Origin of the sequence: Pseudomonas sp. NPDC089547 (genome assembly GCF_050280665.1) — a bacterium.
In the GTDB taxonomy this organism is placed as follows: Bacteria; Pseudomonadota; Gammaproteobacteria; order Pseudomonadales; family Pseudomonadaceae; genus Aquipseudomonas.
Genome location: NZ_JBNNVS010000048.1, coordinates 1 through 41,335 on the forward strand (window position 1 = coordinate 1; position 41,335 = coordinate 41,335).

Annotated in this window: 38 protein-coding genes; 16 read left to right on the forward strand and 22 right to left on the reverse strand. The window is 62.0% G+C overall.

Annotated elements, in window-relative coordinates; genetic code table 11:
- Window positions 1–108: 108 nt before the first annotated feature.
- The gene (gene yihA, locus ACQKPZ_RS23630) at window positions 109–741 is read right to left on the reverse strand and encodes a ribosome biogenesis GTP-binding protein YihA/YsxC (protein WP_019099202.1); all 633 of its coding nucleotides are present in this window, start codon (window positions 739–741) and stop codon (window positions 109–111) included.
- A 193-nt stretch (window positions 742–934) separates the two neighbouring features.
- Here yihA and ACQKPZ_RS23635 point away from each other — a divergent pair, with 193 nt between their 5' ends.
- The 7 genes from ACQKPZ_RS23635 (at window position 935) to ACQKPZ_RS23665 (ending at window position 8,222) form a co-directional block, all read left to right on the forward strand.
- Window positions 935–1,237 (forward strand): c-type cytochrome, encoded by a 303-nt coding sequence (locus ACQKPZ_RS23635; RefSeq protein WP_391132045.1) that lies wholly within the window; start codon window positions 935–937, stop codon window positions 1,235–1,237.
- 31 nt (window positions 1,238–1,268) lie between these two features.
- Window positions 1,269–1,886 (forward strand): c-type cytochrome, encoded by a 618-nt coding sequence (locus tag ACQKPZ_RS23640; RefSeq protein ID WP_427542838.1) that lies wholly within the window; start codon window positions 1,269–1,271, stop codon window positions 1,884–1,886.
- 329 nt (window positions 1,887–2,215) lie between these two features.
- The gene (gene dsbA / locus ACQKPZ_RS23645) at window positions 2,216–2,848 is read left to right on the forward strand and encodes a thiol:disulfide interchange protein DsbA (RefSeq protein ID WP_427542841.1); all 633 of its coding nucleotides are present in this window, start codon (window positions 2,216–2,218) and stop codon (window positions 2,846–2,848) included.
- An 11-nt stretch (window positions 2,849–2,859) separates the two neighbouring features.
- Complete coding sequence (locus tag ACQKPZ_RS23650) at window positions 2,860–3,714, forward strand: endonuclease/exonuclease/phosphatase family protein (RefSeq protein ID WP_391131983.1); 855 nt, start codon at window positions 2,860–2,862, stop codon at window positions 3,712–3,714.
- A 27-nt stretch (window positions 3,715–3,741) separates the two neighbouring features.
- Window positions 3,742–5,670 (forward strand): diguanylate cyclase, encoded by a 1,929-nt coding sequence (locus ACQKPZ_RS23655; RefSeq protein WP_427542844.1) that lies wholly within the window; start codon window positions 3,742–3,744, stop codon window positions 5,668–5,670.
- Between the two features lie 80 nt (window positions 5,671–5,750).
- Window positions 5,751–6,539, forward strand: a complete 789-nt coding sequence (locus tag ACQKPZ_RS23660; protein ID WP_427542847.1) for an N-acetylmuramoyl-L-alanine amidase — start codon at window positions 5,751–5,753, stop codon at window positions 6,537–6,539.
- A gap of 78 nt (window positions 6,540–6,617) precedes the next feature.
- Entirely contained in the window at window positions 6,618–8,222 is a 1,605-nt protein-coding gene (locus tag ACQKPZ_RS23665) for an EAL domain-containing protein (RefSeq protein ID WP_427542850.1), read from the forward strand.
- A gap of 121 nt (window positions 8,223–8,343) precedes the next feature.
- Here ACQKPZ_RS23665 and ACQKPZ_RS23670 read toward each other — a convergent pair whose 3' ends face one another.
- Together ACQKPZ_RS23670 and algB are read right to left on the reverse strand one after the other, a co-directional pair.
- The gene (locus tag ACQKPZ_RS23670; protein ID WP_427542853.1) at window positions 8,344–10,125 is read right to left on the reverse strand and encodes a KinB sensor domain-containing domain; all 1,782 of its coding nucleotides are present in this window, start codon (window positions 10,123–10,125) and stop codon (window positions 8,344–8,346) included.
- A complete protein-coding gene (algB, locus tag ACQKPZ_RS23675) occupies window positions 10,122–11,468 on the reverse strand; it encodes a sigma-54-dependent response regulator transcription factor AlgB (RefSeq protein ID WP_391131993.1) in 1,347 nt (448 codons plus the stop codon). Before algB ends, ACQKPZ_RS23670 begins: the two co-directional genes overlap by 4 nt.
- 209 nt (window positions 11,469–11,677) lie before the next feature.
- Between algB and ACQKPZ_RS23680 the strand changes: the two genes are divergently transcribed.
- From ACQKPZ_RS23680 to ACQKPZ_RS23705, 6 genes are all read left to right on the forward strand, one after another.
- The gene (locus tag ACQKPZ_RS23680) at window positions 11,678–12,499 is read left to right on the forward strand and encodes a BON domain-containing protein (RefSeq protein WP_427542856.1); all 822 of its coding nucleotides are present in this window, start codon (window positions 11,678–11,680) and stop codon (window positions 12,497–12,499) included.
- A gap of 174 nt (window positions 12,500–12,673) precedes the next feature.
- The gene (locus ACQKPZ_RS23685; protein ID WP_391131996.1) at window positions 12,674–12,964 is read left to right on the forward strand and encodes a hypothetical protein; all 291 of its coding nucleotides are present in this window, start codon (window positions 12,674–12,676) and stop codon (window positions 12,962–12,964) included.
- A gap of 42 nt (window positions 12,965–13,006) precedes the next feature.
- Window positions 13,007–13,168 carry a DUF1328 domain-containing protein gene (locus tag ACQKPZ_RS23690; protein ID WP_003252966.1) on the forward strand — a complete coding sequence of 54 codons (162 nt, stop codon included), beginning with the start codon at window positions 13,007–13,009 and terminating at the stop codon, window positions 13,166–13,168.
- Window positions 13,169–13,170: 2 nt separating this feature from the next.
- Window positions 13,171–13,641, forward strand: coding sequence for an inhibitor of vertebrate lysozyme family protein (locus tag ACQKPZ_RS23695; protein WP_391131998.1), 471 nt, complete (start codon window positions 13,171–13,173; stop codon window positions 13,639–13,641).
- 745 nt (window positions 13,642–14,386) lie between these two features.
- Complete coding sequence (gltP, locus tag ACQKPZ_RS23700; protein ID WP_427542859.1) at window positions 14,387–15,715, forward strand: glutamate/aspartate:proton symporter GltP; 1,329 nt, start codon at window positions 14,387–14,389, stop codon at window positions 15,713–15,715.
- 259 nt (window positions 15,716–15,974) lie between these two features.
- On the forward strand, window positions 15,975–17,204 hold the full coding sequence (locus ACQKPZ_RS23705) for a nucleoside recognition domain-containing protein (RefSeq protein WP_264361335.1): 1,230 nt from the start codon (window positions 15,975–15,977) through the stop codon (window positions 17,202–17,204).
- A 158-nt stretch (window positions 17,205–17,362) separates the two neighbouring features.
- Here ACQKPZ_RS23705 and ACQKPZ_RS23710 read toward each other — a convergent pair whose 3' ends face one another.
- The 9 genes from ACQKPZ_RS23710 to ACQKPZ_RS23750 form a co-directional block, all read right to left on the reverse strand.
- Window positions 17,363–17,980 (reverse strand): ABC-type transport auxiliary lipoprotein family protein, encoded by a 618-nt coding sequence (locus ACQKPZ_RS23710; RefSeq protein ID WP_427542862.1) that lies wholly within the window; start codon window positions 17,978–17,980, stop codon window positions 17,363–17,365.
- Window positions 17,977–18,915, reverse strand: coding sequence for an MlaD family protein (locus ACQKPZ_RS23715; RefSeq protein WP_427542864.1), 939 nt, complete (start codon window positions 18,913–18,915; stop codon window positions 17,977–17,979). The genes ACQKPZ_RS23710 and ACQKPZ_RS23715 overlap by 4 nt, the downstream gene beginning before the upstream one ends.
- A 3-nt stretch (window positions 18,916–18,918) precedes the next feature.
- Window positions 18,919–19,710, reverse strand: coding sequence for an ABC transporter ATP-binding protein (locus tag ACQKPZ_RS23720; RefSeq protein ID WP_391132007.1), 792 nt, complete (start codon window positions 19,708–19,710; stop codon window positions 18,919–18,921).
- Complete coding sequence (locus tag ACQKPZ_RS23725) at window positions 19,707–20,840, reverse strand: ABC transporter permease (RefSeq protein ID WP_427542867.1); 1,134 nt, start codon at window positions 20,838–20,840, stop codon at window positions 19,707–19,709. Before ACQKPZ_RS23725 ends, ACQKPZ_RS23720 begins: the two co-directional genes overlap by 4 nt.
- A gap of 277 nt (window positions 20,841–21,117) precedes the next feature.
- Entirely contained in the window at window positions 21,118–22,152 is a 1,035-nt protein-coding gene (locus tag ACQKPZ_RS23730; protein WP_427542870.1) for a DUF5924 family protein, read from the reverse strand.
- 146 nt (window positions 22,153–22,298) lie between these two features.
- On the reverse strand, window positions 22,299–23,705 hold the full coding sequence (locus tag ACQKPZ_RS23735; protein ID WP_427542873.1) for a M16 family metallopeptidase: 1,407 nt from the start codon (window positions 23,703–23,705) through the stop codon (window positions 22,299–22,301).
- A 30-nt stretch (window positions 23,706–23,735) separates the two neighbouring features.
- Window positions 23,736–25,394, reverse strand: a complete 1,659-nt coding sequence (locus ACQKPZ_RS23740) for a Na/Pi cotransporter family protein (RefSeq protein WP_427542876.1) — start codon at window positions 25,392–25,394, stop codon at window positions 23,736–23,738.
- Between the two features lie 199 nt (window positions 25,395–25,593).
- Window positions 25,594–26,364 carry a TerC family protein gene (locus ACQKPZ_RS23745; RefSeq protein ID WP_391132017.1) on the reverse strand — a complete coding sequence of 257 codons (771 nt, stop codon included), beginning with the start codon at window positions 26,362–26,364 and terminating at the stop codon, window positions 25,594–25,596.
- Between the two features lie 69 nt (window positions 26,365–26,433).
- Entirely contained in the window at window positions 26,434–27,741 is a 1,308-nt protein-coding gene (locus ACQKPZ_RS23750) for a CitMHS family transporter (protein WP_391132019.1), read from the reverse strand.
- 267 nt (window positions 27,742–28,008) lie between these two features.
- On the opposite strand from ACQKPZ_RS23750, the gene ACQKPZ_RS23755 reads away from it, so the two are divergent.
- Window positions 28,009–28,410, forward strand: a complete 402-nt coding sequence (locus tag ACQKPZ_RS23755; RefSeq protein WP_427542879.1) for a GFA family protein — start codon at window positions 28,009–28,011, stop codon at window positions 28,408–28,410.
- A gap of 126 nt (window positions 28,411–28,536) precedes the next feature.
- Here ACQKPZ_RS23755 and ACQKPZ_RS23760 read toward each other — a convergent pair whose 3' ends face one another.
- From ACQKPZ_RS23760 to ACQKPZ_RS23805, 10 genes are all read right to left on the reverse strand, one after another.
- On the reverse strand, window positions 28,537–30,492 hold the full coding sequence (locus ACQKPZ_RS23760) for a DUF4105 domain-containing protein (RefSeq protein ID WP_427542882.1): 1,956 nt from the start codon (window positions 30,490–30,492) through the stop codon (window positions 28,537–28,539).
- Window positions 30,489–30,809: a DUF2388 domain-containing protein gene (locus ACQKPZ_RS23765; RefSeq protein ID WP_110742426.1), complete on the reverse strand. Its 321-nt coding sequence runs from the start codon at window positions 30,807–30,809 to the stop codon at window positions 30,489–30,491. Before ACQKPZ_RS23765 ends, ACQKPZ_RS23760 begins: the two co-directional genes overlap by 4 nt.
- A 36-nt stretch (window positions 30,810–30,845) precedes the next feature.
- Window positions 30,846–31,139 carry a DUF2388 domain-containing protein gene (locus ACQKPZ_RS23770; protein WP_427542885.1) on the reverse strand — a complete coding sequence of 98 codons (294 nt, stop codon included), beginning with the start codon at window positions 31,137–31,139 and terminating at the stop codon, window positions 30,846–30,848.
- Window positions 31,140–31,227: 88 nt separating this feature from the next.
- Window positions 31,228–31,545 carry a DUF2388 domain-containing protein gene (locus tag ACQKPZ_RS23775; protein ID WP_284357124.1) on the reverse strand — a complete coding sequence of 106 codons (318 nt, stop codon included), beginning with the start codon at window positions 31,543–31,545 and terminating at the stop codon, window positions 31,228–31,230.
- 282 nt (window positions 31,546–31,827) lie between these two features.
- Window positions 31,828–32,043, reverse strand: coding sequence for a DUF1127 domain-containing protein (locus tag ACQKPZ_RS23780; protein ID WP_300027397.1), 216 nt, complete (start codon window positions 32,041–32,043; stop codon window positions 31,828–31,830).
- A 458-nt stretch (window positions 32,044–32,501) separates the two neighbouring features.
- The gene (locus ACQKPZ_RS23785; protein WP_427542888.1) at window positions 32,502–33,995 is read right to left on the reverse strand and encodes an acetyl-CoA hydrolase/transferase family protein; all 1,494 of its coding nucleotides are present in this window, start codon (window positions 33,993–33,995) and stop codon (window positions 32,502–32,504) included.
- A 189-nt stretch (window positions 33,996–34,184) separates the two neighbouring features.
- On the reverse strand, window positions 34,185–35,636 hold the full coding sequence (locus ACQKPZ_RS23790; RefSeq protein WP_427542891.1) for an NAD(P)(+) transhydrogenase (Re/Si-specific) subunit beta: 1,452 nt from the start codon (window positions 35,634–35,636) through the stop codon (window positions 34,185–34,187).
- 2 nt (window positions 35,637–35,638) lie between these two features.
- Window positions 35,639–35,953 carry an NAD(P) transhydrogenase subunit alpha gene (locus tag ACQKPZ_RS23795; RefSeq protein ID WP_016484308.1) on the reverse strand — a complete coding sequence of 105 codons (315 nt, stop codon included), beginning with the start codon at window positions 35,951–35,953 and terminating at the stop codon, window positions 35,639–35,641.
- An 11-nt stretch (window positions 35,954–35,964) separates the two neighbouring features.
- On the reverse strand, window positions 35,965–37,086 hold the full coding sequence (locus ACQKPZ_RS23800) for a Re/Si-specific NAD(P)(+) transhydrogenase subunit alpha (RefSeq protein ID WP_427542894.1): 1,122 nt from the start codon (window positions 37,084–37,086) through the stop codon (window positions 35,965–35,967).
- A 436-nt stretch (window positions 37,087–37,522) separates the two neighbouring features.
- Window positions 37,523–38,422 (reverse strand): LysR family transcriptional regulator, encoded by a 900-nt coding sequence (locus tag ACQKPZ_RS23805; RefSeq protein ID WP_427542897.1) that lies wholly within the window; start codon window positions 38,420–38,422, stop codon window positions 37,523–37,525.
- 161 nt (window positions 38,423–38,583) lie between these two features.
- Between ACQKPZ_RS23805 and ACQKPZ_RS23810 the strand changes: the two genes are divergently transcribed.
- Window positions 38,584–39,765: an acyl-CoA dehydrogenase gene (locus tag ACQKPZ_RS23810; protein ID WP_427542900.1), complete on the forward strand. Its 1,182-nt coding sequence runs from the start codon at window positions 38,584–38,586 to the stop codon at window positions 39,763–39,765.
- A 14-nt stretch (window positions 39,766–39,779) separates the two neighbouring features.
- A complete protein-coding gene (locus ACQKPZ_RS23815) occupies window positions 39,780–41,000 on the forward strand; it encodes a CaiB/BaiF CoA transferase family protein (protein WP_427542903.1) in 1,221 nt (406 codons plus the stop codon).
- Window positions 41,001–41,335: the final 335 nt, after the last annotated feature.

A 41,335-nucleotide genomic window follows, 5' to 3' on the forward strand; every position in this document is an offset into this window, starting at 1 on the left:
GATGGGCTGCGCAGCAGCCCCAGGATCTCGGAGCCAGCACAAATTGCCGGGGCTGCTGCGCAGCCCATCGCGACACAAGGCCGCTCCTACAGAGAGCGGTGCAGGGCCTCAGGCCACTGGCTTGTCTTCCAGCTCCATCCAGTCCGCCAGCACCCGGTAGGCATCTTCCACACCTAGGCGCTTGGGTGCCGAGAACAGCTGGATGGTCACGCCATCACCCCAACCCTTGCGGATTTCCGACTGCACTTTCAGCAACGTGTTCTTGCCCGCGCCGTGGGTCAGCTTGTCAGCCTTGGTCAGCAGGATGTGCATCGGCATGCTGCTGGCCTTGGCCCAGTCGAGCATCATCTTGTCGAAGTCGGTCATCGGGTGGCGCACGTCCATCATCAGGATCACGCCACGCAGGCACTCCCGGCTGCCCAGGTAGGCTTCCAGGTGCTTCTGCCAGTGCTGCTTGAGCGGAATCGGCACTTTTGCATAACCGTAGCCCGGCAGGTCGACCAAACGCCGTTCATCGTCCAGACTGAAGAAATTCAACAGCTGGGTGCGCCCAGGGGTTTTCGAGGTACGCGCCAGGCTGGCATGGGTCAGGGTGTTGAGGGCGCTGGATTTGCCGGCGTTGGAGCGGCCGGCGAAAGCCACCTCGTAACCCTGGTCGTCCGGGCATTGTTCGACCTTGGCAGCGCTGAGGGCGAATTTGGCTTTCTGGCAGAGGCCGAGGATGGGGTTCTTGACTTGCATGGGATATCCGATGTGGGTGTTGCCAAAGCCTAGGCCGGCAAGCGGTGTCGTTTCCGTTTGGCTGACAGAAGTATATAATGCCCCAGTTTTTGTGTGCCCATTCTCCCAGCGAAGGAGAGCGGGCATGGGGTGCCGAACTATAGCTTGCGCATCAGAACGCAGCGCGTCCCCCAACCCTGTCAGGTCGTTTCGCCTGGCGAAATGGCTGCTAGCTGTCGGTATGTTCCTGCCGTATTTCAGCGCACAGGCTACACAGGATCCCGAGGTGTTGTACAACCGCACGTGTGCGGCCTGTCACACCGGGCAGTTGCCACAGGCACCCAGGCAGGGTGACCGGGCAGCTTGGGAGCCAAGGCTGGCGCAAGGCATGGATGTACTGGTTAAGCACGTCACCCAGGGTTTCAAGGCTATGCCGCCGCGTGGATTGTGCATGGACTGCAGTGCCGAGGACTACCGTTTGGTCATCCTTTGGATGAGCGGCAGTCCCGATACATAACATTTCACCCTTAGCCGTGTTGGATTAGCTGATGAACAAACTAGTCGTGAGTCTGCTGTTGACCCTGGGTGTCGCAGGTGCGGCCACTGCTGCGCAACCTGTCAAAGGCGATGCCGCCGCCGGCCAGGCCAAGACGGCCGTCTGTGGCGCCTGCCACAACCCCGACGGCAACAGCCTGGCACCGAACTTCCCGAAACTGGCCGGCCAGGGCCAGCGTTACCTTGAAAAACAATTGCACGATATCAAGTCGGGCAAGCGCACGGTGCTGGAGATGACCGGCATGCTCGCCGCGTTCAGCGACCAGGACCTGGCCGACATCGCCGCCTACTTCTCCAGCCAGAAAGGCAGCGTGGGTGCTGCCGATCCCCAGCTGGTCGAACGTGGCCGCGCACTGTTCAATGGCGGCGACCTGGAGAAAGGCATGCCGGCCTGCACCGGCTGCCACTCGCCGAATGGCGCGGGCATTGCCCTGGCCGGCTTCCCGCATCTAAGTGGGCAGCACTCGCAGTACGTGACCAAGCAGCTGACCGACTTCCGCGAAGGTAACCGCACCAACGATGGCGACGCGATGACCATGCGCACCATCGCCGGCAAGCTGAGCAACCACGACATCGAAGCGTTGGCCAGCTACATCCAGGGCTTGCATTAAGGCCGGGCAGTTCTGGTAACGCGGTCCCTGTAGGAGCGGCCTTGTGTCGCGATGGGCTGCGTAGCAGCCCCAGGATCCCGGAACCAGCACAAATTGTCGGGGCTGCTGCGCAGCCCATCGCGACACAAGGCCGCTCCTACAAGGACGGCGTCCGACAGCGAGTGCCGTGGCGTATTAACTTTCAGTTAATGTTGTAGGCCAATGATGAAAGGGCGGCTGGACCGCCCTTTTTTCCGTCCGCTGCCGTTACACTACAGAACTCGCGCCCTTCCCGACCTGTCCCAGTATTGGTCCCGTCGTGGCGACCCATGAATGCTCAGGAGTAAAGCATGCGTAAACTGATTCTCAGCGCTGCGCTGGTCGCCGCCAGCGTATTTGGTATGACTGCCGTCCAGGCCGCCGAGCCTGTGGCTGGCAAGGAATACATCGAGCTGAGCAACCCTGTTCCGGTTTCCGTGCCTGGCAAAGTCGAAGTGGTCGAGCTGTTCTGGTACGGCTGCCCGCATTGCTACCACTTCGAGCCGGTCATCAACCCATGGGTCGAAAAACTGCCCAAGGATGTCAACTTCAAGCGCGTACCGGCCATGTTCGGTGGCCCATGGGACGCTCACGGCCAGATGTTCCTCACCCTCGAAGCCATGGGCGTCGAGCACAAGGTGCATGCCGCAGTATTCGATGCCATCCAGAACCAGCGCAAGCGCCTGACCGACCCGCAGGACATGGCCGATTTCCTCGCCACCCAGGGCGTGGACAAGGACAAGTTCCTCGCCACCTTCAACTCGTTCGCCATCAAGGGCCAGGTCAACCAGGCCAAAGAGCTGGCGAAAAAGTACGAAATCACCGGCGTACCAAGCATGGTCGTCAACGGCAAGTACCGCTTCGACCTGGGTACCGCTGGCGGGCCGGAAGGCGTGCTGAACGTCGCCGACCAGCTGATCGACAAGGAGCGCGCCGCCAAGTAGGCGGCGTAACCATGCCCCGCTTCAGAGCTACGCGTGGCATTGGCCTGCACCAGCCGCAGGTCAACGAGCATCACCTGCAGGCCTCCGGCCTGCCCGAGGATGGTCGCCTGCGGCTGCTCAGTTTCAACATCCAGGTGGGTATCAGCACTGAACGCTACCGGCATTACCTGACCCGCAGCTGGCAGCACTTGCTGCCGCATAACGGGCGTGCCGGCAACCTGCAGAAAATCGGTGATTTGCTGGGCGACTTCGACCTGGTGGCCTTGCAGGAAGCCGATGGTGGCAGCCTGCGCTCAGGTTACGTCAACCAGGTCGAGCACCTGGCTCAACTGGGGGCCTTCCCCTACTGGTACCAGCAACTCAACCGCAACCTCGGGCGTTTCGCCCAGCACAGCAATGGTGTGCTCAGCCGCCTGAAGCCGCAGTTGCTTGAAGACCACCCGTTGCCCGGCCCTGCCGGCCGCGGGGCGATCCTTGTGCGTTTTGGTGAGGGTGAAGATGCGCTGATCGTGGTGATGATGCACCTGGCGCTCGGTGCCAAGACCCGCGCCCTGCAACTGGGTTACATCCGTGAGCTGATTGGCGGCTACCGTCACCAGGTGCTGATGGGCGATATGAACACCCATGCCACCGACCTGCTGGAGCACTCGCCGCTGCGCGACCTGGGCCTGATTGCCCCGCAAGTCGAGGCCACCTTCCCTAGCTGGCGACCCCAGCGTTGCCTGGACCATATCCTGCTCAGCCCAAGCCTCACGCTGGAGCGTGTCGAGGTGCTGGCACGGCCAATTTCCGACCACCTTCCCGTTGCTGTCGAGATTCGATTGCCTGATGCATTGACTGTGGATACGCTGCCGGTCTTGAGCTAATTGCCATCACCGTTTGCGGACCCGGGCATGACTGAAGACGCTGAGCGCTGGAAAGAAAAATACCTTAAGAGCATCGAGCAGCAAGAAAAGCTCGAGCGCCGTTGGGACGCCCGTCTCGACCTGCTGCGCCGTGGCCTGGTGCGTAGCAGCCTGGCTGCCGAAGGCAGTGACAAGGTAGTGGACGCGTGCATGAAGGAAATGCGCGAAGTCATTCGCAGCGAGAACATGGACGCCGGCCTCGCCGGGTTGATCCCGCGCCTGGAAAAAGCGGTGCTGGACTCCGAACAGCGCCGTGAAACCCGCATGAACCAGGTCAGCGACGCCTTGACTGCGCTGGTCGGCCAACTGCAAGGCTTGCCGCTGCCCAGCGATATCTCGCGGCCCTTGAAGAAGCTGGCCAAAAAACTCGATGGTGGAGTTGCCCAATCCCGCGACCTGCCGCCCTTGCTGGGTGAATTGAGTGGCTTGCAGGGCCGTGCCCTTTCAGCACTTGGCAAACCGGAGGATGAAACCCGGCCAGGCTTTTTGCAGCGCTTGTTCGGTAGCCGCGAAGACGACCCGCAAGGCGAACCAGTGCCTGTGCCGGTAACAGCACCTGCCGCCCAAGTGCCACCTCAGGCTGCACAGGCCAGTATCGAAGCCCTGCAGCCCGATGATGTGGATGCGCTACAACCGTTGGCAGCCCCTGCCGCTGAAGTAAGCCTGACGCCCCTGCCGGAGCGTGAGGTAGCGGGCCCGGCGCTGATCGAAACGACTGAAATACCCGCCTTCCAGCCGCCGCTGGAGGTTGAAGTGGCGGAACCGGAAGCGTCCATCGACGAACCCCTGGCAGAAGCACAACCGGCACCCACGCTCGAAGAGACGTTCGGCGAAGACGGGCCCTACGCCCTGCCCTATGCCGTCGAGCCGCCCTACAGCCAGGTTGCCGCGCACATCGAGCAGACCCTGATCGGCCTGCTCGACGACCTCAGCCTGCCCGAGCGGCACAAGGCCCAGGCGCTGGAAATGCGCGAGCGGGTTGCCCGTGGCCTGAACTGGTATGAGCTGATCCCGGTGCTGGATGACCTGGCGGTGCTCATGCTGGCAATCACCGACAGTGGCCAGCACGAATTCGAAACCTACCTGCAGCAGCTCAACGAACGCCTGGAAGGCTTCCAGAGCCATTTGCAGGAGGCCAGCGCCGGCCATGCCGACAACAGCACCGCTGCCCGCGAGCTGGATACCCAACTGCGTGAGCACGTCGACGGCCTGCAAAGCAGCGTGCAAGGCGCAGCGGATGTGGGCAGCCTCAAGCACATCCTGGATAACCGCCTGGAAGGCCTGCTGGTTACCATGGACGAGCACAAACATGAGCGCGATCGTCGCGAACAGGAACTGGCCGGTCGCCTGCAAGGGCTCTCCGAGCGGGTGGCGAACATGGAACATGAGGCGCTCGGTTACCGCGAGCACCTGGAAGAACAGCGCCAGAAAGCCCTGCTCGACCCCCTCACCGGCCTGCCCAACCGTGCAGCCTGGAGCGAGCGGGTCGAACGCGAAATACTCGAATGGCAGGAGAACGGTGGCCATCTGGCCATGGCGATCCTCGACCTGGATCACTTCAAGCGCATCAACGACAGCTACGGGCACCTGGCCGGGGACAAGGTACTGAAGATTGTCGCCGACCAACTGCGCAAACGCCTGCGCGGTCGAGACTTCATCGCCCGTTTCGGTGGTGAGGAATTTGTCCTGCTACTGCCGCAAACGTCGCCAGCGGCCGCCGCGCAGGTGGCGGAGGTACTGCGGGCAACGGTGGAAGCCTGCCCGTTTCACTTCAAGGGCGAGCGGGTGGTGATCACCACGTCCATCGGCGTGGGTGCGTTCCGCTCTGGCGAGCGCGGTGACCAGGTGCTCAAGCGCGCTGATGCGGCGCTGTACCGGGCCAAGGAGCTGGGGCGTAACCGCGTGGAACAGGGCTAGCCCTGCGAACCCTGACCCGCGGTAAGCGCAGCCATGGGGAGCACGTTATACTGTAGCGCTCATTCGCTGAGGCCACTGACGTGCTTTCCACGCTTAAAAAAACGCTGATTTCCTTTTTGCTGTTGTCTGTCGCCGGTTGCTCGACGGGCCTGCGCATCGACCGCAGCCACCCCTCGGCCAACCAGGACAACCGTATCCAGTTCGTTGTGCTGCATTACACCAATGCGTCGCTGGAGCGCTCCCTGGCGTTACTTACCCACGGTGAGGTCAGCAGCCATTACCTGATTGGCGATGGCCCGGCGACGGTGTACCAATTGGTGGATGAAAACCGCCGTGCCTGGCATGCCGGTGATAGCCAGTGGCAGGGGCGCACCTGGCTGAACTCTTCGTCCATTGGTATCGAGATCGTCAACCCGGGGTTCACCGACACGCCGAATGGCCGGGTCTGGCACCCTTACAGCGAAGCGCAGGTCCAGTCGCTGATCGCGTTGCTCAAGGACATCGTCAAACGTAACAACATCGAACCGCGGCACATCATTGGCCACAGTGATATCGCACCATCACGCAAGCTGGACCCGGGGCCACTGTTCCCCTGGAAGCGCCTGGCCGATGCGGGGCTGGGTATCTGGCCCGATGCCAACGCAGTAGCACGCCAGCAGGCGTATTTCAGCGTCAACCCGCCAAGCATTGGTTGGTACCAGCAGGAACTGGCGCGGTTTGGCTATCAGATCGAGCAGACCGGCGTGCTGGATGATGCCACCCGCCATGTGATTGCCGCGTTCCAGATGCGTTTCCGCCCGCAGCGTTTCGATGGCATGCCGGATGTGCAGACGGCGGCAATGCTGCAGGTGCTGAACCGAATGCGTTGAGCCAGCAGTGAGGCGCCCAACGGCGAGGATGATTCTGCATTCAGTTGCTATACCTTGGTAATCAACTGGATGCCTTCGATGTCAGCTCTCATTTCTACGTTGCGCCAATTTTTTTACCGCCCCTGGATGCTGGCCACCTTGGCAGCATTGGCCAGCGCAGCACTTTTGCTCTCTGCCAGCATCGGCATTGCCTTGCAGCAGATGAAGCAGAGCGAGAGCGAACAGATGAACGCACAGGGCGAGCGTTTTCTCGATCGCCTCGAACAGGTGTTCGGCCAGTTGCGTGAGGGGGTAGACCTGTTGCAGGCACAGCCCTTGCGTGGCTGCAGCCCAGCGATGCAGGCTGCATTGCAGCAGGTTGGCCTGAGTTCGCGCTTCATTTATGAAGCGGCTTATGTGGACGGTAACGTCGCTTGCTCCAACCGTGGCGATGAGCGTGCGTTCGAGCCCCTGCGGGCACCTGACATCCAGGGGCCGACCTACAGTTACTGGTTGAACACCACCACCGAACCGAACGAAAACCTGGCTGCGCTGATGCTGGGGCGGGGCAATTTCGTGGTCTCCACCTCCCGCGGCCACCTCACCGACGTGGTTGACCTGCCTCCGGGCGGCAGCCTGGTGGTGGTGCTGGACAACGGCGCGCGGGCCATCCCCGTGCTGGGCCCGCCACAGGTTTGGCCGCCGCCCTCGGCCTGGTCGACCAGCCACAAGTCGCTGCTCGAACTCAGTGACCGCCTGATCTACCGCATGCCGACCAAGTCGCCGGATTACCAACTGGTGCTGATTGCCCCGCGGGCCAGCCTGCCAATAAGGATGAACGGCATGCTCTGGCTGCTGTTCCCCGGCAGCGTACTGGCGGCCTGCTGCATCGGTTGGCTGGTGTTGCAGCTGATCCTGCAACGGCGCTCGATGAGTTCGGAGTTGCAGAATGCCTTGCGCCGTGGGGAACTGCAGGTGCTCTACCAACCGATCTTCGAACTCGACAGCCGACGTTGCGTGGGGGCTGAAGCACTGGTGCGCTGGCGACGCCCGGATGGCACCCTGACCAGTCCGGACTTGTTCATCCCCCTGGCAGAAAATACCGGGCAGATTCGCCAGATTACCGATTTTGTCCTGCAGCGTGTGCTCGAACAGCTGGGGCAGTTGCTGCGCTCGCATCCCAAGCTGTACATATCGGTGAACCTGGCCGCCTGCGATGTGATGGTGCCGCGCATTGGCCGGGTGGCGGCGCGCCTGTTGGCGTTGCATCGAGTGGCGCCCAGCCAGATCGCCTTCGAGGTAACCGAGCGTGGCCTGGTCGACGTGGTGGTTGCCCGTGACAACCTGCAGGCGCTGCGTGCTGTGGGGCATCAGGTGCTGATCGACGACTTTGGTACGGGTTATTGCAGCCTGGCGTACTTGCAGACACTGCCGGTGGACTGCCTGAAGATCGACAAGGCGTTCATCGATGCACTGGGCCACGATGCCGCCAGCAGCGGCGTTGCGCCGCATATCATCCGCATGGCCCATGACCTGCACCTGCGGGTGATTGCCGAGGGCATCGAATGTGAAGACCAGGCGGTGCTGCTGAACAGTGAAGGGGTCAACTACGGCCAGGGCTGGCTGTTTGCCCGGCCGCTGAACGCCCGGCAGTTTGCCGAGCTGGTAACCCGCGGGCAGCTGCCGCGGCGGGTGGAACATTGAGACATCCTGTACCGGCCTCTTCGCGGGCAAGCCCGCTCCCACAGGTACTGCACAAGTCTGAGGTGCGACGCTACCTCTGTGGGAGCGGGCGTGCCCGCGAAGAGGCCGGTACAGGCAATACTCAAACCGGCAAGGCCATGTAGAACTGTGTCCCCTGCCCCGGCCGGGAAAACACGCCCATGCGCCCGCCGTGCAACTGCACGATCTCCTTGCACAGCGCCAGCCCCAACCCAGCGCCACCTTTCTTGCGCCCTACCTGCACGAAAGGCTCGAAGATGCGCCCCTGCTGCCCATAGGCAATACCTTCGCCGTTGTCCTCAACACTGATGATTACCCGTTCCGCATGCCGCCGCGCATGCAGGCGGATTCGCCCGCCGTTGGCGGTATGGCGGATGGCATTGTGCAACAGGTTGTCCAGTACGCGGTCCAGCTGGGCGACATCGGCCTGGATGCGTGGCAGCGGTGGTTCCAGCGCCTTGACCAGTTCGATCTGTTTGTTTGCCGCCTGCTCGGCAAAGCGCAGCTGCGCCCGCTCCAGCAGTTCATCAAGGGCGCAGGGTGCCAGGTCTAGCTTCTGCAGCCCGCTCTGGTAGCGGCTGAAGTTGAGCAGGTCGTTGATAAGCTGGGTCAGGCGCTGCATTTCTTCGCCAATGGTTTCCAGCAGGTCGTTCTCGCGCGCCTCGGGTGGGAACTTGACCCGCTCGCGCAACAGGCCGAAGGCCATGTGCATGCCGGTTACCGGCGTGCGCAGCTCGTGGGAGGCGCGTAGCACGAATTCGCTGCGCACGCGTTCGAAGGCCCGTTGTTCGGTGACATCGTGCAGCACCATCACCGCACCCAGGATCGGCCCTTGCGGGTGGCTGACCGGCGTCAGGCTGTAGGTAAGCAGGCGCGTTTCTTCATCCACCTCCATGTTCAGGTCTTCCGGTGGCCGGTCCAGGCTACCGCCGCGCAATACTTGGCGCAGCTGCTGCTCCAGCTCCGGTCGCCGCAGGGCCTCGGCCAAGCCGCTGCCCACGCGGCTGTCGTTCCAGCCCAACTGGCGCTGCGCCACCGGGTTAAGGTGTTCCAGGCGGCCCTGGCGGTCAATGATCAGCAGGCCATCGTCGATGCTGTCCAGCACGGCTTGCAGGCGTTGCTGGCCGGCCAGCAGCTCATCCACGTTGGTGGCCTGGTGCCTGCGCAAGGCATCGGCCATGAGGCCGAAGCGGCGGGTCAGCTGGTTCAGTTCGGTGGCCTGGGTGACGGGCAAGGTGACGTCAAAGTTGCCCTTGCCCAGCTGGTCGGCCGCTTTGGCCAAGGCTTCGATCGGCTGGCCGAAGCGGCGGGCGATGTTGTGCGCGGTGATGAAGCCCAGCACCAGCACCACCAGGCCCATCAGGCCAAGTACTCCGCTGACCAGCAGGGCGCGGTCACGGGTGTGTTCCTCGTTGCGGGTTATCAGGTCCAGGGCCTGCCTGTGGGAGTCGATAAGGTCGGTGCGCACCTGGTTGAACGCGGCGCCCAGCGGCTGCTCCACACCCATGCTACGCGCCGGTGCAGGGCTGTCGCGGTAAGCCTGGAGAAAGGCCTGATAGTTACTGCTGGCCTTGCTGAAACCGGTGCGCTCGCCGCCCTGCTCCAGGCCCTGAGTAAGCAGGGCCTGGAAGTTGTCCTGCAGCAGCCGCAGGTTTTCCGGGGCGGTGTCTTCATCCAGGATGAGCGTCAACTGTTCGCCAAGGTTCTGCCGCAGCTTCAGCCCCACTTCCAGGGCGTGGGTGGTGTCGCGCACCAGTTGCTGTTGCACGGTGGCCATCTGCAGCACACTGACCAGGCCCAGCAGCAACCCGAGTAAGGCCACGGTGACCAGTGCCGAGATACTCAGGAAAAGCCGCGTGCGCAGCTTCATGGGCGGCCACTTCATAGGTTGTACTGCTTGCGCTTGCGGTACAGGGTGGACGCGTCGATGCCCAAGGTCTTGGCGGCCTGGTCAAGGGTGTCGCTGGTGGCCAGCACTGCGCCGATGTGCGCGCGCTCCAGTTCGTCCAGGCTTAGCGCGGCACCCACGCGCGGGGCATTGCCGGCAGGCTGCTCGCCCATGCCCAGGTGGCTGATTTCCACACGTTCCTGTGGGCAGATGATGCTGGCCCGCTCCACCACGTTACGCAGTTCGCGAATGTTGCCGGGCCAGCGGTAGTTGAGCAGGGCCGCACGTGCTTCATCGCTGAAGCCCCGAGCGGGCCGGGAGTACTCCTTGACGAAGCGGGCGAGGAAGCGGTCGGCCAGGGTCAGGATATCTTCACTGCGTTCGCGCAGCGGGGGCAGGTGCAAGGTGATGACGTTCAGGCGATACAACAGGTCTTCGCGAAAGCGGCTTTCGCGCACCATTTCTTCGAGGTTGAGGTTGGTGGCCGCCAGGATTCGGACATCGGCGCGCCGGGTCACGGGGTCGCCAACGCGCTCGTACTCCTTGTCCTGAATGAAGCGCAGCAACTTGGGTTGCAAGGTCAGCGGGAAATCGCCGATCTCGTCGAGAAACAGCGTGCCACCGTCGGCCTGGCTTACCCGGCCCAGGGTGCTTTCGCTGGCGCCGGTGAAAGCCCCGCGGGTGTGGCCGAACAGTTCGCTTTCCATCAGTTCGGCGTTCAGCGACGGGCAGTTGATGGTCACACAGGCTTTGCGCGCGCGCTTGCTCCAGCCATGGATGGCACGGGCCAACTCGCCTTTACCCGTGCCGGATTCACCCAGGATGAGGATGTTGGCGTCGGTGGTGGCGACCTGGCGGGCGGTTTCCAGCACCGCCATCATGGCCGGGCTGTGCGAGTCGAGGCCGTCCTTGGGTTTGCGCACCTCACCTTCCAGGGCCTCCAGGCGTGCCGAAAGCTGGCGTACTTCCAGCTGCTTGGCGGTGGCCAGGCGCAACTGGTCGGGGCTGCATGGCTTGACCAGGTAATCGGCAGCGCCGGCCTGGATGGCGTCTACCGCCGTATCGATCGCCGAGTGTGCAGTGACGATCACTACGCGCATCCAGGGTGCCTGGATGCGCATTTGCGCCAGTACGTCCAGGCCGTTGTCCTCGCCCAGACGCAAATCCAGAAAGCACAGGTCGAACACCTGGCGCTGCAACAGCGCTTCGGCCTGGGCGGCGCTGTTGGCCGTGGCCACGCTATAGCCTTCGTCTTCCAGGCAATAGCGGAAGGTGCGCAGGATCGCGGACTCGTCATCCACCAGCAGAATGCGGCCTTGGTTGTCCTGGGCTGATTCCATTTCCTGCGCTCCTTAGGGGTAGGTCTTCAATTAGTGTGGGAAAAATCGGGCAAGTTGCATGGTCAATTCTGAAGGATTCTGTCCTTTGCATGCTAGCCAATGGCCAAATGCTGCCTGCAGGCCGCGATATTCCGATGATTTGCTTAGAGGCAGCGGTGGCACATTGGTTGCGATGATTTTCACCTTTTGCCTAAAAGCGAGGCACTGACATGCCATTTTCCTTCCGTACCGCCGTGTTGGCAGCCACATTGTTGCCAGTATTAACCCCGGCATTCGCCGACCCTGTGCAGGACGCGCGCCTGGAAGGCGCCCTGCAAACCGCCCTGTCGCTGAACCGTATGCTCGACCCGTTCCGCATCCGGGTTGAAGTTGACGGCAAGCAGGCACGGCTTTCCGGCGAGGTGGAGAACGAGGTCGAGCGGCAGCTTGCCGAAGATGTGGCCCGTGCCACACGGGGCATCGAACAAGTGGAAAACCAGCTGCAGGTCAACGCCCAGCTGGTTGAGCGTCCGTTGGAGCTACGTGCCTACGCCCAACGCCTGGAGGACGCCACCCTGGCGGCGGTGATCCGTGCCCGGCTGTTGTGGAGCCGCACTACCGAAAAGGCGCCCATAGAAGTGCAAAGCAGTGAAGGCGTGGTGACCTTGCGCGGCAAGGTCGACAGTGCCGAAGCCAAGGAACTGGCCGGTGTGGTGGCCCGCACCACCGATGGTGTGCACCTGGTCAACAACCTGGTCAGCCTTGATACCGCCGCCATGGCCAAGGCCCGTGAAAGCCCGGTAGGGGCGCCAACCGGTCCGCAGCCAAGCGACAGCTGGATCATCGACAAGATCCAGAACAGCTACCGTTTCAGCCGCAACCTCGATGGCCTGAACCTGAAAGTCGCCAGTGAAGAAGGCATGGTACGGCTGTCGGGCGAGGTGGTCAGTGCCGAGCAAAAAACCATCGCTGTGGAGATTGCCCGGCAGATCATTGGCGTGCGCGGGGTGGATGCCGACCTGCTCAAGGTGGCGACCAAGGTTGAAGGCTGATCGTGCAATTCGCACGACCACAGGGGCGGCATCGTGCAGTATACGTGCCCGGCGATTGCTTTGATCTTATGTAAGTGATTGATTTATAAGAATTTTATAAAAATAAAAATACTGGCATGCAGGCTGCAATTACCTGTTCAGGTTTGAACAAAAATTACAGCAGGAGGAGCCGGCATGAACCGCCAATCCGTCAACCGCTCGCAGAACGCCGCACTGCCCCTGCGCCAGATGCTGTCACTCGGCATGGCGCTGCTGCTGACCTTGGCCGCTGGCCTCTTCTACTACAGCTGGCAGACCGCGCGTCTGGCTGAGCAAGTGGCAGCGCAGACTGCCCTGTTGACGCAAATTCAGGCTTCCCGTGCCAACACCCTGGTCAAAGCCGCTGACCCATTGCCAGCCGGCCAGGCCACTGCCTCGCCGGCCACCCTGGAAACTGTAGTACCCCAGGACCGCTGGGTCTTCTGACCTGCCGGCCGGACCGATTCTGAAAAAGAAAGGAGAACCACCATGCTGAGCTGGGCTATCACTTTCCTCATCATCGCCATTGTCGCTGCCGTACTGGGCTTCGGTGGTATCGCCGGCGCTGCGACGGGCATCGCGAAGATCCTGTTCATTGTCTTCCTGGTGCTGTTCGTAGCTTCCTTCTTCTTTGGACGTGGACGAGGTTGAAGATGGGCAGGAAGCTTACTGCAGCCCTGGCTGCCGCCCTGTTGCTGGGCGGCAGTGCGGCGGCGATGGCGGCCAATGACGGCCAGGTCCGGGTCGACCAGCTGCTCGGCTCGGACCCGGAGTACCGGGAAACCTGGCAGGACACGATCAAAGGCGAGGAACGCCTGCCCGATTGGGTGGTCAATCTGACCGGCAGTGCCCAGCAGCAGATGTCCGCCGTTACCGAAGATGGCGACAAGTACCTGGTTGGCCCGCTGTGCGAGGCGCAGGACAAGTGCACTTACAAGCGGCTGATCGTTGCGTTCAGCTGGGACAAGGATGATGCCTACGGGATGCTCGTGGAGGTACCCGAAGGCTTGCCGAGCGACAAGTCGCCCACCCGCCATGCGCAGTACCGCTGGCTGGGCGAACCGGACGACGGCATGAAAGCGATGCTGCAGGAGCAGCTCAAGCGTGACCCGAACTGGTACTGAGCATTTATTGCGGGTACTGATGAAAGGTCACCGACTGTCACGTAATAGAAGCTGAACCTTTCTATATTTCAGCCTTCTATGATGCGCCGCCCCGAGGAGGGGTTGCACATGACCAAGGGGCCGGGCTGTTCTGATTGTTGCAGGATCGGAGTGGCCTAGGGGTACAGGGAGTGCCTCCAGCGATGGGCCGGGTCAGGAAAGGCGGAATCGGAAGTATCAGGTCGGCGGTGTCATAGGGGATACCTGGCCAGACCTGACTTCCGAGGAGCCATCCAGAGTCGCTGCGGTCCTTGCGCGATTTTCCCCTTGAGACACATTTTGTCTCGACCGTACATCAACTTTTTTTCGACCTCAATGGCGCTTCTTCAAGTGTCATTTCCGCCATTCGGATTGTCGAACAAGCCATCTTCTGCGCCCTTTTCCTACCGTCAAATCTGCCTAAATATGGCGGTTTGGCCTTGTTCGGGATTCCGAACGTTATAAATCAAGTACTTACGGGCGAGCGGTTTTAGTGCAGATTCGTATGCGTAAACTGCATAGGGTATGCGTTTCCGGCATTAGATTTCCCCCTTCCCCATCGCAATAGTTGCCGCCTTTTTCGCTGGCCAGAGCGCCCTGTTGCTCGCCTGCGCTGTCCTTACATGAAGTCGCCGGATGGAATGATCTACGGCCCGTGACCTTGCCAACCGCTCTGTCACGGGCGTTTTCGTCCGGTGCCATGACCACTAGAACAAAGGGTAAAGACATGAAGAAGGCAAAACTGAGCCTCGCCTGGCAGATCGTCATCGGTCTGGTCCTGGGCGTTGCAATCGGCGCGCTGCTGAACCACTTCAGCGCGGAAAAGGCCTGGTGGATCAGCAACGTCCTCCAGCCCGCCGGTGACATCTTCATTCGCCTGATCAAGATGATCGTCGTCCCGATCGTGATTTCGTCGCTGATCGTGGGTATCGCCGGGGTTGGCGATGCGAAGAAACTGGGCAGCATCGGCCTGAAGACCATCATCTACTTCGAGGTGGTGACCACCATCGCCATCGTTGTCGGCCTGGTGCTGGCCAACCTGTTCCACCCGGGCGCCGGCATCGACATGAGCACCTTGGGTACCGTGGACATCTCCAAGTACCAGGCCACTGCCGCCGAGGTGCAGCATGAGCACGCCTTCATCGAGACCCTGCTGAACCTGATCCCGTCGAACATCTTCGCAGCGCTGATGCGTGGCGAAATGCTGCCGATCATCTTCTTCTCGGTCATGTTCGGCCTGGGCTTGTCGAGCCTGCAGGCAGAGCTGCGTGACCCGCTGGTACGCACCTTCCAGGCCGTATCGGAAACCATGTTCAAGGTCACCCACATGATCATGAACTACGCCCCGATCGGCGTGTTCGCCCTGATTGCCGTGACCGTGGCCAACTTCGGCTTCAGCTCGCTGCTGCCGCTGGCCAAGCTGGTGCTGCTGGTGTACTTCGCCATCGCGTTCTTCGCCTTCATGGTGTTGGGCCTGGTTGCCCGCGTGTTCGGCTTCTCGGTGATCAAGATCATGCGCATCATGAAAGATGAGCTGATCCTGGCCTACTCCACCTCCAGCTCCGAAACCGTGCTGCCGCGCGTGATCGAGAAGATGGAGAAGTACGGTGCACCGAAGTCGATCTGCTCGTTCGTGGTACCGACTGGCTACTCCTTCAACCTGGACGGTTCGACCCTGTACCAGAGCATCGCGGCCATCTTCATTGCCCAGCTGTACGGTATCGACCTGTCGTGGAGCCAGCAGCTGCTGCTGGTACTGACCCTGATGGTCACCTCCAAAGGTATCGCTGGCGTACCGGGCGTGTCGTTCGTGGTGCTGCTGGCCACCCTGGGCAGCGTGGGCATCCCGCTGGAAGGCCTGGCCTTCATCGCCGGTGTCGACCGCATCATGGACATGGCCCGTACCGCGCTGAACGTTGTAGGCAACGCCCTGGCTGCACTGGTCATCGCGCGTTGGGAAGGCATGTACGATGCGGCCAAGGGCGAGAAGTACTACGCCTCGCTGATGGCCGGCAAGCAGGAAACTGCAGTGGTCGGTGAAGCCGCCAAGCGCTAAGCCTGATAGCTGTTTGACCAAGAGCCCCGACTTGTCGGGGCTTTTTGTTGTCTGTGAGATCTTGAGTTGGTCGCGGACTCTTGTAGGAGCGGCCTTGTGTCGCGAAAGGGCCGCAGAGCGGCCCCGGCAATTTGTGCAGCGAAGCTGAAATTTTGGGGGCGCTGCGCACCCCTTTCGCGACACAAGGCCGCTCCTACAGAGGACCGGGTAAGCTTCGGAATACGCTATCATTCGGGCATTTTTCAGGGGGAACACACGGATGCTCAACGGCCTTTGGCTCGGCTTTTTCCTGGTGGCGGCAGTGTCCGCCCTGGCCCAATGGCTGGTGGGTGGCAATGCCGGGATCTTCGCGGCAATGGTCGAAAGCATCTTCGCCATGGCCAAGCTGTCGGTCGAGGTGATGGTGCTGCTGTTCGGCACGCTGACCCTGTGGCTGGGCTTTCTAAAGATCGCTGAAAAGGCCGGCATCGTAGAATGGCTGGCCAAGGTGTTGGGCCCACTGTTCGCCCGCCTGATGCCGGAAGTGCCACCTGGTCATCCTGCCTTGGGCCTGATCACCATGAACTTCGCCGCCAACGGCCTGGGCCTGGATAACGCGGCCACGCCGATTGGCCTGAAGGCCATGCGTGCGCTGCAGGAGCTGAACCCCAGCAGCACCACCGCGAGCAATGCGCAGATCCTGTTCCTGGTGCTCAACGCCTCGTCGCTGACACTGCTGCCGGTGACCATCTTCATGTACCGGGCCCAGCAGGGCGCGCCAGACCCGACCATGGTGTTCCTGCCTATCCTGCTGGCGACCAGCGTCTCGACCCTGGTCGGCCTGCTGTCGGTGGCAGTGATGCAGCGCCTGCGCCTGTGGGACCCGGTGGTGCTCGCCTACTTCATCCCCGGCGCTTTGCTGCTGGGCGGTTTCATGGCCTTCCTCGGCACCCTGTCGGCCGCCGCGCTGGCCAGCCTGTCGTCGATTTTGGGCAACCTCACGTTGTTCGGCGTGATCATGCTGTTCCTGGTGATTGGTGCCCTGAAGCGGGTCAAGGTGTATGAAGCCTTTGTCGAAGGCGCCAAGGAAGGCTTCGATGTCGCCAAGAACCTGTTGCCCTACCTGGTGGCGATGCTGGTGGCGGTCGGTGTGCTGCGTGCTTCTGGCGCCCTGGAGCTGGCCCTGGACGGTATCCGCCATGCGGTGAACTGGATGGGCCTGGATACTCGCTTCGTCGAGGGCCTGCCCACCGCGCTGGTCAAGCCGTTCTCCGGCAGTGCAGCACGGGCCATGTTGATCGAGACCATGCAGACCCAAGGCGTGGACAGCTTCCCCGCCTTGGTGGCGGCGACGATTCAGGGCAGTACCGAAACTACCTTCTACGTGCTGGCCGTGTACTTTGGCGCGGTGGGTATCCAGCGCGTGCGTCACGCGGTCGGTTGCGCACTGCTGGCCGAGTTCTCAGGCGTGGTCGCAGCGATCTTCGTCTGCTACTGGTTCTTCGCCTAAGTTTTTGCACGGCATGCGCGGTCTCTTGTAGGAGCGGCCTTGTGTCGCGATGGGCCGCAAAGCGGCCCCGGCAATTTGTGCATAGCTGCTGAAAAACCGGGGGCGCTTCGCGCCCCATCGCGACACAAGGCCGCTCCTACAAAAGCGCGGTTTGCGTTTCAGCGAGCGGCAACGCTGGCCGCCTGTGCAATCGTCCACCCCACCACCTGCCCGCTCAGCTGATCACACGCCTGACCAAACCCGGCGACCACGGCTGACACCTGCCTGTCAGCCAGCGGCTGGCGGATTTCGAAGCGCTTGCTGGCGAGGATGCGCTGGGTGCGGCCCTGAACCAGGCGCGCGTCGTAGCGAATCACCACCTCCACCGCGCCGCCCGGGCGGTACTCACTCTGAAAGGCTTGTAGCTCGCCAGCCAGCTCGTAGTCGGCCTGCAGGTTGCTGTCGTCGGCGCTCAGGCGCTGTACCTGGCCATCGCGCTGGAAACCATCGAGCAGGCGGTTGCGCAGCAGCACCGGGGCGGCATCGCTCCAGCGGGCTCCTTTGTAGCTGCTGACCACATCGCCCTGAGGAATCACGGCAATGCGCGGGCCGGCCAATACTTCACTGGCCAGTGGCTTGTTCAGGCGCAATGACCAGTCCAGTGGGGCTGCCGTGCGGCTGGGCTGGTTAACCGGCAGGCGGTAGAGGTCTACCGGTTCGCTTTTCGGTAGGATCGAGCAGGCACTGGCCAGGCTCAGTGAGGCTGCCAGGGCCAACAGGCGCAGCGACGGTTTCATGGCTGGAACTCCTTGTTGTTGTCGCGGCCGAGCAGATAGCCGCTCGGGTCGGCCTCCAGTTGCCGGGAAATGCCCTTGAGTGCGTTAAGGGTTTCGCGCAGTTCGCGAATGGCAGGCGTGAGCTGGTTCAGGCCCTGGGCGCCGTCGCCAATGGCCTCGCTGTTGTTTTTCAGCAGATTGTTGATGGTGGCCGTGCTTTCGGCCAGCGACTGCATGGCCTGCTCGGCGCTGCCGATTGCCTGTTTGCCTTCGCTGCCCAGCAGGCCGTTGGCATTGCGCATCAGCGCCTGGGTTTCGGCCAGGGTGGCGCTGGCCTGCTTGCCCACCTGCACCAGTTGCTCGATGGCCTCGGCAATGCTGCCGTGCTGGCCGGCGAATGCTCCGGTGGTCTTGTCGAGGTTGGCCAAGGTGCTGCTGAGGTGACCGATGTTGTCCTCGGAGAACATCTGGTTGGCGTTGTGCAGCAGCAGGTTGATGTTGGTGACCAGGTCGCTGCTGTCGTTAAGCAGGCGCGAGATCGGCGACGGCGAGGCGATGATCACCGGCAGCTTGCCGTCCTTGCCCTTGAGTTCTGGGCTTTGCGGGGTGCCGCCGCTGAGCTGGATGAACGAGTTGCCGGTGACGCCGGCCAGGGTCAGCTTGGCCTGGGTATCTTCCTTCACCGGGGTGTCGCCGCTCAGGCGCACCCGGGCCAGTACCCGGCGGGGGTCGTTCGGGTCCAGGCGCAGGGTGGACACATCGCCCACCTTGATGCCGTTGTACTGCACCGGGCTGCCGCGTGACAGGCCGGAAACGGCTTCGTTGAACACCACTTCGTAATCCTTGAAGGCGTCATCGACACTGGACTTGGTCAGCCATAGGCCAAACAGCATGGCACCCGCCACCACCAGAACGGTGACAAGGCCTATGAGAACGTGATGGGCTCGGGTTTCCATTGCTCAGCGCTCCTGCCCGGCACGGCTGGCGGCCTGTTCGGCTGCGCGCCCGCGAGGGCCATGAAAGTATTCTTGAATCCAGGCGTCGTTGGTCTGCTCGACCTCGGCCAGCGGGCCGGCCACCAGGACCTTTTTCTGTGACAGCACCGCGATGCGGTCGGTGATGGTGTACAGGGTGTCGAGGTCGTGGGTGATGAGGAACACCGACAGGCCCAGGGCATCGCGCAGGGTCAGGATCAACTGGTCGAATGCGGCGGCGCCGATCGGGTCCAGGCCGGCGGTGGGCTCGTCGAGGAACAGGATGTCCGGGTCCAGTGCCAGGGCGCGGGCCAGCGCCGCACGCTTGATCATGCCCCCCGAAAGCGAGGACGGGTACTTGTCGGCGGCCGAGATGGGCAGCCCGGCCAAGGCCAGCTTCACACCGGCCAGGTGCTCGGCATCGGCGCGGGACAGCCCGGCGTGCTCGATCAAGGGCAAGGCGACGTTTTCGGTCACCGTCAGCGAAGAGAACAGCGCGCCCTTCTGGAACAGCACGCCGAAGCGCCGTTCGACCAGTGAGCGCTGTTCTTCGCGCAGGCCCGCAAGGTCCTGGCCGAATACCTTGATCAGCCCTTCGTTGGGCCGGCGCAGGCCGATAATACTGCGCAGCAGTACCGACTTGCCGCTGCCCGAACCACCGACCACAGCCAGGATTTCGCCTCGGTACAGGTCCAGATCCAGGTTTTCATGCACCACCTGTCGGCCGAAGCGGTTGCACAGGCCACGGGCTTCGATCACGTTTTCCCGATCAGTCACCAGCCCATCTCCATGAAGAACAGGGCGGCCACGGCGTCCAGCACGATGACCACGAAAATCGACTGCACCACCGCCGAGGTGGTGTGTGCGCCCACCGATTCTGCGCTACCGCTGACTTTGAAGCCTTCGAGGCAGCCGATGGCGGCGATCAGGAAGGCGAAGAATGGCGCCTTGGCCAGGCCCACCAGAAAGTGCTGCACGCCGATGTCGCTTTGCAGCAGCGACAGGAACATGGCCGGCGAGATGTCCAGCGACAGGGCGCAGACCACTGCGCCGCCGACGATGCCGCAGATCATAGCGATGAAGGTGAGCAAGGGCAGCGAAATCAGCAGTGCCAGTACCCGTGGCACCACCAGCAGCTCCATTGGGTTCAGGCCCAGTGTGCGGATGGCGTCGATTTCCTCGTTGGCCTTCATCGAGCCGATCTGTGCGGTGAACGCGCTGGCAGTGCGGCCGGCCATGAGAATGGCTGTGAGCAGTACGGCGAACTCGCGCAGGAACGAGAACGCCACCAGATCGACGGTGAAAATGGTTGCGCCGAACGCGGCCAGCACCGTGGCACCGAGGAAGGCCACCACCGCGCCGACCAGGAAGGTAAGCAAGGCGACGATGGGGGCGGCATCCAGGCCGGTCTGTTCGATGTGTGCCACGACCGGGGTGATGCGCCAGCGGTGCGGTTGCAGGGCGCGGCGCAGCAAGGTCTCGAGGATTACGCCGACGAAGCCAAGCAACTGCATGGTGTCTTGCCACAGCGTGCCGACGGCGCGGCCGATGCGTTCCAGCAGCATCAGCAGTACGTTGCGCTCGGGCTCCTTGATCGGGATGCAATAGTCCTGGACCGAACAGTAGACGTTCTTGAGCAGTGCGCGGGTGGCGTCGGGCAAGTCCTCGGTACAGTGCGACAAACGCTCGGAACCGAGCAGCTCGGCCAGCAGTGAAGCCCCTGCGGTGTCCAGGCGGCCCAGCTGGCTGAGGTCGGCGACGGTGTCGGCAGTGAATTGTGCGCGCAGAGGCTCGCTCTCGCGCTTGAGGCTGGCGTAGTGCGCCAGGGTCCAGTCACCGGTTATGCGCAGGCAGGCCGGTTGGCGACTGGCGTCCAGGGTGGCGCTGGGGGTGGTCACAGGCTCCATGCATTTGACTCGGCGCTAAGGCTTAAGGGCTGATCATAGCGCAGCAGGCATGGGCTGTTTGGTGATTATGTGCTGTGTTTGGGTGCGTTGCGGGCCGCCTTGCGGCCCATCGCCGGCAAGCCAGCTCCCACAGAACTGCACATCACTTACTGATTTAGCAGGGACCCTGTGGGAGCGGGCAAGCCCGCGAACACCGGCGCAGCCGGTGCCATGCAGCGCGTTGGATTCTTCGCGGCGGTTCGACGCCTCGACGCGCCTGCTTCCACAGGGGCCGCTTCTACCTGTTCAATGTGGGCGCTGGCGTGTCGTCGACAACTCTGAAGCGCAGTACGCCAATCACCTGGCCATCCTCGGTCAGCACCCTCACCTGCCATTTGCCCACCGGGTTTGGCGGGAAGTTCTGCTTGTGGGTCCAGGCCCGGTAGCCTTCCTTGCGCCCGCCATGGATATCCAGGGCAATGCGGTCGACCTCTTTACCGTCCTTTTGCCACACATGGTAAATCCGCTCGTTCAGGCCGCGTGGCGCGTTGATGGCGGTGTAGGCGTACAGGCCGCTGCTGCGGATGCGGCTGGCGGCGATTTCGTCCAGCGATTCGCCTGGCTGGCGGTTGATGACTTCGGTACTTACCGCTACGTCGGTCATCCACAAGGTTGCCGGTGGCACCCACGACCGCAGCAGCCAGCCGCCAGCACCGACCGACAGGGTAACCAGCACCAAGGCCACGCCGCGGCGCCAGGTGTTGATCGGGAAGCTGCTGGCCAGGCTGGGGAACGACAAAACCATGGCCGCAATCAGGGCCAGCTTGAAGCTTTGCGCGGTGGTGAGGTGCAGGATGATCGGCAGCGCGGTCAGCAGCGCGGCGAACAACGTCAGGGTATGCAGCGCCAGGAACAGCCAGCGGCGCGGAGCCAGCCACTTGTAGTACAGCGGGTCGGTGATCGAGATCAGGCCGGCTGCGCCGAGCAGACCGGTGAACACCAGCTGGCCGCTGTTCCAGGTGGTGGTGATGAAGAAGAACGGCAGCACGAAGAACAGCGTTTCCTGGTGGATCATCTGTGTTGCGTAACGCAGCAGCGGCTGCGGGATTTCGCGGTTGAAGGTACGTGCGAACAGGCCGGTAAGGGTGTTTTCCAGCATCAGCCACACCCAGCTCACCAGCATGAGCACGGCCACCCAGCTGGCCAGGCCGGCCTGGCGGTCGACCAGGATGAAGCTGCCGATACCGGAGAGGAAACCGCCGAGCGCGATGATGCCGGGGTAACGTTTGAGCAGTTCGATGATGCGCAGGGCGACTTGAGGGATTTGGGGCATTGGGGGCTACAACAGGGAGGAATGGGGTGGCTGTGCCGGCCTCTTCGCGGGCATGCCCGCTCCCACAGGGTTCGGCGTTAACGCGATCATTGTGGGAGCGGGCGAGCCCGCGAAAGGGCCGGTACTGGCAAAAGGATACCGCCGATTCACCGCTGCCGTGTAGCACCACTCGGCCGTTCAGGCCCATGCCGGCGCCAGCGCAGCAACCCCGCCGCCAGAATCAGCCCCACCAGCAAGGCGACCAGCCCGTAAAGCTCGTCATAACCCAGCAGCGGCTTCTCGATCCGTACATATCCGTCTTCCTTCAGCAGGTCCTTCAACGCCTCATTGGCCTGCTCCAGGCTGACCTGGCGCAGCTTGCGCACCGGGTTGGCAAAACGCCCGTCGGTATAGTCGTTCAGCGCCCCCCAGTAGTAGTCGGCCAGGGCGCTGTTGCCTTGGGTGCTCCAGCTTTCCTTGGCCGCGCTGGCGTCCTTGATGCGGGCAAAGGTGTCCGGGTCGAGGCCTTCCTTGCGCAGGTGGTCGAACAAGCCCTGCATCACCTCGACCGCCTTGTCGATGTCATCACGTTCCAGGTCGGCATTGAGGCTGAGCAGGCCAGTGTCGCCAAAGCTCTCGCGTTGTACCGAAGGGCCGTAGGACAGCCCGTTGCGCAGGCGCAGCTGGTCGTACAAGGCCCAGTCCAGATACCGCGACAGCAGGTCGAGGGTGGCCTGGTGGTCGTTGTCCAGCACGGGCTCGATGAACAGCCAGTGCAGCTTGACGCTATCGCCCAGCCAGCCGCGGGTCAGGTCGCGCCGCTGCTCAGCCTGTTGGGTGATGCTCTCCAGGTTGCGGCGTTCTTCCGGTTCGGTGGCGGGTAGCTCACCAAACGTGCGCTCCAGGTAGGCCGGCAGCAGGCGGTCGAGGCCACCGACCATGATCAGGGTCATGTTGTTGGCGGCGTACCAGCGTTCGCGCAGGGCCTGTACTTGCTCCAGGGTCATGTCGTCGATGTTGGAGCGCTCAGGGCATTTCAGGCCCAGTTCGGTCGCAAGTTGATCGCTGGCCGGGTGGCCGATGTCTTGACGGTCTAGCCAGCGTTGCAGGTGGCCATAGTGGCCGCCATCCTCGCGTTCGATGATACGCTTGGCGGTGGCCAGGGCCTTGGCGTCGATACGGGTGTCGCGGATGACTGCCAGCAGCAGGTCGAGTACTTTGCGCTGGTTGCGCGCCGGGGCCTCGATGACGAAGGTGGTGTCGGCGCTGCTGGTGTAGGCATTCCACTCGCCACCCAGCGATTGCAGGCGCTCTTCCAGGCCGCCCTCGCCGGTTTCGTCGATGCCGCTGAACAGCAAGTGTTCAAGCAGGTGCGGCAGCTCTTTCTGCTCGCAATCGAAGTCGTCCAGGCCCACCCCGACCACCAGGCGGATCGCCACATGGTCGCGTTCGTAGCCGTTTTTCAGGATGACCTGCAGCCCGTTGGGCAACAGGTAGCCCTCAACCCGGGAGCGGTCGAGGGCCAATGAGGGCAGGCTGCAGATCAGCAGGCAAACGAACATCAGGCAACGCATGGGCGAGCTTGGGTCCTCAGGTACGCGAAATCATGGCAGACGGGCCTCGTCCGGCACGCTGTCGAGCATCAGCCCGCCGGTGTCCGAACCGCCCAGTACCACATAGGCACTGCTGCAGAACAAAGAGTTCAACCGCTTCATGTCGGCGATCAGCTCCAAGTGTAGCGAACTGGTCTCGATACTTTGCACCACCTTACGCTGCAGGCGGCTGACATGGGCGTGCGCCAGGCGCCGTTCCTGGGCGCGAAAACGGCGCTTTTCCCGCAGCAGCAAGCGGGCGCTTTCCGGGTCGGCACTGAGGAATACCGACAGGCCCAGGCGCAGGTTCGCCAGTAATTGTTCTTGCAGGCCGGTCAATTCTTCGAGGCCCGTCTGGGAAAATTCCCGGCGCTGGCTGGTTTTCTGCTGCTGGACCTTGCGCAGCATGCGTTCAATCAGGTCGCAGGCCAGCTTGAGGTTGATAGCCAGCTCAATGATCTCGGCCCAACGGCGGTTGTCCTGCTCGCTGAGGTCTTCGCGCGGCATCTGTGCCAGGTACAGCTTGATCGCGCTGTACAAGGCTTCGGCGTCTTCGCCCAGGGCGCGGACCTGCTGTGGCAAGGCCGTTTGTGTACCGCGCAGCGCGCCGAGCATGGCTTCGAGCAGGCTGTCGACGATATCGCCAAGCCGTAAGGTTTCGCGGCAGGCGTTGGCCAAGGCCAGTGTGGGCGTTTCCAGGGCCGAGGCATCGAGGTGGCGTGGGCGGATCTGGCCATTGCCGTTCTCCCGCTCGGGAAGCAGGGTATTGCACAGCCGGCCCATGAGTTTGACCGTAGGCAGCATGAGCAGGCAGCGCAGCGTGTTGTAGAGCAGGTGGAAACCGATCACCAGCTCTTGCGGGCTGAAGCTGAGGGAGTCCATCCACTCTACCAATGGGTGCAGCGCAGGGATGATCAACAGCAGGCCGATCAGCTTGTAGAGCAAGCTGCCCAACGCCACGCGGCGCCCGGCAGTGTTCTGCATGCTGGTACTGATGAAGGCCAGCAACCCGCTACCAATGTTGGCGCCGACCACCAGGCCGATCGCCACTGGCAGGCTGATGACCTCGGCACCGGCCAATGTCGCGGTGAGCAGCACGGCAGCCAGGCTGGAATAGGAAATCATGGCGAACATGGCGCCGACCAGGGCGTCGAGCAGGATGTCGCCGGTCAGCGAAGCGAACAGCACTTTCACGCCTTGGGCGTGGGTGATCGGCGCAGCTGCTTGCACGATCAGCTCCAGCGCCAGGATAATCAGGCCAAGGCCGATACCTACCCGGCCCAGCTGGCCAGCCCGCGTCTGCTTGCGCGAGAGGAAGAAGATCACGCCCAGGAAGATCAGTAGCGGCGAAAGCCACGACAGGTCGAAGGTGAGCACCCGTGCCATCAGCGCGGTACCCACGTCGGCGCCGAGCATGATCGCCAGGGCCGGGGTCATGGCCATCAGGCCCTGGCCAACGAAGGATGTGACCAGCATGGCGGTGGCGTTACTGCTCTGCACCATGGCTGTGACCAGAATGCCGGCGATGAACGCCAGCGGGCGCTTGTCCATGTTCTGGCTGATGATGCGCCGCAGGTTCGAGCCGAAGACCCGGAGAATGCCGGTACGCACGATATGGGTGCCCCAGACCAGAAGCGTCACGGCCGAGAGCAGGTTGAGCAGGGTCAGCATGGCGAAGGCCCCCTGTTGCACTGGCCCAGCGGGCCAAGAAAAGAAACGTGAGCGTTCGAAGACTTTTCAGTGCTCACTCAAAGCTTTAGTTGTTTTGCGCAGCTGCCGCCAGCTTCGCATGGCTGTCATTTGTTTGAAACCGATGGGGCATGAAAAAAGGGCCCTGCGAAGGGCCCTTTCTGTTTTGCACTTGCTGGTCTTATTGACCCGGAATGTCTTTGCGCAGTTTCACCGGGTCATGCTCTTTGCCTTCCTTGCGGGCCGCGGCGGTGCGCATGCGGATGTTGATCGCTTCCACCGCCAGCGAGAATGCCATGGCGAAGTAGACGTAGCCTTTCGGTACGTGCACATCGAAAGCTTCGGCGATCAGTACGGTACCGACCACGATCAGGAACGACAGTGCGAGCATCTTCAGCGACGGGTGTTTGTCGATGAAATTGCTGATGGCACCGGCGCACAGCATCATCACCAGCACGGCGACAACGATGGCGGCGATCATCACCGGCACGTGGGAAACCATGCCCACTGCGGTGATCACCGAGTCCAGCGAGAACACGATGTCGATGATGGCGATCTGGATGATGGTATAGAAGAACTTGCCGCCCGCGCCTTTTGGCTCGTCCGGGTTCTCGTCTTCGCCTTCCAGGCCGTGGTAGATCTCTTGCGAGCTTTTCCACAGCAGGAACAGGCCACCGAAGAACAGGATCAGGTCACGCCCGGAGATGCCTTGGCCGAATACCACGAACAGGTCGGCAGTAAGGCGCATGACCCAGGTGATCGACAGCAGCAGCATGATGCGGGTGACCATGGCCAGGGCCAGGCCGAAGATCCGGGTGCGCGGCTGCATGTGCTTGGGCATGCGGCTGACCAGGATCGAGATCATGATGATGTTGTCGATACCGAGGACGATCTCAAGCGCGGTAAGGGTAAAAAAGGCAACCCAGATTTCCGGGCTGGTCAGCCATTCCATGTAATTTCCTTCGAGCGGTAATGGCAACGCGCCCCGGTCAGGGCGCGTCGCGTAGGTGATACGTCTGTATTAAAGACTACTGAACAGCGGGAAAATCCCCATCAGCAGTGCGGCGAGCATTATGCACAGGCATACCAGCACTGCCCACTTGAGCGTGAAGCGCTGATGGTCGCCGAACTCGATACCGGCCAGGGCCACCAGCAGGTAGGTGGAGGGTACCAGCGGGCTGAGCAGGTGTACCGGCTGCCCTACGATCGAGGCACGGGCCATTTCCACCGGCGTGATGCCGTAGTGGCTGGCGGCTTCGGCCAGCACAGGCAGTACGCCGTAGTAGAAGGCATCGTTGGACATGAAGAAGGTGAACGGCATGCTCACGATTGCGGTGATTACCGCCAGGTAAGGGCCCAGCGCTTCCGGGATCACTGCCAGCAGGCTCTTGGACATGGCGTCGACCATGCCGGTGCCCGACAGGATGCCGGTGAAGATGCCGGCGGCGAAGATCAACCCGGTCACGGCCAGCACGCTGCCGGCGTGGGCGGCGATGCGGTCCTTCTGCTGTTGCAGGCATGGGTAGTTGACGATCATGGCGATGCTGAAGGCGATCATGAACAGCACCGGCAGCGGCAGCAGGCCCATGATCAGTGCCACCATCAGCGCCGCAGTGAGCGCGCCGTTGAAGTACAGCAGCTTGGGCCGGCGAGCTTCCGGGTATTGCGAAACGGTGATTTCGCTGTGATCGATGTCGTCCGTCGGCAGGTGCAGTTCGCCCAGGCGGGCACGTTCACGTTTGCCGTACATGTAGGCAATGCCCAGGATCGCCAGCACGCCGAACAGCATGGCCGGGATCATCGGTACGAAGATGTCCGACGGGTCGACGTGCAGGGCACTGGCGGCGCGAGCAGTCGGGCCACCCCATGGGGTCATGTTCATCACCCCGCCGGCCAGGATGATCAGGCCGGCCATGATCCGCGGGCTCATCCCCAGGCGGCTGTACATCGGCAGCATGGCGGCGCAGCAGATCATGTAGGTGGTGGCGCCGTCACCGTCGAGCGAGACCACCAGGGCCAGCACGGCGGTACCGACCGAAACCTTGAGCGGGTCGCCCTTGACCAGCTTGAGGATCTTGCGCACGGCCGGGTCGAACAGGCCGGAGTCGATCATCAGGGCGAAATAGAGAATGGCGAACATCAGCATCACGCCGGTAGGCGCAAGCTTGCTGATGCCTTCGAGCATCATGGGGCCGATCTTGGCGGAGAAACCGCCGAACAGGGCGAACAGGATCGGTACCAGGATCAGCGCGATCAAGGCCGACAGGCGCTTGGTCATGATCAGGTACATGAAGGTGATGACCATGGCAAAGCCGAGGAAGGTCAGCATGGCAATACTCCAGGCGTGGCGCGGCGAAAGGAAAGTCGATTCGGGCGGATCAGCGCGTCAGGCGCTGTGCAGGGAGCATGCGGAGGGGGACTGCAGGAAGGCGGGCACAGGAATACATCAGAATCACCATTGTTGTTGTTGATTGGGCCGGGCGCGGTGTTTACCGGGTGCCCTGGCTGACCGGTCTTGTGCCGGTAGTGGGGGCTATCCTATGAGGGCAAGCTTTCAGCCAGCTTTCGCTGAAGCAAAGGCGACGAGAGGTAGGTGATGCAGGATGTAACCGAAGGAGGTTGCCATTGTGGCGCCCTGCGCTATCGCCTGTCGGGCGATTTGACGGATATCGCCCACTGCCATTGTTCGATCTGTCGACGGGTCAGCGGCGGGTTGGTGGTGACCTGGCTTACCCTGCCCAGTTCAGGCTTCCAGTGGCTTGCGGGTGAGCCGAACTGTTATGTGGCACCGGCCAGTTGCAGCCGGTACTTCTGTGGGCAGTGCGGGGCGCATGTGGCACTGGTGACTACCCATAGCCCGGAAACGGTCGATGTGACGGTGGCGACGCTGGATCACCCGGAGTGGGTGCGGGCCAACCGGCATATCTGGGTGGGCAGCCGGTTGCCTTGGTTGCACCTGGATGAGGATTTGCCTTCGCAGGCAGAGGAACGCCTGTAGGCGTTGTGCTGCCTGTACGGGCCTCTTCGCGGGCGAGCCCGCTCCCACAGGTACGGCGCAGATCTCAAGGGCGGTGTAGATCCTGTGGGAGCGGGCATGCCCGCGAAGAGGCCGGGCCTGCAAACATCACAACTGCAAGCCACCCGCAGCCTTGTGAAGCGCCCGCAGATGCTCGCCGATCTGCTTCACATTGGCCTCAACCGCGGCTATTTCCTTGGCCCGTGACGGCTCCAGCAGCGCCCTCACCTCTTTGTCCAGGCTGGTGCTCAGGCGCAACAGCTGTGCCTGGCGTTCGCTGCTCACCTGCTCAAGGTGCTTGCGCTCTTCGGGTTGCGGCAGCCCGTAGCCCTTGGCATCCAGCAACTCTGCCGGGCGGCTGAGGAAGCCGCTGTTGGCGAGCATCTGCTTGAGGGTTGCGTCCGCTTTGCTGACGCTGCCGTCGTTCAATGCTGCGGCGTTCAGGTAGCGCTGCTTGACCTCGTCCTGGGCCAGCAGCAGTTGCCTGCGCAAGCTGGCCTGCTCGAGCAACAGCAATGCGGCACTGGTGCGCAGGTCGGCCTTGGCGAACCACGGGCGGCGTTGTTCGGCGTCCAGAGCCAGCCAGTCTTCGACCAGGGCCTGCTTGATCGGCAGCTGCTTCCTCAGCACCTCGAACATGGCCTGGTAGCGGTCGCGGTAGGAATCGAAGCGGTAGCCCAGCCGTAAGGCCTCGCGCGGGTCGTCGAGCACGCTGGTGTCGGCCAGCCCCCTGCCCTTGAGCACCGCCAGCAAACCGTTGGGCATGATGCTGTCGAGGTCGTTGAGGCGCGGGTTGGCGGTTCCGCTGCGCAGCAATTTCAACGATTCCACGGCGCAGTTGTTGGACAGGAACCAGTAGTTGCCGTCATAGCTCCAATGCATCTCGGCTGCCTGGCGCACAAGGTCTTCGATTTCGCTGCGGTTGAGCCTTAAAGGCACCGAGGCCAGGCTACGCAGTTCAGTCTTGGTGTATTCGTCGATCACCTGGCTCAGCGGCAGTACGAATAGCCGCGACGGGTAGTTGCCGACCAGGCCGTCCCAGCTGGACAGCTGCACATCGTTGACGAAGGCGCGGTACGACAGCACAAGGCTTTGGTCGAGGTCCAGGCGGCAGTCCGGCCCGCGTGGGCGGCCCGGCTTGCAGATCACCAGGCGCAACATGCTGTGGCCCCAGCGGCTGACCAGGTTCTGGTTGGCTTCGGCCAGCAGGTAGTCCACTTCATAGACCCGCTCAGGGTCGATTTCCCCCAGCGGCTGGCGGGCAAAGTCGCTACCGGCATTGATGAACGGCAGGCCTTTGGCGCAGGTGTCCTGTTGGGGGGCCCAACCGAAGTGCTGGCGCAGGTACTGGTTCAGCGCCGGGCGACGGCAGCCGTAGCTCGGGTCGAGGAGAAAATACTCCATGTTGACCGCGATGTACTCCTTGGGGCTGCTCAGTTCATAACTGTCGGGGCTGCGTACGAACTGGCCATTGTGCTGCTCGCGCTCGCCGCGTCGGCCCACGTACTGCTGCCAGCCGGCCAGGTCGAGCAACCGCGGGTCGTCGCTGAGGGTGAAGCGGCGTTCGGCCTGGCCGCGGCACTCCTCGGGCAGGCCGATCTTGCCCAGCGTGCCTTGCTGGCGTTTGCAGCGGGCAATCAGCGAGTTTTCGGCGGCGGGCCACAAGCGGGCCCGGTCGTAGATATGGGTGAGCTCGTGCAGCACCGTGGCCAACAGTTCTTCGCGCACCGTGCCGTGTGGCCGGCCGGTACGCTCGGCCGCGGCGCTGCCGTCGGTGAGGCCGGGAAGCAGGCGGCGGTTGAGCTCGAGGGTGGACACCAGCGATGCCTGGCCATAGGCATCGGCCGGCATGCTGTCGCTCCAGCTGACCCGCACGCGGCGGTCCAGCTGTTGCTTGAATCGAGGGGGTAGCTTGCTCAGGGCCTCATCCAGCAGGGCCTGGGTAGCTTGGGACTGTTGTGAGTCCAGGCCGGATGCCTGCAGCTGAAGCTGCAGGTCGGCCAATACGGGTGTGCCGGGCAGCGTCAGGGCGCAGCCGAGCAGCCAGGCACGCACGCTTTTCACAGCGCGAGGATGGCTTCGGCCAGTACCTGGTCGCTGGCGCCGCGTGCTTCTGGCACGCGCTCACGCAAGGTGTTGAAGGCCGACTCGAGTTGGGCGCCGCGGATGTCACCGTTGCTGGCGACGAAGCTGGCAGCGTCGTCATGGGCTTCGCGCACCACTTTGGAGTCGCGAATCGAGGTGGTGGTGTCTGAGGTGAAGTCGATCGAGCGGCCAAAGGCACGCACGATGATGTTGCTGGTGGCCACCAGGGTCTGTGCCTGGGCCAGATCGGCCAGCAGCAGCATGCCGAGGGTAGCGGCAATCAGCGGTTTACGCATGGAGCATCTCCGAAAAATACAGGGAGTCAAGTGTAGTTATTGGACGAGAATTGCCTGCGCCAGTTCCAGATCGCCGACGGCGAGCCGTGCACAATTGTGGCGTAATGATTCCAGTGCAGCCTCCAGCCGCACGCCGCGGATCTGGCCGTCGCTGGCCACAAATGCAGCAGCATCGTCGCGGGCCTGGCGGACCAGCTTGCGATCGAAGGGCGCGGTGGTGACCTGACTGGTGGCATAGCCCGAGATGACCAGGCCTTGCGTGGTGGTATCCATGGCATGGGCGCTGGCCATGCCTGCAACGGAAAACAGCAGCGGCAACAGATAACGCATGGGCTCTACAACGGCTGGTAACGTGGGCGGTAAAAGTGGGTGCGGCTGTGCGGGGGGTAACCCGCACAGCTCAATGGCTCAGCCGGGATCAGAGCGCCAGGATGGCCTGGGCCAGCTGTGCGTCGCTGGCCTGCAGGGCCGGCATTTGCGAGCGGATGTGCAGGAAAGCGCTTTCCAGCTTGGCACCGCGGATGTCGCCCTGGCTGCCAACGAAGCTGGCGGCGTCGTCACGGGCGGCCTGCACGATCTTGTCGTCTTTGAACGAAGAGGAGATATCGGAAGTGGCATCGGTGGACGCAGCCACCGCGCCTACCACGGCGTCGGTGGTGACAACAAAGCTGGTGGCGTTTGCGGTGCCGGCCAGGCTCAGCATCAGGGCGGCGCCAATCAGGTATTTACGGGACATGATGGTGGACTCCTGGACTAGGGGCGGGTGGTTTTGTTTATCGGACGCTCGCGCAGTGTGTTTACCAGACTGCTAGGGCAAGCGTATCACGCGCCGGTGTTTGTGGATGTTAATGAACAGTGCGCCAGCAAACTGTGCTGGTGTGTTTTACTGTTTGTGCAAACTGTACATGTTGTGCTTTGAGGGGCTCTAGCATGCGCTCTGGAAACAAAAAACCCGCTGCAGTCGCCTGCAACGGGTTTTGAGAATTCGCGGTGCCAGCCGAAGCCGGCAAGCCGGTGCTTAGCGCCAGAAAGGCTTGCTCAGCTCTTCGTAGCGTTGCGACTCGCTGATGCCCGCGTCGGCCAGCAGGCGCGCGTCCAGGCGAGCCAGTTGACGGCGGCTGGCCATGCGACGCTGCCACAGCAGCAGAGTGGACAATGCGCGCAGTGGCATCGAAGAGTTGGATTGCTGGGCGTTGCTTTCAAAGACCAGACCGGAACTGAGGGTACGTTCCATGATGCTTCATCCTTCCGCTTATGGCGGGATTAGGTAGTGGTTTAACTGATGCCAATGATCCTCCTCTGTTGTCCATAACAGTAGATACAGTTCAGGTGAAAGACGATGGCTCAGTTAACTGTGTAACCCTACTGTTGCACTCGAAAATGGCGCAACTGTACTGGTCTGCACTTATTTAGTGCATTTGTTGGGGTGAGAGCGATCTAGTAGAGCGAAGGCTGGTAAAAATACCAGTACAGTAGAACAGTTTTTGGCGTAAGCCGCGCGTCGACTGTGTTGCACAGTCCTGTAGGAGCGGCCTTGTGTCGCGAAAGGGCCGCAAAGCGGCCCCCGGATTTCATGCTTACAGCTGAAATTGCAGGGGGCTGCTGCGCAGCCCATCGCGACACAAGGCCGCTCCTACAGAAAGCATGGCCGGAACAGCAGAAGCAGGGCTGCTGTTCCCTACTACAGCTGTATCAACTCGCCAGCATACGCCCGGTTTCTTCCAGGTTCTCGTGCCAGCTCAGTGCTTCACGCAGGATGTGCGGAGTGTGGCCGCCACGCTGGCAGGCGCGATCGAAGTAATCGCTCAGCGCAGCGCGGTAATCCGGATGCACACAGTTGTCGATGATCGCCCGCGCGCGCTCGCGCGGTGCCAGGCCACGCAGGTCGGCCAGGCCTTGTTCGGTGACCAGGATGTCCACGTCATGCTCGGTGTGGTCGACATGGCTGACCATCGGCACCACGCTGGAAATCGCACCGCCTTTGGCAATCGACTTGGTGACGAACACGGCCAGGTGGGCGTTGCGGGCAAAGTCACCCGAGCCACCGATGCCGTTCATCATCCTGGTGCCACACACGTGGGTGGAGTTGACGTTGCCGTAGATATCAAACTCCAGCGCGGTGTTGACACCAATGATGCCCAGGCGACGTACCACTTCCGGGTGGTTGGAGATTTCTTGCGGGCGCAGCACCAACTTGTCCTTGTAGCGCTCCAGGTTGCCGAACACGTCGGCGTTACGGCGGCTGGACAAAGTGATCGAGCTGCCCGAAGCGAAGCTGAGCTTGCCGGCGTCGATCAGGTCGAAGGTGGAATCCTGCAGTACTTCGGAGTACATGGTCAGGTCTTCGAACGGCGACTCGATCAGGCCGCACATCACCGCGTTGGCAATGCTGCCGATACCCGCCTGCAGTGGGCCGAGCTTGTTGGTCATGCGGCCAGCTTCGACTTCTTTCTTGAGGAAGTTGATCAGGTGGTCGGCAATGCCCTGGGTTTCGTCATCCGGCGGCAGTACGGTGGACGGCGAGTCTGGCTGGTCGCTGATGACGATGCCGACGATCTTGGCCGGGTCGATCGGGATGGCGGTACTGCCGATACGGTCGTCGACCTTGACCAGCGGGATTGGCGTGCGGGTCGGGCGGTAGGTCGGGATATAGATGTCGTGCAGGCCTTCGAGGTTGGGGTTGTGCGAGAGGTTGATCTCGACAATCACCTGCTTGGCGAAGATCGCGAAGCTGGCCGAGTTGCCCACCGAAGTGGTTGGCACGATGTGGCCTTGCTCGGTGATGGCCACCGCTTCGATGACGGCGATGTCCGGCAGCTTGAGCTGCTGGTTGCGCAGTTGTTCGACGGTTTCCGACAGGTGTTGGTCGATGAACATCACTTGGCCGTCGTTGATGGCCTTGCGCAGGGTGCTGTCGACCTGGAACGGCATGCGGCGGGCCAGCACGCCGGCCTCGGTCAGTTGCTTGTCCAGGTCGTTGCCCAGGCTGGCGCCGGTCATCAGGCTGATTTTCAGTGGCGACTGCTTGGCACGTTCGGCCAGTGCATGCGGTACGGCCTTGGCTTCGCCGGCGCGGGTGAAACCGCTCATGCCGACAGTCATGCCGTCCTCGATCAGACCAGCGGCATCAGCCGCACTCATTACCTTGCTGTGCAGGGAGGACAAGCGGATACGATCACGGTACATGGATTGTTATCTCGGGCTACTGAAACTACTGCAGCGCAGTCTAGAGATTTCGCCCAGTGCCGTCCCACGACCATGGTCGTATGAGAAGCGATGCAGTAGAGCCGTTGATCTGGATCATTGAAAAGCGAAAGCCCCGGGAGAGATCTCGCCGGGGCCTTCTATATAACGCACGGTTTTTAGCGAAAAGCCTTACTCGACCGCTTTGACCATATCTTCGATGACCTTCTTCGCGTCACCGAACACCATCATGGTCTTGTCCAGGTAGAACAGTTCGTTGTCCAGGCCGGCATAGCCGCTGGCCATGGAGCGCTTGTTGACGATGATGGTCTTGGCCTTGAACGCTTCGAGGATCGGCATGCCGGCAATCGGAGACTTGGGATCGTTCTTCGCCGCCGGGTTGACCACGTCGTTTGCGCCCAGTACCAGCACCACGTCGGCCTGACCGAACTCGGCGTTGATGTCCTCCATCTCGAACACCTGGTCGTAAGGCACCTCGGCTTCGGCCAGCAACACGTTCATGTGCCCGGGCATGCGCCCCGCCACCGGGTGGATCGCGTACTTCACGGTCACGCCGTTGTGGGTCAGCTTCTCGGTCAGTTCCTTCAGCGCGTGCTGGGCACGAGCTACTGCCAGGCCGTAACCCGGCACGATGATCACGCTGTCGGCATTGCTCAGCAGGAAGGTGGCATCGTCGGCCGAGCCGGACTTCACCGGGCGCTGCTCTTTGGAGCCTTGCGCGGCGCCGGCATCGGTGTCACCGCCGAAGCCGCCGAGGATGACGTTGAAGAACGAACGGTTCATCGCCTTGCACATGATGTACGAGAGGATGGCACCGGACGAGCCGACCAGCGAACCTGCGATGATCAGCATCGAGTTGTTCAGCGAGAAACCGATGCCGGCAGCCGCCCAGCCCGAATAGCTGTTGAGCATCGACACCACCACGGGCATGTCGGCGCCACCGATCGGAATAATGATCAGCACGCCCATGATGAAGGCCAGAACCAGCATCAGGGTGAATGCACTGTAGTGGCCGGTGAAGGTGAACAGCAGGCCCAGGGCAATGGTGGTAAGGCCAAGGATCAGGTTCAGCTTGTGCTGGCCGGCGAACTGTACCGGTGCACCCTGGAACAGGCGGAACTTGTATTTGCCCGACAGCTTGCCGAAGGCGATGACCGAACCAGAGAAGGTAATGGCACCGATGGCGGCACCGAGGAACAGTTCCAGGCGGTTGCCGGTAGGGATCGGGTCGCTGATGGCAGCCACGATGCCCATGGACTGCGGCTCCAGCACGGCGGCGATGGCGATGAACACGGCAGCCAGGCCGATCATGCTGTGCATGAAGGCGACCAGCTCTGGCATCTTGGTCATCTCTACGCGCTTGGCCATGATCGAGCCGGCGGTACCGCCGACCAGCAGGCCGACGATCACGTAGCCGATGCCGGCAGTCGCCCCGCCGTTGCCAACAGAGAGCGCGGCGAGCTTATAGATGAGGCCCACCGTCGTGAGGATGGCGATCCCCATGCCGATCATGCCGAACAGGTTGCCGCGCCGCGAGGTAGTCGGGTGCGACAGGCCCTTGAGTGCCTGGATGAAGCAGATCGAAGCGACCAGGTACAGAAGTGTTACCAGATTCATGCTCATGCTTACTTCTGCCCCTCGTTCTTGGCTTTCTTCTTGAACATCTCAAGCATGCGACGGGTGACCAGGAAGCCACCAAACACATTGACCGCAGCCAGGGCCACGGCGAGCGTGCCCATCAGTTTGCCGGCCGGGGTCACGGTAAGTGCGGCGGCCAGCATGGCGCCGACGATTACGATGGCAGAGATGGCGTTGGTCACGGCCATCAGTGGCGTGTGCAGCGCCGGAGTGACGTTCCACACCACGTGGTAGCCCACATAGATGGCCAGCACGAAGATGATCAGGTTGTAGATGCCGTGGGAAATCAGCATGTCTTCCATTGTCGTGCTCCTTAGCCGTTCTTGCGGACGACTTGACCATCACGGCACATGAGGCAGGCCGCGACGATATCGTCTTCGAGGTTGATGACCAGTGTGCCGTCCTTGTCGAACAGCAGCTTCATGAAGTCCAGCAGGTTGCGTGCGTACAGCGCCGAGGCATCGGCACCCACCTGCGCCGGCAGGTTGGTCGGGCCGACGATGGTCACGCCGTTCTCCTGCACCACCTGGTCAGCAACAGTCAGCGGGCAGTTGCCCCCCTGGGCCGCGGCAAGGTCGATGACCACCGAACCGGGCTTCATCTGCGCAACGGTTTCGGCGCTGAGCAAGGTCGGTGCCTTGCGGCCGGGAATCAGTGCGGTGGTGATGACGATATCCGCCTGCTTGGCGCGCTCATGCACGGCCTGGGCCTGGCGCTGCATCCAGCTGGCGGGCATCGGCCGGGCATAACCGCCGACGCCTTCGGCGCACTCGCGTTCTTCATCGGTCTCGTAGGGCACGTCGATGAACTTGGCGCCCAGCGATTCGATCTGCTCTTTCACGGCAGGGCGCACGTCGGACGCTTCGATCACCGCACCCAGGCGTTTGGCCGTGGCGATGGCCTGCAGGCCGGCAACGCCTGCCCCCAGGATCAGCACCCGCGCAGCCTTTACGGTACCGGCGGCGGTCATCAGCATTGGCATGAAGCGTGGGTAGTGATGGGCAGCCAGCAACACGGCCTTGTAACCGGCGATGTTGGCCTGCGACGACAACACGTCCAGGCTTTGCGCCCGCGACGTACGCGGTGCGGCTTCCAGGGCGAAGGCGGTTATGCCGCGCTCGGCCATCTTGCCGATCAGTTCGCCGTTGAAGGGGTTGAGCATGCCCACCAGGAGGCTGCCACTGTTGATCAGGGCCAGTTCCTGGTCGTTGGGGGCGACCACTTTGAGCACCAACTGGGCGCCGTAGGCATCGGCTGCGTTCCCGAGGGAAGCGCCCACGGCCTCATAGGCACTGTCCGGAATGCTGGCGTTGAGCCCTGCCCCCCGTTGGACGGTGACCTGATGGCCCTGGCCAATCAGTTTCTTGATGGTTTCCGGGGTCGCAGCGACCCTTGTCTCACCGGTCTGCGTCTCGAGAGGAACACCAATGTGCACGACTTATTCTCCTGCGGTGACCTTTTGTCTTTGTCAGAGCCAGCACACTTCGGGTGGTGTGCTGGGGCGGCAGTGGAGCGCCAACCCGCCGTATCCCAGGCGGGCGAAGCATTTTGCAGACGAACCCAGGGGCCTTCAACCGCTTCTGGAGCGAAACGAAGTTAAAACTACAAGTCACCCTGTGACCGCTTGTCGCAGCAATAAGGCTCTAGCCCGTCAAACATGGGCTATTGGCAGATTAGGAGAAAAAATCAAAAATTTTTCGGTCAATTCGCTCAGGGCACGATGAATGTCGCAAAACAACCCGCAAAGCCGCGTGGTTAGCAGGGTTAAAGGGTATTTTTCGGCTTACATAACAGTTTATGCAAATGCGACAAATACATATATCTGTAGGCGTTTAAAATAATTAACTACAGAGTCAATTTGTCGCGCTTTCTCATGTTGTTGCGGTGTAGGCCTGGGCCTGGCTTACCAGCCAGTCGCGGAAGGCGCGCAGCGAGGCCGACTCTACCTTGCGCTCCGGAATCATCAGATAGTAGGCCTTGTCGCTACTGAGGGCGTGTCTGTTAGCGACCACCAACCTACCCTCCTCCAACTCGCGCTGGATCAGGAACGGTGGAATCAGCGCGATCCCCATTTCATGCATGGCTGCCTGGGCGAGCATCGAGAATAGTTCATAACGCGGGCCTGTCATGTCGCGTTCCACATTCATCCCCAGGCTGCCGAACCATTGCCGCCAGGCATAAGGGCGCGTGCTTTGCTGAAGGAGTGGCAGTTGGGCGATGCGGCGTGCCTCAAGAATGCCCTGCCCGGCCAGCAGCGCCGGGCTGCACACGGGGAGCGGGTTTTCCCCCATCAGCCGGTGCGACTGGGTGCCGGACCAGTCGGCGTCCCCGAAATAGATAGCGGCATCGAAGGCGGTGTCGGCAAACAGGAATGGCCGTGTGCGGTTGGTAAGGTTGACCGTGACCTCCGGGTGGCTTTGCTGGAAGTCCTTGAGGCGCGGTAGCAGCCATTGGGTGCCGAAGGTCGGCACTACCGCCAGCTCGATCACGCTGGCGCCCTGCTGGCCCATTACCGACAGGGTATCGCGCTCCACGGCGTCCAGTTGGGCGGCAACCTGGCGGCTATAGGAAAGGCCGGCTTCGGTCAGCTTCACCCCGCGGCGCGAGCGGCGGAACAGTTCCACATTGAGAAAAGCCTCCAGGCCGCCAATTTGTCGACAAACGGCGCCTTGGGTCAGGGCAAGCTCTTGGGCGGCCTTGGTAAAGCTCTCATTGCGTGCTGCTGCCTCGAAGCAAACCAGGGCGGTGGTGCTGGGAATCTTGCGACGCATGTACGTCAACCTCACTCGTAAGGCTGTCAATATGGCGTTTTGCCGATTTACGAAGTGACAAATTATCACTAATTGGTGCGCAATCCTCGTTTGTCCCGGCAGCCGATCAGGCCTAGGCTCAAAGGCACAAGAAACTACCCCCTATTTCGAGGATTCTGCTCATGGCCGGTAAAGCAAGCTTCAACTGGATCGACCCGCTGCTGCTGGACCAGCAGCTCACTGAAGAAGAGCGCATGGTGCGTGACAGCGCTTATCAGTTCGCCCAGGACAAGCTCGCCCCGCGTGTGCTCGAAGCCTTCCGCCACGAGCAGACCGACCCGGCGATCTTCCGCGAAATGGGCGAGGTCGGCCTGCTGGGTGCAACCATCCCCGAGCAGTATGGTGGCAGTGGCCTTAACTACGTGTGCTACGGCCTGATCGCCCGCGAGGTGGAGCGTATCGACTCGGGGTACCGTTCGATGATGAGCGTGCAGTCGTCGCTGGTGATGGTCCCGATCAACGAATTCGGTACCGAAGCACAGAAGCAGAAGTACCTGCCCAAGCTGGCCAGTGGCGAGTGGATCGGTTGCTTCGGCCTTACCGAGCCTAACCATGGCTCCGACCCGGGATCGATGATTACCCGTGCCAGGAAGGTTGACGGCGGTTATCGCCTGACCGGCAGCAAGATGTGGATCACCAATAGCCCGATCGCTGATGTGTTCGTGGTCTGGGGCAAGGACGACGCGGGTGATATCCGTGGCTTTGTCCTGGAAAAGGGCTGGCAGGGCCTGAGTGCCCCGGCGATTCATGGCAAGGTTGGCCTGCGCGCCTCCATTACCGGTGAAATCGTCATGGACAATGTGTTCGTGCCAGAGGAGAACATCTTCCCGGATGTGCGCGGCCTCAAAGGCCCGTTCACCTGCCTCAACTCAGCCCGTTATGGCATCTCGTGGGGGGCGCTGGGCGCTGCCGAAGCCTGCTGGCACACAGCGCGTCAGTACACCCTGGACCGTCAGCAGTTCGGCCGCCCGCTGGCTGCCAACCAGCTGATCCAGAAGAAGCTGGCCGACATGCAGACCGAAATCACCCTGGCACTGCAAGGCTGTCTGCGCCTGGGGCGTATGAAGGATGAAGGTTCTGCAGCAGTGGAAATTACCTCGATCATGAAGCGCAACTCCTGCGGCAAGGCGCTGGATATTGCCCGCATGGCCCGCGACATGCTGGGGGGCAACGGCATCTCCGATGAGTTCGGTGTGGCCCGTCACCTGGTCAACCTGGAGGTGGTGAACACCTATGAAGGCACCCACGACGTGCATGCACTGATCCTTGGGCGTGCGCAAACCGGTATCCAGGCCTTCTATTAATAAGGAGCCAGCCCATGGGCGCGCTATCACATCTGCGGGTGCTGGACCTTTCGCGCGTGTTGGCCGGCCCATGGGCTGGTCAGATTCTCGCTGACCTGGGCGCTGACGTGATCAAGGTCGAGCGCCCTGGCAGTGGTGACGATACCCGTGCGTGGGGGCCGCCCTTCCTCAAGGACGCCGCAGGAGAGAACACCAGCGAGGCGGCTTACTACCTGTCGGCCAACCGTAACAAGCGCTCGGTGACCATCGACTTCACCCAGCCTGAAGGGCAACGCCTGGTGCGCGAGCTGGCGGCGAAGTCCGATATCGTCATCGAGAACTTCAAGGTGGGTGGGCTGGCGGCCTACGGCCTGGACTACCAGAGCCTCAAGGTAATCAACCCCAAGCTTATATACTGCTCCATCACCGGTTTTGGCCAGACCGGGCCGTATGCCAAGCGTGCAGGTTATGACTTCATGATTCAGGGGCTGGGTGGGCTGATGAGCCTTACCGGCCGCCCGGAGGGTGAGGAGGGTGCAGGTCCGGTCAAAGTGGGCGTGGCACTTACCGACATTCTCACCGGGCTGTACTCCACGGTGGCCATGCTTGCTGCTCTGGCCCATCGGGAGCAGACCGGAGTGGGGCAGCATGTCGACATGGCGCTGCTTGATGTGCAGGTGGCCTGCCTGGCGAACCAGGCCATGAACTACCTGACTACAGGTAACCCGCCTCGCCGTCTGGGCAATGCACATCCTAATATCGTGCCTTATCAGGATTTTCCGACCGCGGATGGCGATTTCATTCTTACAGTGGGCAACGATGGCCAGTTCCGCAAATTCGCAGAGGTGGCCGGGCAACCGCAATGGGCGGACGACCCACGCTTCGTTACTAATAAGCAGCGGGTGGCCAACCGGGCTGAGCTGATCCCGCTGATTCGCCAGGCCACGGTATTCAAGACAACCGCCGAATGGGTTGGCCAGCTTGAGGCTGCCGGCGTGCCGTGCGGGCCTATCAATGATCTGGCGCAGATGTTCCAGGATCCTCAGGTGCTGGCACGTGGGCTGGCGGTGAGTATTGCGCACCCGTTGGCAGGCAACGTGCCGCAGGTGGCCAGCCCTATAAGGTTGTCGGAGACGCCAGTGGAGTATCGGCGGGCGCCGCCTCTGCTGGGTGAGCATACCGAGGTGGTGCTCGAGGAGGTATTGGGGCTGGAAGCGGGTGAGGTGCAGCGCTTGCGCGATGCAGGCGTGCTCTAGAAGCGCGTGGTGCTATCGAGAAGCGGGGCGGCCGTCAGGCCGCCCCGCTTTGCTTTTCAGCGATATTACAGTTTCTTGAAATTAAGGGTTGACGCGCTTTCGAATCCCCTTATAATGCGCCCCACTTCCAGCGACAACGGAACGAAAAACTCCTTGAAATTCAATGAGTTAGACGATTCGGAAGGCGCTGAAAGGGCTACGATCGAATGATCGCAAGCGGTTAAGATGGTGGTTGACAGCGCTTTTAAACGCTGTATGATTCGCCTCCCGCTACGAGAGATCGCAGCGAGCCAAGTGTTTGAAGCTAAACGAGTTTCTCGCAAAAAACTTCAAAA

Coding starts and splice junctions, on each gene's coding strand:
- algB (WP_391131993.1), bottom strand. CDS start 11,468: ATGGAATCAGCCCAGGACAACCAAGGCCGCATTCTGCTGGTGGATGAC.
- gltP (WP_427542859.1), top strand. CDS start 14,387: ATGAAGAAGGCAAAACTGAGCCTCGCCTGGCAGATCGTCATCGGTCTG.
- ACQKPZ_RS23655 (WP_427542844.1), top strand. CDS start 3,742: ATGACTGAAGACGCTGAGCGCTGGAAAGAAAAATACCTTAAGAGCATC.
- ACQKPZ_RS23695 (WP_391131998.1), top strand. CDS start 13,171: ATGGGCAGGAAGCTTACTGCAGCCCTGGCTGCCGCCCTGTTGCTGGGC.
- ACQKPZ_RS23685 (WP_391131996.1), top strand. CDS start 12,674: ATGAACCGCCAATCCGTCAACCGCTCGCAGAACGCCGCACTGCCCCTG.
- ACQKPZ_RS23670 (WP_427542853.1), bottom strand. CDS start 10,125: ATGAAGTGGCCGCCCATGAAGCTGCGCACGCGGCTTTTCCTGAGTATC.
- ACQKPZ_RS23735 (WP_427542873.1), bottom strand. CDS start 23,705: ATGCGTTGCCTGATGTTCGTTTGCCTGCTGATCTGCAGCCTGCCCTCA.
- ACQKPZ_RS23745 (WP_391132017.1), bottom strand. CDS start 26,364: ATGGAATGGCTGACCAGCCCGGAAATCTGGGTTGCCTTTTTTACCCTT.
- ACQKPZ_RS23775 (WP_284357124.1), bottom strand. CDS start 31,545: ATGTCCCGTAAATACCTGATTGGCGCCGCCCTGATGCTGAGCCTGGCC.
- ACQKPZ_RS23725 (WP_427542867.1), bottom strand. CDS start 20,840: ATGGAGCCTGTGACCACCCCCAGCGCCACCCTGGACGCCAGTCGCCAA.
- ACQKPZ_RS23710 (WP_427542862.1), bottom strand. CDS start 17,980: ATGAAACCGTCGCTGCGCCTGTTGGCCCTGGCAGCCTCACTGAGCCTG.
- ACQKPZ_RS23755 (WP_427542879.1), top strand. CDS start 28,009: ATGCAGGATGTAACCGAAGGAGGTTGCCATTGTGGCGCCCTGCGCTAT.
- ACQKPZ_RS23790 (WP_427542891.1), bottom strand. CDS start 35,636: ATGAGCATGAATCTGGTAACACTTCTGTACCTGGTCGCTTCGATCTGC.
- ACQKPZ_RS23780 (WP_300027397.1), bottom strand. CDS start 32,043: ATGGAACGTACCCTCAGTTCCGGTCTGGTCTTTGAAAGCAACGCCCAG.
- ACQKPZ_RS23765 (WP_110742426.1), bottom strand. CDS start 30,809: ATGCGTAAACCGCTGATTGCCGCTACCCTCGGCATGCTGCTGCTGGCC.
- ACQKPZ_RS23730 (WP_427542870.1), bottom strand. CDS start 22,152: ATGCCCCAAATCCCTCAAGTCGCCCTGCGCATCATCGAACTGCTCAAA.
- ACQKPZ_RS23665 (WP_427542850.1), top strand. CDS start 6,618: ATGTCAGCTCTCATTTCTACGTTGCGCCAATTTTTTTACCGCCCCTGG.
- ACQKPZ_RS23805 (WP_427542897.1), bottom strand. CDS start 38,422: ATGCGTCGCAAGATTCCCAGCACCACCGCCCTGGTTTGCTTCGAGGCA.
- ACQKPZ_RS23810 (WP_427542900.1), top strand. CDS start 38,584: ATGGCCGGTAAAGCAAGCTTCAACTGGATCGACCCGCTGCTGCTGGAC.
- ACQKPZ_RS23715 (WP_427542864.1), bottom strand. CDS start 18,915: ATGGAAACCCGAGCCCATCACGTTCTCATAGGCCTTGTCACCGTTCTG.
- ACQKPZ_RS23795 (WP_016484308.1), bottom strand. CDS start 35,953: ATGGAAGACATGCTGATTTCCCACGGCATCTACAACCTGATCATCTTC.
- ACQKPZ_RS23770 (WP_427542885.1), bottom strand. CDS start 31,139: ATGCGTTATCTGTTGCCGCTGCTGTTTTCCGTTGCAGGCATGGCCAGC.
- yihA (WP_019099202.1), bottom strand. CDS start 741: ATGCAAGTCAAGAACCCCATCCTCGGCCTCTGCCAGAAAGCCAAATTC.
- ACQKPZ_RS23785 (WP_427542888.1), bottom strand. CDS start 33,995: ATGTACCGTGATCGTATCCGCTTGTCCTCCCTGCACAGCAAGGTAATG.
- ACQKPZ_RS23740 (WP_427542876.1), bottom strand. CDS start 25,394: ATGCTGACCCTGCTCAACCTGCTCTCGGCCGTGACGCTTCTGGTCTGG.
- ACQKPZ_RS23640 (WP_427542838.1), top strand. CDS start 1,269: ATGAACAAACTAGTCGTGAGTCTGCTGTTGACCCTGGGTGTCGCAGGT.
- ACQKPZ_RS23680 (WP_427542856.1), top strand. CDS start 11,678: ATGCCATTTTCCTTCCGTACCGCCGTGTTGGCAGCCACATTGTTGCCA.
- ACQKPZ_RS23705 (WP_264361335.1), top strand. CDS start 15,975: ATGCTCAACGGCCTTTGGCTCGGCTTTTTCCTGGTGGCGGCAGTGTCC.
- dsbA (WP_427542841.1), top strand. CDS start 2,216: ATGCGTAAACTGATTCTCAGCGCTGCGCTGGTCGCCGCCAGCGTATTT.
- ACQKPZ_RS23815 (WP_427542903.1), top strand. CDS start 39,780: ATGGGCGCGCTATCACATCTGCGGGTGCTGGACCTTTCGCGCGTGTTG.
- ACQKPZ_RS23650 (WP_391131983.1), top strand. CDS start 2,860: ATGCCCCGCTTCAGAGCTACGCGTGGCATTGGCCTGCACCAGCCGCAG.
- ACQKPZ_RS23690 (WP_003252966.1), top strand. CDS start 13,007: ATGCTGAGCTGGGCTATCACTTTCCTCATCATCGCCATTGTCGCTGCC.
- ACQKPZ_RS23750 (WP_391132019.1), bottom strand. CDS start 27,741: ATGCTGACCTTCCTCGGCTTTGCCATGGTCATCACCTTCATGTACCTG.